At 71.4% G+C, this 49,857-nt stretch carries 48 protein-coding genes (2 of these 48 running past the window's edge); 18 read left to right on the top strand and 30 right to left on the bottom strand.

Annotated elements, in window-relative coordinates:
* Nucleotides 1–596: 596 nt before the first annotated feature.
* The gene (gene trpS, locus ACWDEN_RS34540; protein ID WP_351616495.1) at nucleotides 597–1,625 is read left to right on the top strand and encodes a tryptophan--tRNA ligase; all 1,029 of its coding nucleotides are present in this window, start codon (nucleotides 597–599) and stop codon (nucleotides 1,623–1,625) included.
* A 90-nt stretch (nucleotides 1,626–1,715) separates the two neighbouring features.
* Here the strand turns inward: trpS and proC are convergent, their stop codons facing one another.
* From proC to ACWDEN_RS34510, 6 genes are all read right to left on the bottom strand, one after another.
* Entirely contained in the window at nucleotides 1,716–2,528 is an 813-nt protein-coding gene (gene proC, locus ACWDEN_RS34535) for a pyrroline-5-carboxylate reductase (protein ID WP_351616483.1), read from the bottom strand.
* Between the two features lie 100 nt (nucleotides 2,529–2,628).
* Complete coding sequence (locus tag ACWDEN_RS34530; RefSeq protein ID WP_351616480.1) at nucleotides 2,629–3,420, bottom strand: ABC transporter permease; 792 nt, start codon at nucleotides 3,418–3,420, stop codon at nucleotides 2,629–2,631.
* A complete protein-coding gene (locus ACWDEN_RS34525; protein WP_450861798.1) occupies nucleotides 3,417–4,217 on the bottom strand; it encodes an ABC transporter ATP-binding protein in 801 nt (266 codons plus the stop codon). The genes ACWDEN_RS34530 and ACWDEN_RS34525 overlap by 4 nt, the downstream gene beginning before the upstream one ends.
* Nucleotides 4,218–4,330: 113 nt before the next feature.
* A complete protein-coding gene (locus tag ACWDEN_RS34520) occupies nucleotides 4,331–5,125 on the bottom strand; it encodes a class I SAM-dependent methyltransferase (protein ID WP_450861797.1) in 795 nt (264 codons plus the stop codon).
* A 213-nt stretch (nucleotides 5,126–5,338) separates the two neighbouring features.
* The gene (locus tag ACWDEN_RS34515) at nucleotides 5,339–5,863 is read right to left on the bottom strand and encodes an EamA/RhaT family transporter (protein WP_450861795.1); all 525 of its coding nucleotides are present in this window, start codon (nucleotides 5,861–5,863) and stop codon (nucleotides 5,339–5,341) included.
* A 42-nt stretch (nucleotides 5,864–5,905) separates the two neighbouring features.
* Nucleotides 5,906–6,205: a hypothetical protein gene (locus ACWDEN_RS34510; RefSeq protein WP_450861803.1), complete on the bottom strand. Its 300-nt coding sequence runs from the start codon at nucleotides 6,203–6,205 to the stop codon at nucleotides 5,906–5,908.
* Nucleotides 6,206–6,402: 197 nt separating this feature from the next.
* Here ACWDEN_RS34510 and ACWDEN_RS34505 point away from each other — a divergent pair, with 197 nt between their 5' ends.
* Nucleotides 6,403–8,508 carry a serine/threonine-protein kinase gene (locus tag ACWDEN_RS34505; RefSeq protein WP_450861793.1) on the top strand — a complete coding sequence of 702 codons (2,106 nt, stop codon included), beginning with the start codon at nucleotides 6,403–6,405 and terminating at the stop codon, nucleotides 8,506–8,508.
* 76 nt (nucleotides 8,509–8,584) lie between these two features.
* On the opposite strand, the gene ilvD is transcribed toward ACWDEN_RS34505, so the two are convergent.
* The 4 genes from ilvD to ACWDEN_RS34485 form a co-directional block, all read right to left on the bottom strand.
* Nucleotides 8,585–10,438 (bottom strand): dihydroxy-acid dehydratase, encoded by a 1,854-nt coding sequence (ilvD, locus tag ACWDEN_RS34500; protein ID WP_450861791.1) that lies wholly within the window; start codon nucleotides 10,436–10,438, stop codon nucleotides 8,585–8,587.
* A gap of 166 nt (nucleotides 10,439–10,604) precedes the next feature.
* On the bottom strand, nucleotides 10,605–11,219 hold the full coding sequence (locus ACWDEN_RS34495; RefSeq protein WP_351616464.1) for a TetR/AcrR family transcriptional regulator: 615 nt from the start codon (nucleotides 11,217–11,219) through the stop codon (nucleotides 10,605–10,607).
* On the bottom strand, nucleotides 11,216–12,040 hold the full coding sequence (locus ACWDEN_RS34490) for a sugar phosphate isomerase/epimerase family protein (protein ID WP_450861789.1): 825 nt from the start codon (nucleotides 12,038–12,040) through the stop codon (nucleotides 11,216–11,218). Before ACWDEN_RS34490 ends, ACWDEN_RS34495 begins: the two co-directional genes overlap by 4 nt.
* A 141-nt stretch (nucleotides 12,041–12,181) precedes the next feature.
* Complete coding sequence (locus ACWDEN_RS34485) at nucleotides 12,182–13,114, bottom strand: Ppx/GppA phosphatase family protein (protein ID WP_351616459.1); 933 nt, start codon at nucleotides 13,112–13,114, stop codon at nucleotides 12,182–12,184.
* Between the two features lie 71 nt (nucleotides 13,115–13,185).
* Here ACWDEN_RS34485 and ACWDEN_RS34480 point away from each other — a divergent pair, with 71 nt between their 5' ends.
* Complete coding sequence (locus tag ACWDEN_RS34480) at nucleotides 13,186–14,055, top strand: hypothetical protein (RefSeq protein ID WP_450861786.1); 870 nt, start codon at nucleotides 13,186–13,188, stop codon at nucleotides 14,053–14,055.
* A gap of 1,134 nt (nucleotides 14,056–15,189) precedes the next feature.
* Here ACWDEN_RS34480 and ACWDEN_RS34475 read toward each other — a convergent pair.
* Nucleotides 15,190–17,010: a BACON domain-containing protein gene (locus ACWDEN_RS34475; RefSeq protein ID WP_450861784.1), complete on the bottom strand. Its 1,821-nt coding sequence runs from the start codon at nucleotides 17,008–17,010 to the stop codon at nucleotides 15,190–15,192.
* 197 nt (nucleotides 17,011–17,207) lie between these two features.
* On the opposite strand from ACWDEN_RS34475, the gene radA reads away from it, so the two are divergent.
* Complete coding sequence (radA, locus tag ACWDEN_RS34470; protein ID WP_351616450.1) at nucleotides 17,208–18,617, top strand: DNA repair protein RadA; 1,410 nt, start codon at nucleotides 17,208–17,210, stop codon at nucleotides 18,615–18,617.
* Between the two features lie 81 nt (nucleotides 18,618–18,698).
* A complete protein-coding gene (gene disA / locus ACWDEN_RS34465) occupies nucleotides 18,699–19,823 on the top strand; it encodes a DNA integrity scanning diadenylate cyclase DisA (protein WP_351616447.1) in 1,125 nt (374 codons plus the stop codon).
* A 181-nt stretch (nucleotides 19,824–20,004) separates the two neighbouring features.
* Here the strand turns inward: disA and ACWDEN_RS34460 are convergent, their stop codons facing one another.
* Nucleotides 20,005–20,820 carry a hypothetical protein gene (locus tag ACWDEN_RS34460; RefSeq protein WP_450861782.1) on the bottom strand — a complete coding sequence of 272 codons (816 nt, stop codon included), beginning with the start codon at nucleotides 20,818–20,820 and terminating at the stop codon, nucleotides 20,005–20,007.
* Between the two features lie 180 nt (nucleotides 20,821–21,000).
* Here ACWDEN_RS34460 and ACWDEN_RS34455 point away from each other — a divergent pair, with 180 nt between their 5' ends.
* The 5 genes from ACWDEN_RS34455 to cseC all read left to right on the top strand — a co-directional run bounded on the left by ACWDEN_RS34455 (nucleotide 21,001) and on the right by cseC (nucleotide 25,441).
* Nucleotides 21,001–21,876: an A/G-specific adenine glycosylase gene (locus ACWDEN_RS34455; RefSeq protein WP_450861780.1), complete on the top strand. Its 876-nt coding sequence runs from the start codon at nucleotides 21,001–21,003 to the stop codon at nucleotides 21,874–21,876.
* Between the two features lie 277 nt (nucleotides 21,877–22,153).
* Nucleotides 22,154–22,693 (top strand): SigE family RNA polymerase sigma factor, encoded by a 540-nt coding sequence (locus tag ACWDEN_RS34450; protein ID WP_031165128.1) that lies wholly within the window; start codon nucleotides 22,154–22,156, stop codon nucleotides 22,691–22,693.
* Entirely contained in the window at nucleotides 22,681–23,331 is a 651-nt protein-coding gene (locus ACWDEN_RS34445; RefSeq protein WP_351616438.1) for a hypothetical protein, read from the top strand. The genes ACWDEN_RS34450 and ACWDEN_RS34445 overlap by 13 nt, the downstream gene beginning before the upstream one ends.
* Nucleotides 23,332–23,370: 39 nt before the next feature.
* Nucleotides 23,371–24,075, top strand: a complete 705-nt coding sequence (cseB, locus tag ACWDEN_RS34440) for a two-component system response regulator CseB (protein ID WP_351616436.1) — start codon at nucleotides 23,371–23,373, stop codon at nucleotides 24,073–24,075.
* 10 nt (nucleotides 24,076–24,085) lie between these two features.
* Entirely contained in the window at nucleotides 24,086–25,441 is a 1,356-nt protein-coding gene (cseC, locus tag ACWDEN_RS34435) for a two-component system sensor histidine kinase CseC (RefSeq protein ID WP_351616433.1), read from the top strand.
* Between the two features lie 24 nt (nucleotides 25,442–25,465).
* Here the strand turns inward: cseC and ACWDEN_RS34430 are convergent, their stop codons facing one another.
* The 3 genes from ACWDEN_RS34430 to ACWDEN_RS34420 form a co-directional block, all read right to left on the bottom strand.
* A complete protein-coding gene (locus tag ACWDEN_RS34430) occupies nucleotides 25,466–25,912 on the bottom strand; it encodes a VOC family protein (protein WP_228624247.1) in 447 nt (148 codons plus the stop codon).
* Nucleotides 25,909–26,415, bottom strand: coding sequence for a helix-turn-helix transcriptional regulator (locus tag ACWDEN_RS34425; RefSeq protein ID WP_351616492.1), 507 nt, complete (start codon nucleotides 26,413–26,415; stop codon nucleotides 25,909–25,911). The genes ACWDEN_RS34430 and ACWDEN_RS34425 overlap by 4 nt, the downstream gene beginning before the upstream one ends.
* A gap of 126 nt (nucleotides 26,416–26,541) precedes the next feature.
* Nucleotides 26,542–28,122 carry an MDR family MFS transporter gene (locus tag ACWDEN_RS34420; protein WP_351616430.1) on the bottom strand — a complete coding sequence of 527 codons (1,581 nt, stop codon included), beginning with the start codon at nucleotides 28,120–28,122 and terminating at the stop codon, nucleotides 26,542–26,544.
* A gap of 123 nt (nucleotides 28,123–28,245) precedes the next feature.
* On the opposite strand from ACWDEN_RS34420, the gene ACWDEN_RS34415 reads away from it, so the two are divergent.
* The gene (locus ACWDEN_RS34415; protein WP_351616428.1) at nucleotides 28,246–28,845 is read left to right on the top strand and encodes a TetR/AcrR family transcriptional regulator; all 600 of its coding nucleotides are present in this window, start codon (nucleotides 28,246–28,248) and stop codon (nucleotides 28,843–28,845) included.
* Nucleotides 28,846–29,096: 251 nt separating this feature from the next.
* Nucleotides 29,097–29,714 (top strand): HAD family acid phosphatase, encoded by a 618-nt coding sequence (locus tag ACWDEN_RS34410; RefSeq protein WP_351616425.1) that lies wholly within the window; start codon nucleotides 29,097–29,099, stop codon nucleotides 29,712–29,714.
* Nucleotides 29,715–29,795: 81 nt separating this feature from the next.
* Here ACWDEN_RS34410 and ACWDEN_RS34405 read toward each other — a convergent pair whose 3' ends face one another.
* The gene (locus ACWDEN_RS34405; RefSeq protein ID WP_351616422.1) at nucleotides 29,796–32,321 is read right to left on the bottom strand and encodes an ATP-dependent Clp protease ATP-binding subunit; all 2,526 of its coding nucleotides are present in this window, start codon (nucleotides 32,319–32,321) and stop codon (nucleotides 29,796–29,798) included.
* Between the two features lie 430 nt (nucleotides 32,322–32,751).
* On the opposite strand from ACWDEN_RS34405, the gene ACWDEN_RS34400 reads away from it, so the two are divergent.
* A complete protein-coding gene (locus tag ACWDEN_RS34400; RefSeq protein WP_351616419.1) occupies nucleotides 32,752–33,420 on the top strand; it encodes an SCO3374 family protein in 669 nt (222 codons plus the stop codon).
* On the opposite strand, the gene ACWDEN_RS34395 is transcribed toward ACWDEN_RS34400, so the two are convergent.
* The 10 genes from ACWDEN_RS34395 to ACWDEN_RS34350 all read right to left on the bottom strand — a co-directional run bounded on the left by ACWDEN_RS34395 (nucleotide 33,399) and on the right by ACWDEN_RS34350 (nucleotide 41,830).
* Nucleotides 33,399–33,734, bottom strand: a complete 336-nt coding sequence (locus ACWDEN_RS34395) for a histone-like nucleoid-structuring protein Lsr2 (protein ID WP_067051481.1) — start codon at nucleotides 33,732–33,734, stop codon at nucleotides 33,399–33,401. The two genes, ACWDEN_RS34400 and ACWDEN_RS34395, sit on opposite strands and share 22 nt — an antisense overlap.
* A gap of 203 nt (nucleotides 33,735–33,937) precedes the next feature.
* A complete protein-coding gene (locus tag ACWDEN_RS34390) occupies nucleotides 33,938–34,471 on the bottom strand; it encodes an amino-acid N-acetyltransferase (RefSeq protein WP_351616415.1) in 534 nt (177 codons plus the stop codon).
* A gap of 9 nt (nucleotides 34,472–34,480) precedes the next feature.
* Complete coding sequence (locus ACWDEN_RS34385) at nucleotides 34,481–34,930, bottom strand: BlaI/MecI/CopY family transcriptional regulator (RefSeq protein ID WP_450861801.1); 450 nt, start codon at nucleotides 34,928–34,930, stop codon at nucleotides 34,481–34,483.
* Between the two features lie 204 nt (nucleotides 34,931–35,134).
* Nucleotides 35,135–35,314 (bottom strand): hypothetical protein, encoded by a 180-nt coding sequence (locus tag ACWDEN_RS34380; protein WP_351616489.1) that lies wholly within the window; start codon nucleotides 35,312–35,314, stop codon nucleotides 35,135–35,137.
* A 123-nt stretch (nucleotides 35,315–35,437) separates the two neighbouring features.
* On the bottom strand, nucleotides 35,438–36,109 hold the full coding sequence (locus ACWDEN_RS34375; RefSeq protein ID WP_351616486.1) for a hypothetical protein: 672 nt from the start codon (nucleotides 36,107–36,109) through the stop codon (nucleotides 35,438–35,440).
* Nucleotides 36,110–36,362: 253 nt separating this feature from the next.
* Nucleotides 36,363–37,160 carry a type III pantothenate kinase gene (locus ACWDEN_RS34370; protein ID WP_351616409.1) on the bottom strand — a complete coding sequence of 266 codons (798 nt, stop codon included), beginning with the start codon at nucleotides 37,158–37,160 and terminating at the stop codon, nucleotides 36,363–36,365.
* Between the two features lie 5 nt (nucleotides 37,161–37,165).
* Nucleotides 37,166–38,143, bottom strand: coding sequence for a carboxylating nicotinate-nucleotide diphosphorylase (nadC, locus tag ACWDEN_RS34365; RefSeq protein WP_351616406.1), 978 nt, complete (start codon nucleotides 38,141–38,143; stop codon nucleotides 37,166–37,168).
* A 29-nt stretch (nucleotides 38,144–38,172) separates the two neighbouring features.
* Nucleotides 38,173–39,882, bottom strand: coding sequence for an L-aspartate oxidase (locus ACWDEN_RS34360; protein ID WP_351616403.1), 1,710 nt, complete (start codon nucleotides 39,880–39,882; stop codon nucleotides 38,173–38,175).
* Complete coding sequence (panC, locus tag ACWDEN_RS34355) at nucleotides 39,879–40,871, bottom strand: pantoate--beta-alanine ligase (RefSeq protein ID WP_450861773.1); 993 nt, start codon at nucleotides 40,869–40,871, stop codon at nucleotides 39,879–39,881. The genes ACWDEN_RS34360 and panC overlap by 4 nt, the downstream gene beginning before the upstream one ends.
* Nucleotides 40,868–41,830, bottom strand: coding sequence for a Rossmann-like and DUF2520 domain-containing protein (locus tag ACWDEN_RS34350; protein ID WP_351622453.1), 963 nt, complete (start codon nucleotides 41,828–41,830; stop codon nucleotides 40,868–40,870). Before ACWDEN_RS34350 ends, panC begins: the two co-directional genes overlap by 4 nt.
* Nucleotides 41,831–42,069: 239 nt before the next feature.
* Between ACWDEN_RS34350 and ACWDEN_RS34345 the strand changes: the two genes are divergently transcribed.
* Nucleotides 42,070–43,251, top strand: a complete 1,182-nt coding sequence (locus ACWDEN_RS34345; protein ID WP_351622455.1) for a threonine aldolase family protein — start codon at nucleotides 42,070–42,072, stop codon at nucleotides 43,249–43,251.
* Here the strand turns inward: ACWDEN_RS34345 and ACWDEN_RS34340 are convergent, their stop codons facing one another.
* Entirely contained in the window at nucleotides 43,252–43,458 is a 207-nt protein-coding gene (locus tag ACWDEN_RS34340; protein WP_351622458.1) for a hypothetical protein, read from the bottom strand.
* Between the two features lie 173 nt (nucleotides 43,459–43,631).
* On the opposite strand from ACWDEN_RS34340, the gene ACWDEN_RS34335 reads away from it, so the two are divergent.
* Nucleotides 43,632–44,735, top strand: a complete 1,104-nt coding sequence (locus ACWDEN_RS34335) for a DUF5937 family protein (RefSeq protein ID WP_351622461.1) — start codon at nucleotides 43,632–43,634, stop codon at nucleotides 44,733–44,735.
* Between the two features lie 169 nt (nucleotides 44,736–44,904).
* On the opposite strand, the gene ACWDEN_RS34330 is transcribed toward ACWDEN_RS34335, so the two are convergent.
* Complete coding sequence (locus ACWDEN_RS34330; protein WP_351622464.1) at nucleotides 44,905–45,576, bottom strand: response regulator transcription factor; 672 nt, start codon at nucleotides 45,574–45,576, stop codon at nucleotides 44,905–44,907.
* A gap of 79 nt (nucleotides 45,577–45,655) precedes the next feature.
* A complete protein-coding gene (locus tag ACWDEN_RS34325) occupies nucleotides 45,656–46,861 on the bottom strand; it encodes a sensor histidine kinase (protein ID WP_351622467.1) in 1,206 nt (401 codons plus the stop codon).
* Between the two features lie 118 nt (nucleotides 46,862–46,979).
* Between ACWDEN_RS34325 and ACWDEN_RS34320 the strand changes: the two genes are divergently transcribed.
* Nucleotides 46,980–48,149, top strand: a complete 1,170-nt coding sequence (locus tag ACWDEN_RS34320) for an SAM-dependent methyltransferase (RefSeq protein WP_450861769.1) — start codon at nucleotides 46,980–46,982, stop codon at nucleotides 48,147–48,149.
* A 24-nt stretch (nucleotides 48,150–48,173) separates the two neighbouring features.
* On the opposite strand, the gene ACWDEN_RS34315 is transcribed toward ACWDEN_RS34320, so the two are convergent.
* Nucleotides 48,174–49,325, bottom strand: coding sequence for an NADH-quinone oxidoreductase subunit D (locus ACWDEN_RS34315; RefSeq protein WP_450861767.1), 1,152 nt, complete (start codon nucleotides 49,323–49,325; stop codon nucleotides 48,174–48,176).
* Nucleotides 49,326–49,356: 31 nt separating this feature from the next.
* Here ACWDEN_RS34315 and ACWDEN_RS34310 point away from each other — a divergent pair, with 31 nt between their 5' ends.
* Nucleotides 49,357–49,857 carry the 5' portion of a PH domain-containing protein gene (locus ACWDEN_RS34310; protein WP_450861765.1) on the top strand. 3 nt of this gene lie beyond the right edge of the window, so 501 of the gene's 504 nt are visible here — the first part of the coding sequence; the start codon lies at nucleotides 49,357–49,359; its stop codon lies beyond the right edge, outside the window.
* Nucleotide 49,857, top strand: a 1-nt sliver of a protein-coding gene (locus ACWDEN_RS34305; RefSeq protein WP_351622476.1) for a PH domain-containing protein. The gene runs 1,331 nt beyond the window's last position; a 1-nt sliver of its 1,332-nt coding sequence is all that appears in the window; only part of the start codon is in view: it crosses the right edge, with 1 base visible at nucleotide 49,857; the stop codon falls past the right edge of the window. The genes ACWDEN_RS34310 and ACWDEN_RS34305 overlap by 4 nt, the downstream gene beginning before the upstream one ends.

Here is a 49,857-nt window from a genome sequence, read left to right as displayed (position 1 = left end):
CTTCCCTTCGGTGTTTCCGACTCTATCAGATCTTTTCTCGATCCGATTTCCTCGGTGCTTTCCAGGTTCCCGCTCTCGCGTTTCCCTTTCCGGCGGTTCCGACTCTATCAGATCCTTTCGGCGTCTGACTCCCAGTCAGGGGGCTTGTCTTCCCGGCCGTTGGGCCGTTCCGACGAGTGAGACTTTAGCGGATTCCCTGCTCCCGAGCTAATCGGGGGCGGCGCCCTTTCGAACGCGGATTCCTCATTCCGTAAATACGCATGACAAAGCAGTCGACACCTGAGCATCGATTGCTTGTTGGTACTTGCGGAGTGGCTGTCCGGGGACCGACCTAGATCGGCGCTCACGTCGGACAACCCGGAGAACACTACGGATCGGCGTGTCGTGTGTCAACTCTTGCGCTGGGAGCACTCCGGAGGCGTACGCTGATCGGTATGACGACGCGTACGTGTACCCAGCTCTGGTGGGCCGCCTGACGGCGGCCGTACTCACGTATGCATCCAACGGCCGCCGCTTCGGCGGCCGTTCTCGTATCTCCTCCGGACTCCGGGGGCCGGCCGCAGGAGCGGCGGTCCCGACCAGGAGGTGGAGTGGAGATGAAGCGGGTCTTCAGCGGGATTCAGCCGACCGGGAACCTGACGCTGGGCAACTACCTGGGAGCCCTGCGGCGCTGGGTCGAGACGGACCAGCACCAGGCCGACTCGGTGTTCTGTGTCGTGGATCTGCACGCGCTGACGGTGGACCAGGATCCGGCGCGATTGCGCAGGCTCAGTCGGCAGACGGCGACGCTGATGCTGGCGGCCGGGCTGGATCCCGAGGTGTGCACGGTGTTCCTGCAGAGCCATGTCGACGAGCACACGAGGCTGTCGTACCTGCTGGAGTGCGTGGCGACCGACGGTGAGATGCGTCGGATGATCCAGTACAAGGAGAAGACCGCGAAGGTGCGGGAGCGCGGCGGGACGGTGCGGCTGTCGCTGCTGACGTATCCGGTGCTGATGGCGGCGGACATCCTGGGGTACGGCGCGGACGAGGTGCCGGTCGGGGACGACCAGGTGCAGCATGTCGAGCTGGCGCGGGATCTGGCGGTGCGGTTCAACCAGCGGTACGGCCACACGTTCGTGGTGCCGAAGGCGACCCGGCCGGCGGTCGCGGCGCGGGTGATGAACCTGCAGAACCCGAGGTCGAAGATGGGGAAGTCGGACGACTCCGGGCTGGGGGTCGTCTATCTGCTCGACGAGCCGGACGACATGCGGAAGAAGGTCATGCGCGCGGTCACCGACAGCGGGCGGGACGTGGAGTACGCCCCGGAGGGACGGCCGGGGGTCGCGAACCTGCTGGAGATTCTCGCTGCGTGCATGGGTGGGAACCCTGAGTCACTGGCAGACGTTTACGACTCGTACGGCGCCTTGAAGAAGGACACCGCTGAGGCGGTGGTGGAGGTCCTCAGGCCCGTGCAGGCCAGGCACAGGGAGCTGTGCGCGGATCCTGCCTATGTGGAGGGGGTGCTGCGGGATGGTGCGGAGAAGGCGAGGGCGATGGCCCGGCCGACCGTCGACGCGGCCTACCGGGCGATCGGGCTGTTGCCGCCGGTGTTCGATACGGCGTTGAGCGGGGCCGGGCGTTAGGGCCTGCTCGCGTGGGCTCCGGCGGAGCCGGTGGGGCTTGTGCGTGCGGGGGCGGGCGGCTACCGGTGAGCCGTCGCCCCCGGCGCCCGGTCAGTCCTTCTTGCCGGAGGCGAGTTCGCGGCTGCGGTCGCGGGCGGCTTCGAGGGCGGCGATGAGGGCGGCTCGTACGCCGTGGTTCTCCAGTTCGCGGATGGCGTTGATCGTGGTGCCCGCCGGGGAGGTGACGTTCTCGCGGAGCTTGACGGGGTGTTCGCCGCTGTCGCGGAGCATCACGGCGGCGCCGATCGCGGACTGGACGATGAGGTCGTGGGCCTTGTCGCGGGGCAGGCCGAGCAGGATGCCCGCGTCCGTCATGGCCTCGACCAGATAGAAGAAGTACGCGGGTCCGGAGCCGGACAGGGCGGTGCAGGCGTCCTGCTGGGTCTCGGGGACGCGGAGTGTCTTGCCGACGGCACCGAAGATCTCCTCGGCGTGCGCGAGGTGCTCCTCGGTGGCGTGGCTGCCGGCGGAGATGACCGACATGGCCTCGTCGACGAGGGCGGGGGTGTTGGTCATGACGCGGACGACCGGGGTGCCTGCGGTCAGGCGCTCCTCGAAGAAGGAGGTGGGGATGCCGGCGGCGCCGCTGATGACCAGGCGGTCGGCGGGGACGTGCGGGGCGAGCTCGTCCAGAAGGGTGCCCATGTCCTGCGGCTTGACCGTGAGGATGAGGGTGTCTGCGGTCTTGGCGGCTTCGGTGTTGCTGACCGGGCTGACTGCGTAGCGGGTGCGGAGTTCTTCGGCGCGTTCGGGGCGGCGGGCGGTGACCAGGAGGTCGGCGGGGGCCCAGCCGGCCCGGATCATTCCGCTGAGCAGGGCTTCGCCGATCTTGCCGGTGCCGAGGACTGCGACTTTCTGGCTCATGGGGTCATCCTCGCACCGGGCCGTGAGGGTGCGGGGGCTTGTCCGGCAGGCGGAACGCGGGCGGGAGGCCGTCCGGCGCCGTGGGATCGGCGAAGGGCGATCAGGCCGTGCGGCGCCGGAGGGTGGCCGCGCCGAGGACCAGGACCAGCAGCGCGCAGCCGGCCACGATCAGGACGTCGCGGACGAAGGTCGCGGTCATGTCCGTGTGGTGCAGGACCTGGTTCATGCCGTCGACGGCGTACGACATCGGCAGGACGTCGGAGATGCCCGTGAGGACGGGGTGCATGTCGGACCGGGGAGTGAACAGGCCGCAGAGGAGGAGCTGGGGGAAGATCACCGCGGGCATGAACTGGACCGCCTGGAACTCCGAGGCGGCGAAGGCCGAGACGAACAGCCCGAGGGCCGTGCCGAGCAGGGCGTCGAGGAGGGCGACGAGGAGCAGCAGCCAGGCCGAGCCGGTGACGTCGAGGCCGAGCACCCACAGGGCGAGTCCGGTGGCGAGGGCGGACTGGACGATGGCGAGCGCGCCGAAGGCGAGGGCGTAGCCGGCGATGAGGTCGGCCTTGCCGAGGGGCATGGCGAGGAGGCGTTCGAGGGTGCCGGAGGTGCGTTCGCGCAGGGTGGCGATGGAGGTGACCAGGAACATCGTGATCAGCGGGAAGATGCCGAGCAGGGAGGCGCCGATGTTGTCGAAGGTGCGGGGACTGCCGTCGAAGACATAGCGCAGCAGGATCAGCATCAGGCAGGGGACGACGATCATCAGCGCGATGGTGCGCGGGTCGTGGCGGAGCTGACGCAGGACCCGGGCGGCGGTGGCGGTGGTGCGGCCTGTGTTGATGACACCGGTCGGGGCCGGAGCGGGCGTGGTGCTGGTGATGCTTGTCGTGCTCATCGGGTGTTCTCCTTGGGGCGGGCTGCCGCTGCTGCCTCGTCGACGAGGTGGAGGAATGCGGCCTCGACGGTGTCGCTGCCGGTGCGGGTGCGCAGGGCGTCCGGGGAGTCGTCCGCGAGGATCTCGCCCTGGCGCATGAGGAGGAGGCGGTGGCAGCGCTCGGCCTCGTCCATGACATGGGAGGAGACGAGGAGGGTGGCGCCGCGGGTGGCGGCGATGTCGTGGAAGAGGTGCCACAGGTCGCGGCGCAGGACGGGGTCGAGGCCGACGGTGGGTTCGTCCAGGACGAGGAGTTCGGGGGCGCCGAGCAGGGCCACGGCCAGTGAGACCCGGCTGCGCTGGCCGCCGGAGAGGTTGCCGGCGAGGGCGTCGGTGTGACTGGTGAGGTCGACGTCGGTGATGGCCCGGGTGACGTGTTCGTGGCGGCGTTCGGCGGCTGCGCGGCCGGGGTCGAGGATCGCGGCGAAGTACTCGAGGTTCTGGCGGACGGTCAGGTCGTCGTAGACGGAGGGGTTCTGGGTGACATAGCCGATGCGCGTGCGCAGGGCGGGGTGGCCGGCCGGGTGGCCGAGGACCTGAAGGGTGCCGGTGACCTTGGCCTGGGTGCCCACGATCGAGCGCATGAGGGTCGACTTGCCGCAACCGGAAGGGCCGAGCAGGCCGGTGACCTGGCCGCGGGGGACCGCGAAGGCGAGGTGGTGGAGGACTGTGCGGGGGCCGCGGATGACGGTGAGGTCGTGGGCTTGGACGGCCGCGGTGGAAGCCTCGGGGGGCGGGGCCGGCATGTAATTCATCATGCGATGAATAATGTGCCTGGAGGGTCTGCGCGTCAAGGGGCCGGCCGGGCACACAGACGGAAGCGGCGGCCGGGACGAACCCGGCCGCCGCTCCGGGCGGGCTTCTCGGCTGCTCAGGACTTGGCGGCGACGAGCAGGAGTACGTCGTAGGTCTCCTCGACCATGCCGTCCGGGAAGACCATCAGCAGATGGGCGCGCTCTTCTTCGAGGAAGGCGGTTCTGCGGTCCTCGGGCGTGAGGAGGAACGCCGAGTGGCTGCCGATGTTCGCCAGGTGGGTGTCGACGGTGACGCGGCGGCTCCAGCGGACCTCCCGACGGCGGAAGCGGAGACGGCCGCTGGGGTCGGCCAGCTCTGTGCGGCTGCCGTCCCGCTTCTGGGCGGCGATGTCCACGCCCAGGAAGCGGCCGATACGAACGGCGGCCTCGGCGTGCCACTCGACGTCCAGGGCGTCGCCGTTCCACCACAGCGCCAGCGCACCGCCCGGCCGCAGCACCCGCAGCGCCTCCGGCACCGAGCGGGCGGTGTCGGTCCAGTGCCAGGCCTGGGCGTAGGTGATGAAGTCGGCCTGGGCGTCGGCGATGGGGAGGGCGTTGCCGTTGCCGCGGACGATCGGGAGATGCGGCAGCCCGCGGCGGAACTCGGCGGTCATGCCCTCACCGGGTTCGACGGCGAGCACGTCGGCGCCGCGGGCCCGTAGGAGGGCGGTCGCGATACCGGTACCGGCCCCGACGTCCACGACCCTGGCACCGGACAGCGACCGGCCGGCCAGTTCCTCGACGGCGTCGAAGAGGGCGGGCGGGTAGGAAGGGCGGTTCGCGGCGTACTGGGCGGCGGCGGAGTTGAAGGAGTGCGCGCGGGCCGTGGGAGAGGACGGGGGCGTCGGTGAGGGCGGTTGCGTCACGGTCATACGGCCATGGTGGGGGCGGCGGGGAGGTGACGTCAGCGGGTTTTCGGCGCCGTCCGACCACGGGGCCAGGCGTCGCCGGCGGCACATCCGCTGTCCACGGCGAGCCCCTGGCGCCGGCCCCTGGTGACCATGGGAGACAGGCGTCACCGGCGCCTCTTCATCTCACCCCCGCGGGCGCCGTCGCCGGCCCCTGCTGACCGCCGGAGGCTCGTGTCACCGGCGTCGTTTCTTCTTCGACGGGTTGCCGGTGCGGCGGGAGGTTCGGCGGTCGTACTCCTCGCGGGCCTTGTCGTACTCCTCGCGGTGCAGTTTCTCGCCCGGGGCCTCGGTGAGGGAGCGGAGGAAGCAGGCGAGGAGGGAGCCGACGAAGCCGATGGCGAGCAGGCCGCGCAGGGAGGCCTGGCGCTGTGGGTCGTGGCGCTTGTCGAAGCCCTCCCAGGTGTTGCGGAAGGCGAGGGCGCTGCAGATCGCGAACATGGCGATGATCAGTACGGTGACGAAGGAGCCGGTGTCGGCGATCTGGAGGCCCTCGTAGGCGAGGCGGAGGACCAGGCAGGAGGCGACGGCCGCGGCGAGGGAGCCGACGGCGACGCCGACGCGGCGGGCCGCGTAGCCGTTGTCGTGGTTCACCCAGGTGGTGCCGAAGAAGCGGAGGGGCTCCGGGCGGGGCCCGCCGCCCTGGGCCGTGCCGTCCGAGGAGCCCGCCGAGGTGTCCGGGGTGCCGGTTTCGTCGCTCACGGAACGATTATGGCGCCGGGCGGGGGCGGGCTCCCGGTGGGGTCAGGCGCAGCGCGAGGCGACGTAGCCGTCGCTGCCGGTCTGGACGTAGGCGTCGGACACGTACTCGCCGCTGTCGATGTTGTCCCAGATGTTCGACGTGCCGTAGGGCCCCGTCACGGTCGTGCCCGGGGTCTGGCAGAAGATCGGTACGCGGATCCCCTCGGTGAGGACCCGGACGATGCTGTAGTTGGTGCCGGGGCCGCTGCGGACGTTCAGGCGGACACCCGGGGCGACCGGGTAGGTGTGGACGCCCGACTCCGGGGTGAAAGACTCGCTCTCGCCGCCGCTCGCGGCTTCCATGTGCTCGACAGACATGACAGACCTCCCCCGCTCGGCCCCACGACTGTGATGGGGCCCGTTGTTTCCCTCGAATCGCGTTCTGAAACACGCGTGTGCGTAACTCGCGCGCGAAGGCTAGCAAGCCGCCTCTGTCTCGCACGAGTCATCGACTAGGCTCCGTGCGTCGCGCGCGCGGACGAACAGCACGGGGGTGGTCCATGACGCCACAGCGCAGCACCGGAGCGGGCGCGGAAGCGGAACTTCCCGAATACGCCGGTCACTACCACCTGGAGTCCTGCCTGGGGTCCGGGGGCATGGGCGTGGTGCATCTGGCCCGCAGCACCTCCGGACTGAGGCTCGCGGTGAAGGTCGTACACGCCGAGTTCGCGAGAGACCGCGAGTTCAGAGGCCGTTTCCGGCAGGAGGTGGCGGCGGCCCGGAGGGTGAGCGGCGCCTTCACCGCGCCCGTCGTCGATGCCGACCCGGAGGCCGAACGGCCCTGGATGGCCACGCTGTTCATCCCCGGTCCGACTCTCTCCGAGTACGTGAAGCGGAACGGGCCGATGCCGGCGGCCCAGTTGCGGCGGCTCATGGCCGGTCTCGCCGAGGCGTTGCGTGACATCCATCGGGTGGGGGTCGTGCACCGGGATCTCAAGCCGAGCAATGTGCTGCTGGCCGAGGACGGGCCGAAGGTCATCGACTTCGGCATCTCCCGGCCGAAGGACAGTGAACTGCGCACCGAGACGGGCAAGTTGATCGGTACGCCGCCGTTCATGGCACCGGAGCAGTTCCGGCGGCCCCGGGAAGTGGGGCCGGCGGCGGACATCTTCGCCCTCGGGTCGGTGATGGTGCACGCGGCGACCGGGCGGGGGCCGTTCGACTCCGACAGCCCCTATGTCGTCGCGTATCAGGTGGTGCACGACGAGCCGGATCTGACCGGGGTGCCGGAGAGCCTCGCCCCGCTGGTGCTGCGGTGTCTCGCCAAGGAGCCCGAGGACCGGCCCACTCCCGACGAGCTGATGCGTGAGCTGCGGTCGGTGGCGGCCTCGTACGACACGCAGGCGTTCATACCGGCGCAGCGCACCGGGGACGACGCGCCGGCGCAGCAACCCTCCGTCGCCGAGCCGGTGCCCGGCTCCCGCCGCCGCTTCGGCGGGCGCGCGGCCCTCGGCGCCGGGGCGCTCGTCCTTGCCCTTGCCCTGGGTGGTGTGCTCACCGGGCTGCTGCGCGCCGGCGACGACGGTGTTCCCGTGGCCAAGGAGACCAGCGCCCCCACCACCGCCGCCGGGTTCTCCGCGTGGCACGCCAAGCCCATCGGGAAGGGCTCGGGGATGCCTCAATGCGTCCACGGGGCCGGGCGGTTGCTCTGCTTCCGTTCCGGCCTGGCGTTCGCCCTCGATCCCGCGGACGGCTCCCTCCTGTGGCGGCGGCCGGTCGCCGAGGAACGGACCAGCGACGCTCCCGCTCTCTCGGGCGGCCTCCTGCTGCTGCCCACGGACGGCGGCCGGCGAGTCGTGGCACTCGATCCCGCCTCGGGCAGGCCGCGTTGGCAACGGGCCATGCCCGCGAACACGGGGATACGGTTCATCGGGTCCATGCTCCTGGTCACCGGCACGGACGGGGCGGTCACCGGGGTGGCCGGGGCGACGGGAGAGACCAAGTGGCATCGCCGGGTGTCCGGGAGTACGACCCCTCTTCTGTCCTCGTACGACGGTGACCCGCTGGCCTATGCGACCAGCGCCTCGGCGCAAGGGGCGGACACGCTGGTCACGGCCCTGGACCCGCAGACCGGTGCCGTGCGGTGGGAAGCGCGGCTGAAGGGCCTGCTGCGGCCCATCGGCAGCCAGGGCCATTCCCTGTTCCTGCTGGCCCTCGACACCGTCTCGGGGGACGCGAAGGCCGTCGTCCGATACACACCGGCCGTGAAGGCCATGCGCCGCGTCGCTCTGTCCGTCCCGCTCACGGCACCCCACGCCGACGTACGCGGCGATGTCGTGCATCTGCTGGCGACCGGCGGCTCACTGGACGCCGTCGACCTCGGCACGGGCAAGTGGCTGTGGCACACCGAAACATCCGTGAGCCGCGGTTCGGTGCCGATCGCCTCCGCCGACCACGTCTACTTCACCGCTCCCGACGGGCGCCTGCTCGCCGTCGACGCACGCGACGGAAGCCTGGTGGGGCAGACACCGCCGCGGCTCGGTACGGACGCGGGCGAGGTCTCCGCCGCCCTGCCCAGCCCGCTGCTCGTCGGCACGCGTGTCTACGCCGCCTCCCCCGACGGAACCGTCTTCGCCGTGGACGGACGCGACCCGAAGGCCTGGTGACAGACGCCACCCGAGGACCTGGTGACATGCGAAGGGGCCGCCCCCGCGCCGGAGGCGGCCCCTGTCAGGTCGCTGCTCAGCCGAGCCTGGTGACGTCCCGCACCGCGCCCTTGTCGGCGCTGGTGGCCATCGCGGCGTAGGCGCGGAGGGCGGCGGAGACCTTGCGGTCCCGGTTCCTGGGGGCGTAGACGCCGTTCAGGGCCTGGTCGCGGCGGGCGAGTTCGGCCTCGTCGACGAGCAGTTCGATGGTGCGGTTCGGGATGTCGATGCGGATGCGGTCGCCGTCCTGGACCAGGGCGATGGTGCCGCCGGAGGCCGCCTCGGGGGAGGCGTGGCCGATGGACAGGCCGGAGGTGCCGCCGGAGAAGCGGCCGTCGGTGATCAGGGCGCAGGTCTTGCCCAGGCCGCGGCCCTTCAGGTACGAGGTCGGGTAGAGCATCTCCTGCATGCCGGGGCCGCCCTTGGGGCCCTCGTAGCGGATGACGACGACGTCGCCGTCCTTGACCTCGTGGGTGAGGATGCGCTGGACGGCCACCTCCTGGGACTCGCAGACGACCGCCGGGCCCTCGAAGGTCCAGATCGACTCGTCGACGCCGGCCGTCTTCACCACGCAGCCGTCGACGGCCAGGTTGCCCTTGAGGACCGCCAGGCCGCCGTCCTTGGAGTACGCGTGCTCGACGGAGCGGATGCAGCCGCCCTCCGCGTCCTCGTCCAGGGCCTCCCAGCGCTCGGACTGGGAGAAGGCCTCGGCGGAGCGGACGCAGCCCGGTGCCGCGTGCCACAGCTCCACCGCCTCCGGCGACGGCGAGCCGCCGCGGACGTCCCAGGTCTTCAGCCAGTCGGCCAGCGACGGGCTGTGGACGGCGTGGACGTCCTCGTTGAGCAGGCCCGCGCGGTGGAGTTCGCCGAGCAGGGCCGGGATGCCGCCGGCGCGGTGCACGTCCTCCATGTAGTACGTGCGGTTCTTCGCGACGTTGGGAGCCACCTTCGCCAGGCACGGCACCCGGCGTGAGACGGCGTCGATCTGCTCCAGGCCGAAGGGGACGCCGGCCTCCTGGGCGGCGGCCAGCAGGTGCAGGATCGTGTTGGTGGAGCCGCCCATCGCGATGTCCAGGGCCATGGCGTTCTCGAAGGCCTGGAAGGTGGCGATGTTGAGCGGGAGGACCGTGTCGTCGTCCTGCTCGTAGTAGCGGCGGGTGAGGTCCATGACCGTGCGGGCGGCGTCGACGTAGAGCTGCTTGCGCGCGGTGTGGGTGGCGAGGACCGAGCCGTTGCCGGGCAGGGACAGGCCGATCGCCTCGGTCAGGCAGTTCATCGAGTTGGCGGTGAACATGCCGGAACAGCTGCCGCAGGTCGGGCAGGCGTTCTCCTCGATGCGGAGGATGTCCTCGTCGGAGATCTTGTCGTTGACGGCGTCGGAGATCGCGTCGACCAGGTCGAGCGTGCGGACCGTGCCGTCGACCAGGGTGGCGCGGCCGGACTCCATCGGGCCGCCGGAGACGAAGACCGTCGGGATGTTCAGGCGCAGGGCCGCCAGCAGCATGCCCGGGGTGATCTTGTCGCAGTTGGAGATGCAGACCAGGGCGTCGGCGCAGTGGGCCTCGACCATGTACTCCACCGAGTCCGCGATCAGGTCGCGGGAGGGCAGGGAGTACAGCATGCCGCCGTGGCCCATGGCGATGCCGTCGTCCACGGCGATCGTGTTGAACTCGCGCGGGATGCCGCCCGCCTCCTTGATCGCCTCGCTGACGATCCGGCCGACCGGCTGGAGGTGGGTGTGGCCCGGCACGAACTCGGTGAAGGAGTTCGCGACCGCGATGACCGGCTTCCGGCCGATGTCCGCACCGGGTACACCGGAGGCGCGCATAAGGGCGCGGGCGCCCGCCATGTTGCGGCCGTGGGTGACTGTGCGGGACCTCAGCTCGGGCATCGTCGCTCGCTCCTCGAATGACCTTCTGGCAATGGGTCCAGAGAGTTCTGGCTGTCTACGAGACTACGCCGCCACTCCAAGGACTGGACACGGTTGTCCGGAATGCGGGACGCGCGTTTCACCTGTCCGTGAGGTCACCGGCCGGGGAGGTCACCAGCCGGTGAAGTCACCTGTCCGTGAGGTGGTGCTGTACGACGGGGGCGACGCGCGCGATGATCTGCTCCAGGTCCGCCGACGCCAGCGGCTCCAGTTTGATCACGTAACGCATCATCGCCACACCCACCAGCTGCGCGGCGGCCAGCTCGGCGCGCAGCTCCCGGTCCGGCAGATCCACCTGGGCGGCGACACGGCGCAGCAGCTGGGAGGCGATCAGGCGGCGGAACACGGCCGCGGCGGTCTCGTTGTTGACGGCGGACCGGACGATCGCGAGGAGCGGCGTACGGGTCGTGGGGTTCTCCCAGACACCGAAGATGAAGCGGGTCAGCCGCTCCCCCACCCCGTCCAGCGGGCCGGCGGCCAGCGCCTCGGGGGCGTGCAGCGCGGGCGCGAAGGCCACCGCGATGGCCGCTTCGAAGACCTGCTCCTTGGTGCCGAAGTAGTGGTGGACCAGCGCGGAGTCCACGCCGGCCGCCTTGGCGATGCCGCGCACGGACGTCTTCTCGTACCCGCGCTCGGAGAACTCCTCGCGGGCGGCGGCGAGGATCCGGTCACGGGTGTCGCCGGACTCGGCACGCGGGGGGCGGCCCCTTCTGCGGGCGCCCGGTTCACGGGTCTCGTTCATCGCCGGGGCACCCGTACCGCCGACGCCAGGTGTTTGCGGGTGAAGGCCAGGGCCTCGGCGAGGTCGGCCTCGCGCTCGGCGCCGGACATCGCACGCCGGGTGTTGACCTCGATGACGACATGGCCGTCGAACCCGGAGAGGGTCAGGTGCTCCAGCAGCTCGGCGCAGGGCTGGGTGCCACGGCCCGGCACCAAGTGCTCGTCCTTGGCCGAGCCCCGCCCGTCGGCGAGGTGGACGTGCCCGAGCCGGTCGCCCATGCGGTCGATCATCTCCAGGGCGTCCGTACGCGCCGTCGCCGTGTGGCTGAGATCGATCGTGAAGTGCCGGTAGTCGTGCCGGGTGACATCCCAGTCCGGGGCGTAGGCGAGCATCTCGCGGTCGCGGTAGCGCCACGGGTACATGTTCTCGACGGCGAACCGTACCTCCGTCTCGTTCGCCATCCGCCAGATGCCGTCGACGAAGTCGCGCGCGTACTGCCGCTGCCAGCGGAAGGGCGGGTGTACGACGACGGTGGAGGCACCCAGCTTCTCGGCGGCCGCCCGGGCCCGCTGCAGCTTGGTCCAGGGGTCCGTCGACCAGACCCGCTGGGTGATCAGCAGGCAGGGGGCGTGGACGGCCAGGACCGGGATGCCGTGGTAGTCCGACAGGCGGCGCAGCGCCTCGATGTCCTGGCTGACCGGGTCGGTCCACACCATGACCTCGACGCCGTCGTAGCCGAGGCGCGCGGCGATCTCGAAGGCCGTCGCGGTGGACTCCGGGTACACGGAGGCCGTCGACAGCGCGATACGCACGTCCCTTGGTTCAGCCACGTCCGTCACCATACGGTGTGCGGTGGTGCTGGTGTTGGGTGCCTGTTCGCCTTTGTGAGCTTTGCCATTCGGGCGGGTGCGGCGTGGTCGTGGTCGCCCGCGCCCACGCCGCGGAGCCGCATGTCGCACACAGCCCCGCACCCCGTCGAGGCCCTAATCGGACCCCATGTGATCGAGCCGCCGGAGAATCACGCCCTCACGCAGGGCCCACGGGCAGATCTCCAGGTTCTCCACCCCGAACAGGTCCATCGCCCCCTCGGCCACCAGCGCCCCCGCCAGCAGCTGGCCGGCGCGGCCGTCGGACACACCGGGAAGCTCGGCACGCTGCTCCACCGTCATGCCGGCCAGGCGCGGGACCCAGGCCTCCAGGGACTCGCGCTTGAGTTCGCGCTGCACGTAGAGGCCCTCGGCGCTGCGGGCCGCGCCGGCGATACGGGCGAGCTGCTTGAAGGTCTTGGACGTGGCGACCACGTGGTCGGGAGCGCCGAAGCGGCTGAATTCACCGACCGTGCGGGCGATCTCGGTACGGACGTGGCGGCGCAGGGCGCGCACGGCCTCGGGGGTGGGCGGGTCGCCGGGCAGCCAGCCCGCGGTGAGCCGGCCGGCGCCGAGTGGCAGGGAGACGGCGGCGTCCGGCTCCTCGTCTATGCCGTAGGCGATCTCCAGGGAGCCGCCGCCGATGTCCAGGACCAGCAGCTTTCCGGCGGACCAGCCGAACCAGCGGCGGACGGCGAGGAAGGTCAGGCGGGCCTCCTCGGGACCGGCCAGCACCTGAAGTCGTACGCCGGTCTCCTCCTCCACGCGCGCGAGGACCTCGTCGGCGTTGGTGGCTTCCCGGACGGCGGAGGTCGCGAACGGCAGCAGGTCCTCGACGCCCTTGTCCTCGGCGGCCTGGAGCGCGTCCTGGACCACTGCGACCAGCTTGTGGATGCCGCCCTCGTCGATGGCACCGCTGTCGTCGAGCAGTTGGGCCAGCCGAAGTTCGGCCTTGTGCGAATGCGCGGGCAGCGGGCGCGCGCCGGGGTGGGCGTCCACCACCAGCAGATGCACCGTGTTCGAACCCACGTCCAGGACACCGAGTCTCATATACGGAACGCTACTGCCAGATCGCCCGCCGACGGTCCCCGGAGCGGTCCTCGGCCACTTACCCTGGACATGTGCCAAAGACGAAAAAGGCGAAGGACCACAAATCCTCCACGGGATCGAAGGATTCTGCGCAGGCGAAGGCGTCGTCCGTGTCCAAGAAGTCCACGAAGGCCCAGAAGGCCCCGCAGGTGAGCGACGAGAAGGGGCTCGACTTCGCGCGTGCCTGGGTGGAGTTTCCTGATCCTGCGGACGACGAGCAGGTCTTCCGCTGTGATCTGACATGGCTGACCTCTCGCTGGAACTGCATCTTCGGCAGCGGCTGCCAGGGCATCCAGGCGGGCCGCGCGGACGACGGGTGCTGCTCGCTGGGCGCGCACTTCTCGGACGAGGACGACGAGAAGCGGGTCGCCGAGCATGTGGCACGGCTCACGCCGGAGATCTGGCAGCACCACGCCGAGGGCACCCGGAACGGCTGGGTCTCCAAGGACGAGGAGGGCTCCCGCCAGACCCGTCCCTACCAGGGCTCCTGCATCTTCCAGAACCGGCCCGGCTTCGCCGGCGGCGCGGGCTGCTCGCTGCACATCCTCGCGCTGCGGGAGGGCCGGGAGCCGCTGGAGACCAAGCCGGACGTGTGCTGGCAACTGCCGATCCGGCGGACCTACGACTGGATCGACCGCCCCGACGACACGCGGGTCCTGCAGGTGTCGATCGGCGAGTACGACCGCCGGGGCTGGGGTCCGGGCGGCCACGACCTGCACTGGTGGTGCACCTCGGCGACGTCCGCGCACGGCGCGGGCGACCCGGTGTACGTCTCCTACCGGGCCGAGCTGACGGAACTGATGGGCAAGGCCGGTTACGACCGTCTGGTCGAGCTCTGCGAACAGCGACTGGCGTCCCAGCTGCCCCTGGTGGCCCCGCACCCCGCCGACCCGACCCCGTAACTCCACCACTGAACGCCCCACAGGGCGCCCAGACGGGCACCGGTACTGGCCTCGCTCCCGGCCACACCGGGCCCTGGCACGCTCGGGGGCTTGGCAGTACCGCGGATTCGGGGACTCGGCGACCTCCGGACCGGCAACTCGGCGACGTTCGGACGGGCGGGGCTCGTCGGCCTTCGGGCTGGCGGGGCCCAGCGACCTCCGGACCGGCAGGGCACGGCGGCCTTCGGACGGGCGGGGCTCAGCGACTTCCAGACCGGCAGGGCTAGGGGGCCTTCGGACTGACAGGGCTCGTCGGCCTTCGGGCTGGCGGGGCCCAGCGACCTCCAGACCGGCAGGGCACGGCGGCCTTCGGACTGACAGCTCGGCGGCGTTCGGACTGACAGGGCTCGTCGGCCTTCGGGCTGGCGGGGCCCAGCGACCTCCAGACCGGCAGGGCTCGGGGGCCTTCGGACTGACAGGGCTCGTCGGCCTTCGGGCTGGCGGGGCCCAGCGACTTCCAGACCGGCAGGGCTCGGGGGCCTTCGGACTGACAGGGCTCGTCGGCCTTCGGGCTGGCGGGGCCCAGCGACCTCCAGACCGGCAGGGCACGTCGGCCTTCGGACCGGCAGAGCACTGCGACCTTCGGACTGACAGCTCGGGGGCCTACAGACGGGCAGGGCGCAGCGGCCCCGAGTGCCCGGAGGACCCGGCGGTCTCTGCCCCGAGAGGGCCGCCAGCCGCCCGGGCGCCCGCCGCGTCTCCGGGACGACCGCCGGCGCCCGCCACCGCCGACCGCAGGACCCGACCACCCGGCTCCCCCGGCTCTACCGACTCCCACAGCCCCTGGCACCCCCACCGCCTCGGTCTCCGCCCGCCCCCTCCCGAGCGGCCCGGCCCTGGCGCACACGTCCTGCCCCCGGTCTCCACCCGCCTCCTCCCCAGCGGCACGGGCTCCGCCCCGCCCCTTCGTCCGCCGCGCCTCCCCGGACTCCGCTGTTCACCGCGCTGCCCTCGCCTCTGTGATCGGCAGCCGGACGGCCCCGGCGTACACGATCCGCCTCCGACCACCCCACCAACCCCACACCCAACCTCCCGGACAGGCGGACAGGCGCAGCGCGCGTCCGCTCCCTCCCCCGCCCGCCCCGAATCCCGCCCTCAGCTTCCGGACGGGCTGGGTGTATCGCTGTCCGACGGACTGGGGGTCGGGGTCGGGGTCGGGGAGCCCGGGGGTGAGGTGGGGGCGGTGGGGGTGGACGGGGGGGTGGTCGGCGGGGTCGGGGGGTCGGTGGGGGGTGTGGTGGGCGGAGTGGGGGTGGGGGTGGCGGAGGTCGGGGGTGGTGTGGGGTGCCGGGTGGGGGCCGTGCCGTAGCCGTCGATCGTGACCACCGTGCCGGCCGGGGAGATCGCCACCTGTGCGTTCCAGTGGCCGGAGGGCTCGCGGAGGTGGTCGACGTACACCTTGATCGTCAACGTGCCGCCGGGGACGAGGGTTCCCGCGGACTGGCTGAGGTAGAGCCAGGGCGCCGGGGTGGACGCGGACCAGTGGACCGGGGAGGAGCCGGAGGCGGTGAGGGTGATCACGGTGGTGTCGCCGTCGTTCGCCGCGCTGACGTCGAGCTGCCCGGCGCCTTGGTGACCCGCTCCGGTCACACTGACGACCTCCACGGAGACGTCCGCCTTGCCGTCCTCACCGATGCGCGCGCCGGGCTTCACACTCGCGTTCCCGGCGTTCTCGTAACCGCCGGCCGAGTCGCTGCCGAGGGCGTCGGGCCCCTGGGCCTCGCGCGCGGTGGCGGAGGGGCCGCCGCCGTCCGCGTCCGCCGTCGGCGCGCCCCGGTAGGCGGCCCACAGGGCCAGGACGGGGGCGGCCACGACCGTGGCGACGACCGTCGTCGTCACCGCACGCGCGCGTAGCCGGTCGCGACGGGCCGCGCGGTCCTTGGGGTCCATCGGGAAGCCGCGCCGGTCGAAGCGGGGTGCCGCCGCGCCACGCGCGCGTGGGTGGTGCGCCAGGGCGACGTGCAGTGCCGCCCGGGGGGCCTCCAGGACAGGCAGCTCGGCCGGGGTGACCGTGGCGCCGGGCCAGCGGCCGGGCACGGCGCGCTCGGCGGTCCGGCGGCAGCGCGGGCAGTCGTCGACGTGCCGGACCAGTTCGCGGCGCAGGGCCGTGCTGAGGACCAGCCCGCTGTCCCCCGTGAGGTGGGCCACGCTCGGGCAGCCGCCGGTCTCGACCACGGCGAGGGCCGCGCGGGTGCGCTCGACCTCGCAGGCGGCGGAGGCGAGCAGCTCGCGCGCGGCCGCGGGTTCCATGCCGAGGACGGCGGCGACCTCGTGCGGGGCAAGGTGGTGGCGGACGGCCAGTTCGAGGGCCTCGCGCTGTTCGGGGGTCGTACCGGCCGCCTCCGGCCAGGCGAGCAGAGCCAGTTCGCGGCGCCGCTGTTCCTGGACCTCCGGGGCGACGGGCGGTTCAGGGAGCCGGCTCCCGGCCTGTCTCCCGGCCTGTTTCCCCGCCTGTTTCCCCGCCTGTTTTCCGGCGCGCTCACCGGCCCGTTTTCCGGCCGTCTGGCGGCCCGCCGCGTGGGTGGCCTGACGTTTCTGCTTGGCCTCGGCCAGCTTGCGCAGGCACGCCCAGCGGGCCAGCGCGTACAGCCAGGCCCTGCGGTCGTCGGCGGCCTCCGGGACGCGGTGTCCGCGCCGCTCGGCCAGGGCGAGGACGTCGCCGAGGGCGGCGGTGGCCGCGTCGTGGTCGCACAGCACCGACAGACAGTAGGTGAACAGCCCGTCCAGGTACGGCTCGTAGCGCGCCGGCGGCCGCTGGGCGAGGGTGCGCGCGGCGGCGCGGTCGCGCGCCTCCCGCGCCTCGCGGGCCTCTGCTGCTTCGCGGCCCTCCCGTGCCGCTCGGGCTTCACGCGCCTCGCCGCGCGCCCGGTACGGGCCGGTGGTGCGGGTGGTGGTCTCCGGACTGCTGCTCATCACCCGTGCGACCGTAGGCGGCGGCGAAGTGCCTGTTCTTGAAGCTTGAGCACTTTTAATCCGTACGGGTGAAACGATCCCTCATAAGGGGACAGGAACCCTTTGTTCCGCGGCCGGTTTCCGACGGGTGGTGGCCGATACCGGTTCACCCCCACACGGCCCGGGGACCCGTTGTCAGTGCCGCGGGCTACGGTTTCCGCATGGCTGCCCGTACCAAGACCACCAAGGACCGCCCGTCCTACCGCTGCACCGAGTGCGGCTGGCAGACGGCCAAGTGGCTCGGCCGCTGCCCCGAGTGCCAGGCCTGGGGCACGGTCGAAGAACACGGCGCGCCCGCGGTCCGTACGACGGCACCGGGTCGTGTGACCAACTCCGCGCTGCCCATCGGGCAGGTCGACGGGCGGCAGGCCACCGCGCGCACGACGGGCGTGCCCGAGCTGGACCGCGTGCTGGGCGGCGGCCTGGTGCCCGGCGCTGTGGTGCTGCTCGCGGGCGAGCCCGGCGTCGGCAAGTCCACGCTGCTGCTGGACGTGGCCGCCAAGTCGGCGAGCGCCGAGCACCGCACTCTCTATGTGACCGGCGAGGAGTCGGCGAGCCAGGTGCGGCTGCGCGCGGACCGCATCGGCGCCCTCCACGACGAGCTGTATCTGGCCGCCGAGACCGATCTGTCCGCCGTTCTCGGCCACTTGGACGAGGTCAAACCATCCCTGCTGATCCTGGACTCGGTGCAGACGGTCGCCTCCCCGGAGATCGACGGCGCGCCTGGTGGAATGGCCCAGGTGAGGGAGGTCGCGGGCGCGCTCATCCGCGCCTCCAAGGAGCGCGGGATGTCCACGCTCCTCGTGGGCCACGTCACGAAGGACGGCGCGATCGCGGGCCCGCGCCTCCTCGAGCACCTCGTGGACGTCGTCCTGCACTTCGAGGGCGACCGGCACGCGCGCCTGCGCCTGGTGCGCGGGGTGAAGAACCGCTACGGCGCCACGGACGAGGTCGGCTGCTTCGAGTTGCACGACGAGGGGATCACCGGCCTCGCCGACCCGAGCGGCCTCTTCCTGACCCGTCGCGCCGAGCCGGTTCCCGGCACCTGCCTGACCGTCACCCTGGAGGGCCGCCGCCCGCTGGTGGCCGAGGTGCAGGCGCTGACCGTCGACTCCCAGATCCCCTCCCCGCGGCGTACGACCTCGGGCCTGGAGACCTCCCGGGTGTCCATGATGCTGGCCGTCCTGGAGCAGCGCGGCCGGATCAGCGCGCTCGGCAAGCGGGACATCTATTCGGCGACGGTCGGCGGGGTGAAGCTGTCGGAGCCGGCCGCCGACCTCGCCATCGCCCTCGCGCTGGCCTCCGCCGCCAGCGACACCCCGCTGCCGAAGAACCTGGTCGCGATCGGCGAGGTCGGCCTCGCGGGCGAGGTGAGACGGGTCACAGGCGTGCAGCGCAGGCTCGCCGAGGCGCACCGGCTGGGCTTCACGCACGCGCTCGTGCCGACCGATCCGGGCAAGGTGCCGGCGGGCATGAAGGTCCTGGAAGTCGCCGACATGGGGGACGCGCTGCGGGTGCTGCCACGCTCCCGTCGCCGAGAGGCCCCACGGGAGGCGGAGGACCGCCGGTAGACTTTGCCCTGGTCTCGCCCGTCCGTACGAACCGAGTGCGGGTCACGGGGGCGCGTCAGAACCTGCGACCGGAGGAGTGCAGTGGCAGCCAACGACCGGGCAGCAGCTCCCGGGAAGTCCGGTGGGAGTGCCGGTTCCGATGGCCTGATGCGCGCCTCGCTGAGCGCCGTGGCTCCTGGTACGGCCCTGCGTGACGGCCTCGAGCGCGTGCTGCGCGGCAACACCGGCGGGCTGATCGTCCTCGGCTCGGACAAGACGGTCGAGGCGATGTGCACGGGCGGTTTCGTCCTGGACGTGGAGTTCACCGCCACGCGGCTGCGCGAGCTGTGCAAGCTGGACGGCGGCATCGTGCTGTCGTCGGACCTGTCGAAGATCCTGCGCGCGGGCGTGCAGCTGGTGCCGGACCCGACCATCCCCACGGAGGAGACGGGCACCCGGCACCGTACGGCGGACCGGGTCAGCAAGCAGGTCGGCTTCCCCGTGGTCTCCGTCTCCCAGTCCATGCGCCTGATCGCCCTCTACGTCGACGGTCAGCGGCGCGTCCTGGAGGACTCGGCGGCGATCCTCTCCCGCGCGAACCAGGCGCTGGCCACGCTGGAGCGGTACAAGCTGCGGCTGGACGAGGTGGCCGGGACCCTCTCGGCGCTGGAGATCGAGGACCTGGTGACGGTGCGGGACGTGTCCGCCGTCGCGCAGCGCCTGGAGATGGTCCGGCGCATCGCCACGGAAATCGCTGAATATGTGGTCGAACTGGGCACGGACGGCCGTCTTCTCGCGCTCCAGCTGGAGGAGTTGATCGCCGGGGTCGAGCCCGACCGTGAGCTGGTCGTGCGGGACTATGTTCCCGAGCCGACGGCGAAGCGGTCCCGTACGGTCGAGGAGGCGCTGTCCGAGCTGGACGCGCTGACCCACGCGGAGCTTCTCGAAATGGGCACGGTGGCGCGGGCGCTGGGCTACACGGGCTCTCCGGAGACCCTCGACTCCGCGGTGTCCCCGCGGGGCTTCCGGCTGCTGGCCAAGGTGCCGCGCCTGCCGGGCGCGATCATCGACCGGCTGGTGGAGCACTTCGGGGGCCTGCAGAAGCTGCTCGCCGCGAGTGTGGACGACCTGCAGACCGTGGACGGTGTGGGAGAGGCCCGGGCGCGGAGCGTGCGGGAGGGCCTGTCACGCCTGGCCGAGTCCTCGATTCTGGAGCGCTACGTCTGAGTCCGGCCCTGGGCGCCAACTCCTGGACGTCTCCCCCCACTTGACCGACCTGGAGGAACGGCCGACGAGGGCTGCCCGGTCCAGCGCTGGAGCTGGACCACGGTTCGGGACACCCCCGGCCTCGTCGAGGTCGGGGGTGTCTCCCTCACCGACCGCCTCGGAGAGCCCGCAGAGGCCCGGCTCAGTCGGCCGACAGGACGAAAGACGCCTGTACCTTCCCGAACCCCGGCGCCTTCGCCTCCAGCAGATACGTCCCGGGCTTGGCCGACCCGGCGGTCGGCGTGGCGCAGTGCTGAGCGCTCGGCTTGCGGTCCCACTTCACGGTGTACGTGATGCTCTGCCCCGCCGGCACCCGGAACACCAGGCTGCCCGCGCCCTGGGGACAGTCGGCCGACGACCAGAACGGGCTGCTTCCGTCCGCCGGCGTGATGGTCAACACCGCGTTCTTCGGCCCGAGGTCGACCTTGCAGTCGGCGGACGAGCCGTTCTTCGCGGTGAGTTCGAAGGTCGGCGTCTGGTCCGGCGAGTAGGAGTTGTGCAGACTCCGCAGGCTCAACGTCACCGCCCCGGACGTGCAGTTGGGCAGCGGGGAGGACGCCGGGAGCGCGTCGCCCGTACCGACGTTGCCACCGCCTGAGGCGGAACCCGAGCCGCCGCCCGAGCCGTCACCGGTCCCGGCGGAGCCGGAGGAGCCGTCGCCCGAACCGCTGCCGTCGCCGGAGCCGCTCCCGCCGGAGCCGTCACCGCCCGAATCGCCCCGGCCGCCCGGGTGTTGGCTGATCACGGGCCCGGAGGAGGACGGTCCCGGCGTGATGGTGGGCGCGGGATTCTTGCCGTCGGACCGGCCGGCGTTCTGCTTGCCGCCCCCGCCGCCGCCGGCGGTGACGATCCACGTGATCAGCAGCGCCAACAGGGCGATCACCGACAGCAGTACGACCCTCCTTCGCCAGTAGATGGAGGAGGGAAGCGGCCCGACAGGATTGCGCAGAGATCCCACGGCGCAAACTGTACGAGAGAACTCCGTGCCTGCTTGCCCCACCCGCCGCGCGAGCACCAACTTTTCCGGATCATCATTCCGGCAACTGCCGCGACCCCCAAGGTCCTTCCCTCTTCGCCACCCTGGGTGACCGTGCCGTCACCCGTCATCGACGCCGAGCCGTGGCAGGATCGGAAGGCCATGACTGAGAAGCTGCACACCCCCGTGATCGCCTGGTTCGACGCCCACGCCCGCGACCTCCCCTGGCGCCGCCCGGAGGCGGGCCCGTGGGGCGTGATGGTCAGCGAGTTCATGCTCCAGCAGACCCCGGTCAACCGGGTGCTGCCGGTGTACGAGGAGTGGCTGATCCGCTGGCCGCGTCCCGCGGACCTGGCGAAGGAGGCGCCGGGCGAGGCGGTGCGCGCCTGGGGCCGGCTCGGCTACCCGCGCCGGGCCCTGCGGCTGCACGGCGCCGCGGTGGCCATAACGGAACGGCACGGCGGCGACGTACCGACGGAACACGCACAGCTGCTGGCGCTGCCCGGCATCGGCGAGTACACGGCCGCCGCGGTGGCCTCGTTCGCGTACGGGCAGCGGCATCCGGTACTGGACACGAATGTGCGCCGGGTCTTCGCGCGGGCGGTCACGGGGATGCAGTACCCGCCGAACGCGACCACGGCCGCCGAGCGCAGGCTCGCCCGTGAGCTGCTCCCCGGGGACGAGAAGACGGCCGCGCGCTGGGCCGCGGCCTCCATGGAGCTGGGCGCGCTGGTGTGCACGGCGAAGAACGAGGGGTGCGGGCGGTGTCCGATCGCCGCGCAGTGCGCCTGGCGGCTGGCCGGCAAGCCGGAGCACGTGGGCCCGCCGCGCCGCGGGCAGACGTACGCCGGCACGGACCGGCAGGTGCGCGGCAAGTTGCTCGCCGTACTGCGGGAGGCGCACGCGCCGGTGCCGCAGGCGGTGTTGGACCGGGTGTGGCACGAGCCGGTGCAGCGCGCCCGCGCGCTCGACGGGCTCGTCGCGGACGGTCTGGTGGAGCCGCTGCCGGGCGGTCTGTACCGGCTGCCGCTCAGCTGACGGACAGCCAAGTCACAGCGATCATCGCTCTGTTACGACACCACGAACTCGACAAAGGCCTGCATAAAGGGACATACCGGGCCGCCCGCTTACCCCGTTCCGACGTCCGTTACACAACCGACGGATAGCCGATTGCTAGCCGCAGGCTGGTCCGGACAGCGCCGTGACAACCACTCCCTAACTTCTTTTCCGTGCCCGGCAGACCACCGGACACGGGGAACGAACGCAGGACTTCAGGCACGGAGCCGAAGTGAACGGGGAACGGAGGCGGTTGATCATGGCGCAGGGCGAGGTGCTCGAGTTCGAGGAGTACGTCCGCACACGGCAGGACGCGCTGCTGCGCAGCGCGCGCCGGCTGGTCCCGGACCCGGTCGACGCCCAGGACCTGCTGCAGACGGCGCTGGTGCGGACGTACGGCCGCTGGGAGGGCATCGCGGACAAGCGGCTCGCCGACGCCTATCTGCGCCGGGTCATGATCAACACCCGTACGGAGTGGTGGCGGGCGCGCAAGCTGGAGGAGGTCCCGACCGAGCAGCTGCCGGACGCGTCCGTGGACGACGCCACCGAGCAGCACGCCGACCGGGCCCTGCTGATGGACGTCATGAAAGTGCTCGCGCCGAAACAGCGCAGTGTTGTAGTACTGCGACACTGGGAGCAGATGTCCACGGAGGAGACGGCCGCGGCCCTCGGCATGTCGGCCGGTACGGTCAAGAGCACGCTGCACCGGGCGCTCGCCCGGCTCCGCGAGGAGCTGGAGGCCCGCGATCTGGACGCACGCGCGCTGGAGCGTGAGGAGCGGGAGCGTTGCGCGGCCTGACCGGGGCCGGGCCCGACCGGGCCCGAGGCAGTTCACAGGCGGTGATCGCGGTGGGGGCCGCGCTCACCGCCATCGGCCTTTTCGTCGCCGCGTGCGGCACCGGGGGCACCGGCACCCGGGACGAGGGTCCCGCACACGCGACGGCGATCGCGGGAGCCGTCGCCTCCCCCAGCCCGAGCCCGACCACCGGCTATCGCAAGGTGGACGCGGTCTCACTGCTCAAGAAGGACCCGGCGGTCTCGGCGGCGGTGAAGCGGGAGCTGAAGCCGTGCAGCGGCGACAACTACCCGGTCGAGGTGACCTACGGCGATCTGACCGGCGGGTCCGTCAACGACGTCCTGGTGAACGTGTGGGCCTGCGGTGACTGGGTGGGCATCGGCACCTACGTGTACCGGGACGTCGCGGGGACGTACAAGAATGTGTTCAAGGCGGAGGACTCGCCGGTCGTCTCGGAGATCGACGGCACCGACCTGACCGTGACCAAGCAGGTGTACGACACGAACGACCAGGTCTCGAACCCGTCCCGTGAGACCGTGATCACGTACAGGTGGAAGGAGGGCCGGTTCGCCGAGCGGTACCGGCACGACACCTACTACAGCAGGACCGGCGGCGACGCGGCGGCCCCGACGGACAACTGACCCCCCACACACGCACACACGAGGACTGAGAGCACCGGGATGGCAGACCAGACCCACGTCCTGTTCGTCGAGGACGACGACGTCATCCGCGAGGCCACCCAGCTCGCCCTGGAGCGGGACGGCTTCGCGGTCACCGCCATGCCCGACGGCCTCTCGGGCCTGGAGGCGTTCCGGGCGAACCGCCCCGACATCGCGCTGCTGGACGTGATGGTCCCCGGTCTGGACGGGGTCAGCCTGTGCCGTCGTATCCGGGACGAGTCGACCGTGCCGGTGATCATGCTGTCGGCGCGCGCCGACTCCATCGACGTCGTCCTCGGTCTGGAGGCGGGCGCCGACGACTATGTGACCAAGCCGTTCGACGGCGCCGTGCTGGTCGCGCGGATCCGAGCCGTGCTGCGGCGCTTCGGGCACGCAGGCGGCGGCGACCGGACCGAGGCGGCCGAGGACACGGTGACCGGTGGCGCACTCACCTTCGGGGACCTGGAGATCGACACCGAGGGCATGGAGGTGCGCAGGGCCGGGCAGCCGGTCGCGCTCACCCCGACCGAGATGCGGCTGCTGCTGGAATTCTCCTCGGCGCCGGGCACCGTGCTCTCCCGTGACAAGCTGCTGGAGCGGGTCTGGGACTACGGCTGGGGCGGGGACACCCGGGTCGTGGACGTGCATGTGCAGCGGCTGCGCCAGAAGATCGGCCAGGACCGGATCGAGACGGTCCGCGGCTTCGGCTACAAGCTGAAGGCCTGAGCGGGGCGGCATGCGGGGGATCCTTCGGTACCCGGTCCGGCGTATGGAGCGGGCGGGCCTGCACACCGGGCTCAGATGGAAGCTCAGCGCGGCGATCGCGCTCGTGGCCGGCCTGGTGGCGATCGTGCTGAGCCTGGTCGTGCACAACGCGGCCCGGGTCTCGATGCTCGACAACGCACGCGACCTGGCCAACCAGCGCGTCCAGTACGCGCAGCACAACTACGAGGCGAGCCGGCGGCCGAACTTCCCCAACATCAAGCTCGACGACCCCGAGCTGCCGGAGCCACTGCGCGAGAAGGTGGAGCGGGGCAGGAAGGCCAGCGACGTCATCGACCACGACGGGGTGCCGGACATCTGGTCGGCCGTGCCGACCAAGGACGGGCATGTGCTGTCCCTGCACACCCATATGCCCGACCGTTCCACCGACGTGATGAAGGACCTCGACCAGGCGCTGGTCATCGGCTCCATCGCGGTCGTGTTCGGCGGCAGTGCGCTCGGTGTGCTGATCGGCGGGCAGCTGTCCGGGCGGCTGCGCAAGGCGGCGGCCGCCGCGAACCAGGTCGCCAGGGGCGAGACCGACGTCCGGGTGCGGGAGGCCATCGGCGGGGTCGTACGGGACGAGACCGACGACCTGGCGCGCGCGGTGGACGCCATGGCGGACGCGCTCCAGCAGCGCCTGGAGGCCGAGCGGCGGGTCACCGCCGACATCGCGCACGAGCTGCGCACCCCTGTGACGGGCCTGCTCACGGCCGCCGAACTGCTGCCTCCCGGCCGCCCCACGGAACTGGTACTGGACCGGGCGAAGGCGATGCGCACGCTCGTCGAGGACGTCCTGGAGGTGGCCCGCCTGGACGGCGCCTCGGAGCGGGCGGAGCTGCAGGGCCTCATGCTCGGCGAGTTCGTCACCCGGCGCGTGGCCGCCAAGGACCCGGAGATCGAGGTACGGGTGGTGCACGAGTCGGAGGTCACCACCGACCCGCGCCGGCTGGAGCGGGTGCTGTTCAACCTGCTCGCCAACGCCGCCCGGCACGGCAGGCCGCCGATCGAGGTGACCGTCGAGGGCCGGGTCATCCGGGTCCGCGACCACGGTCCGGGCTTCCCCGAGGAACTCCTCGCCGAGGGGCCGAGCCGCTTCCGCACCGGCAGCAAGGACCGGGCCGGTACGGGGCACGGGCTGGGCCTGACCATCGCCGCGGGCCAGGCCCGGGTGCTCGGTGCCCGGCTGACGTTCCGCAACGTACGGCACGCCGGGGCCCCCGACGGCGTCCCCGCCGACGGTGCGGTGGCGGTGCTGTGGCTGCCGGAACACGCGCCCACCGCCACGGGCAGTTATCCGACGCTGCCGTTGTCGGGGGGCGCGGGCTGAGCGCCGTCCCGAGCCGTCAGGCGCTCAGCAGGCCCAGTCCCGCTCCAGGTCCAGGCCTCCCTCCCGCCGCTGGGTGAAGGAGAACCAGTTGCCGGAGTCGTCCCGGAAGAGCGCCTCCGTGCCGTACGGCCGCTCCTGGGGCTCCTGAAGGAACTCCACCCCGCGCTCCTTGAGCTTCTTGTAGTCGCCGTGGATGTCGTCCGTCGCCAGCACGCCGGCGCCGAGCGCCCCCTTGGCGACGAGCTTGCGCATCATCTCGGCGGACTCGGGGTCCATCGCGGGCGGCCCCGGCACCATGAGCGTCAGCTCCACGTCGGGCTGGCCGGGGGCGCCGACGGTGAGCCAGCGCATGCCGCCCTCCCCCATGGTCATGTCCGTACGGACCTCGAGACCCAGCTTCTGGGTGTAGAACTCCTTGGCCCGGTCCTGGTCCAGGACCCAGACGGTCGTGATGGCAAGCCCCTTGATCATGGATCTGCTCTCCTGTCGGTGGTGCTGATGACGTCGGCGGTACCGTCCGCCGGGGCGGACTCCCCTTCGTCACCGTAGGCAGGGCCGGCCCCGGAGCGCTTCTCCGATCTTGCGGTGCTGAATCCGCCGGCCCAGAGCATGGCGTAGCACCCGGGTATCAGCGAGGCCCCGCGCCCCACGTGCCGTGCGCGGTACTCGCTCGGGGTGAGCCCGGTGCGGGCCTTGAAGCGGGCGGAGAACGTGCCGAGGCTGCTGAAGCCGACCAGTGTGCAGATCTCGGTCACGGTGAGGTTGGCACAGCGCAGCATCTCCTCGGCCCGCTCGATCCGGCGGTGGGTCAGATACTGGCCCGGCGTCTCGCCGTAGACCTCCTTGAAGGCCCGCAGGAAGTGATACCGCGAGTACCCGGCGCACGCCGCCACGGCGTCCAGATCGAGACCGGGGTCCGCCCAGTCCCGGTCCATCGCGTCCTTGGCCAGACGCAGCCGCCGCACCTTGTCCATGTGGTCGATGGTCACACGGGGCACTGACAACGGCGCTGACCAGCTCGGACAGGCAAAGCAAAGACCCCGGGGGCGGACACCGACCCGGGGTCTTCGGTACAGGCGGGGCTCAGACGCAGGCCGGGCTCAGACGGCCTCGACGACCTGCATCGGAGCCGCGTCCTCGCCGCTCTCCGCCGAAGGCGCCCCGCTCTTGAGCGGCACCTCCTTCACGAACAGCGCCGCGACCAGCACGATCACCGCGATCCCGGCGCCCAGCAGGAACGCCGAGTGGGTGCCGGCGGACACCGCGTGCTGGTACGCCTCCCGCGCCACCGCGGGCAGCTGCTTCAGGTGCTTCGCGTCCAGCTGCGCGGACTTCTCGGTGATCCTGGAGCCCACCGAGCCGGCCCGCTCGGCCATGACGTGCTGGACGCGGTTGTTGAACAGCGCGCCCATGATGGCCACACCGAAGGAGGAGCCGAGCGTGCGGAAGAGGGTCGTGGACGAGGACGCGACGCCCATGTCCTTCATCTCCACGCTGTTCTGCGCCACCAGCATGGTGATCTGCATCAGGCAGCCCATGCCCAGACCCAGCACCGCCATGTAGATGCCGGAGGTCAGCCGGGTCGTACCCGTGTCCATCATCGAGAGCAGATACAGCCCGACGATCATCAGTGCACCGCCGACGATCGGGAAGATCTTGTAGCGGCCGCTGTTGGTGGTGACCCGGCCCGCGACCATCGAGGTCACGAGCATCGCGCCGAGCATCGGCAGGAGCAGCAGACCGGAGTTGGTCGCGGAGGCACCCTGCACCGACTGCTGGTAGAGCGGCAGGTAGAGCGTGGCGCCGAACATCACGAAGCCGGTGATGAAGCCGATGACGGACATCAGGGTGAAGTTGCGGCTGCGGAACATGTGCAGCGGTACGACCGGCTCGGCGGCCCTGGCCTGCCACCACACGAAGCCGATCAGCGCGACGACGCCGATGCTGGTCAGCTCCATGATCCGGGCGGAGGTCCAGGCGTACTCGGTGCCGCCCCAGGTGGTGACCAGCACGATCGCGGTGATGCCGATGGTCAGCAGGGCGACGCCCTGGTAGTCGATGCGCGCCCGCGCCCGCTTCTTGGGCAGGTGCAGCACGGCGCTGACCAGGGCCAGAGCCACGGCACCGAGCGGCAGGTTGATGTAGAAGGACCAGCGCCAGCCCCAGTTGTCGGTGATGGTGCCGCCGACCAGGGGGCCGCCGATCATCGCGAGCGCCATGACGCCGGCCATCATGCCGGTGTACTTGCCGCGCTCCCGCGGCGGGATCAGATCGCCGATGATCGCCATGACGCCGACCATCAGACCGCCGGCGCCCAGGCCCTGCACGGCCCGGAAGCCGATGAGCTCGCCCATGTTCTGGGCCATGCCGCTGAGGGCCGAGCCGATCAGGAAGATCACGATCGAGGTGAGGAAGGAGCCCTTGCGCCCGTACATGTCACCGACCTTGCCCCAGATCGGGGTGGAGGCCGCGGTGGCCAGGGTGTAGCCGGTGACCACCCAGGACAGGTGTGCCAGGCCACCCAGATCGCCCACGATCGTCGGCATCGCCGTACCCACGATCATGTTGTCGAGCATCGCGAGCATCATCGCGATCATGAGGGCGAGCAGGACCACCCGCACGCTCTTGGGCTGTTTGCCCTCCGGTTTGCTGTCCATGACGCTTTCGACCGTGTCCGCCATCTCTTCCCATTCCCCCACGGCGGCCACTTACTTGCCGCCCGGCTAGTTCACTACACTGGAAAAGTAGACCTGCCACTAGCCGGGCGTCAAGTAAGTTTCCGCGGGAGCGCGAGGAGTACGAGGATGGGCGTCACCATGGACGGCACCAAGCAGCAGCGCCGCGGCAACACCCGCCAGCGCATCCAGGACGTCGCGCTCGAACTCTTCGCGGAACAGGGCTACGAGAAGACCTCCCTGCGCGAGATCGCCGAGCGTCTCGACGTCACGAAGGCAGCCCTGTACTACCACTTCAAGACGAAGGAAGAGATCATCGTCAGCCTCTTCGAGGATCTGACGAAACCGATCGGGGACCTGATCGAGTGGGGCCGCAGCCAGCCGCACACCCTGGAGACCAAGCAGGAGATGATGCGGCGCTACAGCCTCGTGCTGACCGGCGCCGAACCGCTCTTCCGCTTCATGCACGACAACCAGGGCACCGTCCGGGACCTGCGCATCGGTGACATCTTCAAGGACCGGATGCGCGAACTGCGGGACATCCTCATCGACCCGGAGGCCGAACTCGTCGACCAGGTGCGCTCGGTCAGCGCGATGTTCACCCTGCACGCGGGGATGTTCCTGATGCAGGACCTCGAAGGCGACTCCGAGAAGAGGCGCGAGGCCGTGCTCGAAGTCGCCCTGGACCTCGTCACCCAGGCGCACCGGCACGCCGGTCGGCAGGACTGACCCGGAGGCCGACGCGCTTGCCGCACACGAAGTGCGGGTGCGGGCCCCGGAGTTGAAGTCCAATCCTTGGCAGCCGATGTCACGTGTGCGGCTTGCCGCCGGGCCCGCACACCGGCGGCAGAGGGAAATGTGACGCACACCTCTGGCCACCTACCGTTCAGTAACCCTACGGTTCCCCTCACGCCACCCTCACCTCAGATCATGCCCCTGACATTTCAGGTACACGTACGGACGTGAGAGGACCCCCACCGATGACCAGACGCCCCTGGGCGCTCCGTATATCCGCAACCGCCGTCTCCGTGGCCGCCCTGGCCGCGATGGCCGCCCCGGCCCAGGCAGCGGACGACACGGCGACCACCAGCAGTTCCGCCGCCAAGGTCGACTACGCCACCTGGCAGAAGGACTGCCAGGCCGTGATGGACCAGGCCCTGCCGTACGTGAAGGAGCGGATCGCCGACGCGAAGCCGGGCGAGAAGCAGGCGATCGTCTTCGACATCGACAACACCACGCTGGAGACCGACTTCGGCTTCAGCTACCCGCAGCCGGCCAACAAGCCCGTCCTGAACGTCGCGAAGTACGCCCAGGAGCACGGCGTCTCGCTGTTCTTCGTCACGGCCCGCCCGGGCATCATCTACCTGCCCACCGAGTACAACCTCGAATACGACGGCTACGACGTCTCCGGCCTCTATGTGCGCGGCCTGTTCGACCTGTTCAAGGATGTCGCCGCCTACAAGACCGCCCAGCGCGTCGACATCGAGAACAAGGGCTACACCATCATCGCGAACATCGGCAACAGCGCCACCGACCTCTCCGGCGGCCACGCCGAGAAGACCTTCAAACTGCCGGACTACAACGGGCAGTTGTCGTAGGCCACGGCTTTCGCAGGCATGCGAGAGGGGGCCGGTGCTGGCAGCACCGGCCCCCTTTCGTTCGGCTGTTCCGCCGGAGGCTTACGCCTCCTTGCTCAGATTCGGCCCCGCACCGCCGGCCGCCTGCTCGATCGGCGGGACGTCCGGCAGTGCCGACTTCTCCTCGCCGCGGAAGGTGAAGGTCTGGGCGTCGCCCTCGCCCTCGGTGTCCACGACCACGATGTGACCGGGACGCAGCTCGCCGAAGAGGATCTTCTCCGAGAGCGTGTCCTCGACCTCGCGCTGGATCGTGCGGCGCAGCGGACGCGCGCCCAGCACCGGGTCGTAACCCTTCTTGGCCAGCAGCTCCTTGGCGGACTGGGAGAGCTCGATGCCCATGTCCCGGTCCTTCAGGCGCTCGTCCACCTTGCTGATCATCAGGTCGACGATCCGCAGGATGTCCTGCTGCGTCAGCTGCGGGAAGACGACCACGTCGTCCACGCGGTTGAGGAACTCGGGGCGGAAGTGCTGCTTGAGCTCGTCCGACACCTTGTTCTTCATGCGCTCGTAGTTGGTCTTCGTGTCACCCGCGGCGGCGAAGCCCAGGTTGAAGCCCTTGGAGATGTCCCGCGTGCCGAGGTTGGTCGTCATGATGATGACCGTGTTCTTGAAGTCCACGACCCGGCCCTGGGAGTCGGTCAGGCGACCGTCCTCCAGGATCTGCAGCAGCGAGTTGAAGATGTCCGGGTGAGCCTTCTCGACCTCGTCGAAGAGGACGACGGAGAACGGCTTGCGGCGGACCTTCTCGGTCAGCTGGCCGCCCTCTTCGTACCCCACGTATCCGGGCGGGGAACCGAAGAGACGCGACACCGTGTGCTTCTCGCTGAACTCCGACATGTCGAGGGAGATCAGCGCGTCCTCGTCGCCGAAGAGGAACTCGGCGAGCGCCTTGGACAGCTCGGTCTTACCGACACCGGACGGGCCGGCGAAGATGAACGAACCACCCGGACGCTTCGGGTCCTTCAGGCCCGCGCGCGTACGGCGGATCGCCTTCGACAGCGCCTTGACGGCGTCCACCTGGCCGATGACCCGCTTGTGGAGCTCGTCCTCCATGCGCAGCAGGCGGCTGGACTCCTCCTCGGTGAGCTTGAAGACCGGGATGCCCGTGGCCGTGGCCAGCACCTCGGCGATCAGCTCGCCGTCGACCTCGGCGACGACGTCCATGTCGCCGGCCTTCCACTCCTTCTCCCGCTTGGTCTTGGCGGCGAGGAGCTGCTTCTCCTTGTCGCGCAGGGAGGCGGCCTTCTCGAAGTCCTGCGAGTCGATCGCGGACTCCTTGTCCCGGCGGACGGCGGCGATCTTCTCGTCGAACTCGCGCAGGTCCGGCGGAGCGGTCATCCGGCGGATGCGCATCCGGGAACCGGCCTCGTCGATCAGGTCGATCGCCTTGTCCGGCAGGAAGCGGTCGGAGATGTACCGGTCGGCCAGGGTGGCCGCCTGGACGAGGGCCTCGTCGGTGATGGAGACGCGGTGGTGCGCCTCGTACCGGTCACGGAGACCCTTGAGGATCTCGATGGTGTGCGGCAGGGACGGCTCGGCGACCTGGATGGGCTGGAAGCGGCGCTCCAGGGCCGCGTCCTTCTCCAGGTGCTTGCGGTACTCGTCCAGCGTGGTCGCACCGATGGTCTGCAGCTCGCCGCGGGCCAGCATCGGCTTCAGGATGGAAGCCGCGTCGATGGCGCCCTCGGCGGCACCCGCACCGACCAGCGTGTGCAGCTCGTCGATGAACAGGATGATGTCGCCGCGGGTGCGGATCTCCTTGAGCACCTTCTTCAGGCGCTCCTCGAAGTCACCGCGGTAGCGGGAGCCGGCGACCAGGGCGCCGAGGTCCAGCGTGTAGAGGTGCTTGTCCTTGAGCGTCTCGGGCACCTCGCCCTTGACGATGGCCTGGGCGAGGCCCTCGACGACGGCGGTCTTGCCGACGCCGGGCTCACCGATCAGCACCGGGTTGTTCTTGGTACGGCGGGACAGCACCTGCATGACCCGCTCGATCTCCTTCTCGCGCCCGATGACCGGGTCGAGCTTGGACTCACGAGCGGCCTGGGTGAGGTTCCGGCCGAACTGGTCCAGGACGAGAGAGGTCGAGGGGGTGCCCTCGGCCGGGCCGCCCGCGGTGGCGGTCTCCTTGCCCTGGTAACCGGAGAGCAGCTGGATGACCTGCTGCCGCACCCGGTTGAGGTCTGCGCCCAGCTTGACCAGGACCTGGGCGGCGACGCCCTCGCCCTCGCGGATCAGGCCGAGCAGGATGTGCTCCGTGCCGATGTAGTTGTGGCCCAGCTGAAGGGCCTCGCGGAGCGACAGCTCCAGGACCTTCTTGGCACGGGGGGTGAAGGGGATGTGCCCGGACGGGGCCTGCTGGCCCTGACCGATGATCTCCTCCACCTGCTGGCGGACCGCCTCAAGCGAAATGCCGAGGCTCTCCAGGGCCTTAGCGGCGACACCTTCGCCCTCGTGGATGAGACCCAGGAGGATGTGCTCGGTGCCGATGTAGTTGTGGTTGAGCATCCGGGCTTCTTCCTGAGCCAGGACGACAACCCGCCGCGCGCGGTCGGTGAACCTCTCGAACATCGTTAATCGCTCCTCAGAGCGGTCAGGCAGTGGGGGGAACTTCCCCTCCCTGTCCTTCCGCAGCTTAGTCCCGCAAGCGGGGACCGCTCATTCCAACTGCCGACACCGTCGATGGCCTCCTGACCCCTGACGCCGACATCTGCTCCAACCCGATGGTGCGAGACGATGTTCCCGCAGGCCAGGCAGTTACCCCCATCGTCAGTACGCCGATGGCGAACGTGAGACGGGCCGTCCTGCGTGTCGCCCCCTCCCACTAGGCATGTCTTACCCGCTGGGACTGACACTCCATGCGGCGCGCACCGGTTCCCTCCGCTATGGGCGAACAACCTTGCGCCTCCCCGCACCCCCGCGCGCCCCCTCTTTCGGCACTCTGCGCGATCGATCTCACACCCAGCGTAACCTCCCGGTCGCTCCGGCGGTTGCCCTTGGCATGGTTGGCTCGGTCCCCATGGCCTCAACAGTTCCTCTTCCCCGTCGCCCGCTGGATCCGGACGTACCGGACCTCGGTGATCTTCCGGATGTCCCAGATGTCCCGGATACCCGGGTCCGGCACTGGTATGAGAACGATCTGGGCTGGGCGACAGTGCCCGGACGGCCGCTGCGGTTGCTCACGGGGGTGCGATTCGACGTCCTGGACGTGCCGGCCGAGGCGGGCGCGGGGGCGCTCCGGCATCTCGCGCCGGGCTCTCCGGTGGCCCTTCGGGGCGACCGGATGGAGCTGCTGGTGGCCGCGGGCAGCGCGGAGGAGCTGCCGGGGCTGCTGGACTGGCTGGAGTGGAGCGCCGTGGCCCTCGACCTGCGGGTCCTGGGGGCGGGCGACGCGATGGGGGCACCGGTCCCCCCGACGAACGTGTCCGAAGGGGGCGTGCGCCCCGGGTCCGTGCAGGGGGCCGCCGTATGGCTGCGGCCCCCTGGGCCCGGATGCGAGGTCGAGGCCTCGCTGCCGGCGATGCCGGCCATGGGGCGCGAGAGGAGCGCCCCCGATCTCGTACGACTGCTGGACACGGTGGCAGCGCAGTGTCACCGCGTCCGGCTGCGGCGCCCGCGCACGGGACTGCCGGCCGCCTGTCGGCGGGATCAGCCGTTGGCCTTCTCGTAGGCCTCGCGAATGGATGCGGGAACCCGACCGCGGTCATTGACCTCGTAACCGTTCTCCTTCGCCCAGGCGCGGATCGCCGCGGTGTCCTGGCTGCCACCGGAAGCGGCACGCGCCTTTCCGCGTCCGCCCGACGCACGGCCACCGGTGCGGCGCCCGCCCTTCACGTACGGGTCGAGAAGGCCGCGCAGCTTGTCCGCATTGCCGGTCGTGAGATCGATCTCGTACGTCTTGCCGTCCAGCGCGAACGTCACGGTCTCGTCCGCCTCGCCGCCGTCGAGGTCGTCGACAAGAAGGACCTGAACCTTCTGTGCCACCGGATTTCCTTTCATCGATAACGTTGAGGACCGGGGCTGCGCGGTGTCCGCCGTTTCGCCGCCCCTGTTATATGCAGTACTGCAGTACGTCGGAAAGCAAACCGCTTTTGCCGGAAAAACACAAACCCCTGGGAGAGGGCCGACGGAGCGGCCCCGTCCGGAAACATGCGCGTTTCGGACATAGGGCACCTGGGCAATGACGATCACAGATGCAGAAGCATCCGGCTGTTGCCCAAGGTGTTCGGTTTCACTCGTTCGAGACCCAGGAACTCCGCGACGCCCTCGTCATAGGAACGCAACAGCTCCGCGTACACATCGGTGTCGACCGGTGTCTCCCCGATCTCCACGAAGCCGTGCTTCCCGAAGAAGTCCACTTCGAAGGTCAGGCAGAAAACCCGGCGAACGCCGAGCCAGCGCGCGGTCTGCAGCAACTTCCCCAGCAACTGATGGCCGACGCCGGCGCCCTTGAGGCCGGGCTTCACCGCGAGAGTGCGGACTTCCGCGAGGTCCTCCCACATGACGTGCAGCGCACCGCAGCCGACCACCTCGGCGTTGTCGTCACGTTCCGCGACCCAGAACTCCTGGATGTCCTCGTAAAGCGTGACCGTGGCTTTGTCGAGCAGGATGCGGTCGCGGACGTAGGCGTCGAGGAGGCGGCGCACGGCCGGGACATCGCTGGTCCGGGCGCGCCGGACCGTGATGGCTTTTGCGGAGACTTCGGGACGCTCTGCTGACATGAGCGGACGCTATCGCCCGTCCGCGTCCGGCGCCGAGCCGGGGTTCTCCTCTTCCCGGGCTTCGGGCGCTTCCTGTTCCGGGGCTTCCTGTTGTGCGGCTTGCTGTTGCCGCGCTTCCGGGGCTTGAACGGTTTCCGGGCCCTGGACGATGCGTACGGCGTCCCGGAGGGCCTGGCGCTGTTCCTCGCTCATCATGCCGAAGAAGGCGACAAGAGCGGCGGCCGGGTTGTCGCTCTGCGACCAGGCGTCGTTCATGAGGGCGGCGGCGTACGCGGCTCGCGTGGAGACGGCCTCATATCGATAGGCCCGCCCTTCCGCCTCGCGGCGCACCCAGCCCTTCTGATGGAGATTGTCCAAAACGGTCATCACGGTGGTGTACGCGATGGAGCGTTCCTGCTGGAGGTCTTCCAGGACTTCTCGAACGGTCACCGGGCGGTTCCACTTCCACACCCGCGTCATGACCGCGTCTTCGAGTTCTCCCAATGGGCGAGGCACAGCTCAGAACAATAGTGGGAGATCCGGGCAATGGCGTGCCGGACGTGCACTAAACCCATGAACCGGAACAAAAAGGGCGCACAGCCCGAAGTCGTACGGCGATAGCGCACAGTGACGGCGAGAGCCGCGGGCAGGTGCGCGGAAGGGAGCGAGGTCCGGCGGGCAGACTCAGGCGTCGCCGCCGGCGGAGGCCTTGCCCACGCTCTCCGCGCGCGCGAGGGCGGCGTCGACGGCCGCGTCCTCCTTGGCCTTGGCGGCTCCGCCCTGGGTCTTCACGATCACCCTGACCACACCGATGAAGAACACGGCCATCACGACCGGAGGCACGAGCGCGGAGACGTAGTCCATGCCCACCAGAGTAGCCACGGGACGACACCCGGAAGGCGCGGGGTGCGCACACACCACCCGGCCGTGACTGCCGTACCGGCGGTGCGGGTGGGAACGCGGGTTCCGGCCGTGGGCCGTAGGCGGTCAGCCGGCGGCCAGTTGGCGGGTTTCGGCCGGGCTCTGAGGAGGCGTGGGCTTGCGGCGGGGGAAGACCTCGCCCGGCGTCGGAATGGGCCGCTTCGGCGCCGCCGGCTCCGTGCCGGGCCGCTCCCCGGGCGTCGGTGCGGGTTTCGGCGCCGGCTTCTGCGGAGGCTTCTGGACGGGCTTCTGAGGCTCTCCGGCCTGTTCCTCGGCCTGGAACACCCCGCACGCCCCTCCGCCGCCCTGAAGGGCCAGCAGGCGGGTGCGCGAGGGCGGTACGGCGGGTGCCGGCACCCTGCGCGCGCCCTGCGCGAACCGGGCTCGTACGTCGTGCTCCGCCAGCGCCTGGCAACGGTCCAGCAGCGCCGCCGCGACCGGGTTGCCGCGCAGCGCCCGCAGCGCGGCAAGATCGTCCGGCGTCGGCCGGTGCCCGGCCCCCAGCGCCTCCTCCAGGAGGGTGAGGTAGCCGGCGGCGGTACCCGGCAGCGCCGCCCGGTACCGGCCGAGGTCGGCCACCAGGAACGCGCGCAGTCTCGCCCCCTCGCGCTGCGCCTCGTCGAGCGACTCGGCGAGCCGGTAGCAGTCCTTGACGTCCTCGGCGGACGCTTGGCCGGGGTGAAGGGCGAGGGCGAGGGCGCGGCGGAGCACACGCAGCTCCTCCACGCCGAACGCCATGCCGCCGCGGGATCCGTATGGCGTGGGCATGCGGCGACGCTACCGCTAATCGGACAAAAGTGACGGATCGGGATGATTTTTCGCCGCGTGTCGCTCCCGGTTTCCCTCGACCGGGGCTACGGCACGCGCGCGTGGAGCGGGGGAACCGGGCGGGAAACCGTAAGGGGAACGCGGGGAGGGAAACCCGGGCGCGCAAAACCGGGTGCGAAAAACCGGGTGCGAGAACCGGCGCCCCGCACAGGCGCCGGTCACCTCACAGCCGCGACACGTTCCGCTCGTACACCAGCCGCAGCCCGATCAGCGTCAGCCAGGGCTGGTGCTCGTCGATCACGGACGACTCCCCCAGCACCATCGGCGCGAGCCCGCCCGTGGCGATCACCGTCACGTCGTCCGGGTCGTCGGCCAGCTCGCGCGCCATCCGGCTGACGACCCCGTCGACCTGCCCCGCGAAGCCGTACACGATGCCGGCCTGCATGGCCTCCACCGTGTTCTTGCCGATCACGCTGCGCGGCCGGGCCACCTCGATCTTCCGCAGCTGCGCACCCTTGACGCCGAGTGCCTCCACGGAGATCTCGATGCCGGGCGCGATGACCCCGCCGACGTACTCCCCACGCGCGGAGATCGCGTCGAACGTGGTCGCCGTACCGAAGTCGACGACGATCGCCGGGCCGCCGTACAGGTCGACGGCCGCGACCGCGTTGATGATCCGGTCCGCGCCGACCTCCTTGGGGTTGTCGGTGAGGATCGGCACGCCCGTCTTCACGCCCGGCTCGACCAGGACGGCGGGAACGTCACCGTAGTAGCGCCGGGTGACCTCGCGCAGCTCGTGCAGCACCGACGGGACGGTCGCGCAGATCGCGATGCCGTCGATGCCGTCGCCCAGCTCCTCGCCGAGCAGCGGGTGCATGCCCATCAGACCCTGGAGCAGCACCGCCAGCTCGTCCGCCGTGCGGCGCGCGTCCGTGGAGATGCGCCAGTGCTCGACGATGTCCTCGCCGTCGAACAGGCCGAGGACGGTGTGCGTGTTGCCGACGTCGATCGTGAGGAGCATCGCGGTTACTCCGCCTCGCGCAGGTCGAGGCCGATGTCCAGGATCGGCGAGGAGTGGGTGAGCGCGCCGACGGCCAGGAAGTCCACGCCCGTGTCGGCGTACACGCGCGCGATGTCGAGCGTGAGCCGGCCGGAGGCCTCCAGCAGGGCCCGGCCGCGGACGATCCCGACGGCCTCCGCGCACTCGTCGGGCGTGAAGTTGTCCAGGAGGATCAGGTCCGCTCCCGCCTCGACTACCTCGCGCAGCTGGTGCAGGGTGTCGACCTCGACCTCGATCGGCACCTCCGGGAAGGCCTCCCGTACGGCCTTGAAGGCCTGCGCGACGCCGCCGGCGGCGACCACGTGGTTGTCCTTCACCAGAGCCGCGTCGGACAGCGACATACGGTGGTTGACGCCGCCGCCGCATCGGACGGCGAACTTCTCCAGCGAGCGCAGACCCGGGGTCGTCTTGCGGGTGTCCCGGACCCTGGCCTTGGTGCCCTCCAGCGCGTCCGCCCACGCGCGCGTGGCGGTCGCGATGCCGGACAGGCGGCACAGGATGTTCAGCGCGCTGCGCTCGGCCGTCAGCAGGTCACGCGTCCGCGTGGTGACCGACAGCAGCTTCTGCCCGGCCTCGACGCGGTCGCCGTCCTCGACGTGCCGCTCGACCTCGAACTCGTCCGTGCAGACCACGGAGAGCACGGCCTCGGCGACCCTGAGGCCCGCCACGACGCCCCCCTCGCGCGCGGTGAAGTCGCCGGTGGCGGTGGCGTCCTCCGGGATGGTCGAGACGGTCGTCACGTCCACGCCACCGTCCAGGTCCTCCTGGATGGCGACATTGGCGATGTCCTCGACCTCGATCGGGTCGAGCCCGGCGGCGGCCAGCAGCTCGGCGAGCGCGGGGTCGAGCCCGCTCTCCAGGTACTCCTCGTCGCCGTCCGCGCTACAGGCGCAGCCGTCGCCGCAGCCACCGGTCGGGGCGAGGGGAAGGTCGTCGGTGCTCACGTCTGTCACTGCTCCTGAGGCGCTGGGTGTTACCGGGTAGGGGGGAAGTCTGCGGTGTCGGTGGTGTGCACGGCCAGCGAGCGGTCGGGGTTCAGCCGCACGACGATGTGCCGGCGCCAGTGGGCGTCGTCGCGCTCGGCGTGGTCCTCGCGCCAGTGGCAGCCGCGGGTCTCCTCGCGCAGCCGCGCGGCGGCGACCAGGACGCGGCCGACGCACAGGAGGTTGGTGGCCTCCCAGGTGTCCACGCCGGGCTCCGCGGTCTTGCCGTTCTCGTCGAGGGCGTCGCGGGCCTCCGTGTGCAGTTGCTGCAGCTGTTCGGCGGCCCGGGCGAGGGACTCCTCCGAGCGCAGCACGCCGGCGCCCTCGGTCATGATCCGCTGGATGGCGAACCGGGTCTCGGGGGCGAGCAGCGGGTGCGCGGGCGTCTCGGGGTGCTCGACCGGTACGGGCACGCGCGCGTGGAGGCCGTTCTGTGCCCGCGCGGCGATGATGTCGGCGGCGATCCGCTCGGCGTAGACGAGGCCTTCGAGGAGGCTGTTGGAGGCGAGCCGGTTGGCGCCGTGCACGCCGGTGCAGGCGACCTCGCCGCACGCGTACAGGCCCGGCACGGTCGTCCGGCCCCGGGCGTCGGTGCGCACGCCTCCGGAGGCGTAGTGGGCGGCCGGGGCGATCGGGATGGGCTCGGTGAGCGGGTCGATCCCGTTGGCGCGGCAGGCGGCCAGGATGGTCGGGAAACGCTGCTCCCACATCTCGGCGCCGAAGTGCCGGGCGTCGAGGTACATGTGCTCGGCGCCCTGCTCCAGCATCCGCCGCAGGATGCCCTTGGCGACGATGTCCCGGGGCGCCAGCTCGGCCAGTTCGTGCTGCCCGGCCATGAAACGCACCCCGTCGGCGTCGACCAGGTGGGCACCCTCGCCGCGCACCGCCTCGGAGACCAGCGGCTGCTGGCCCTCGGCGTCCGGACCGAGGAACAGCACGGTCGGGTGGAACTGCACGAACTCCAGGTCGGAGACCTCGGCGCCCGCGCGCAGCGCCAGCGCCACGCCGTCGCCGGTCGACACCGACGGGTTGGTGGTCGCGGAGAAGACCTGGCCCATGCCCCCGGTCGCGAGCACCACCGCGGGGGCGTGCACGGCGCCCACGCCGTCGTGCTGGCCCTCGCCCATCACGTGCAGCGTGACGCCCGCCGTACGGCCGTCGGCGTCGGTCAGCAGGTCCAGCACGAGCGCGTTCTCGATGGTGTGCAGCCCACGCGCGCGTACCGCCTCCACGAGCGCCCGGGAGACCTCCGCGCCGGTCGCGTCGCCGCCCGCGTGCACGATCCGGCGCCGGTGGTGGCCGCCCTCGCGGGTGAGGTGGATGTCGCCCTCGCCGTCGGTGTCGAAGTGGGCTCCGGTGGAGATGAGGCGCCGTACCGCGTCGGGGCCCTCGGTGACGAGGATCCGCACGGCCTCCTCGTCGCACAGGCCCACGCCGGCCACCAGGGTGTCCTCCAGGTGCTGCTCGGGCGTGTCGCCCTCGCCGAGGGCGGCCGCGATGCCTCCCTGGGCCCACCGCGTGGAGCCGTCGTCCAGGCGGGCCTTGGTGACGACGACCGTCGTCAGGCCCGCGGCCTGGCAGCGCAGGGCCGCGGTCAGGCCTGCCACGCCGGAGCCGACGACGACCACGTCCGCGGAGATGGCCCAGCCCGGGGCGGGCGCGTGCAGTCGTATGCCGGTGCTGGTGCCTGTGCTGGTCACGAGGCGGCTCCAAAGGTCAAGGGAAGGTTGTCGATCAGCCGGGTCGTGCCGACCCGGGCGGCGACGGCGAGGACGGCCTCGCCGGTGAAGTCGTCGCCGATCTCGGTGAAGTCGGACGGGTCGACGAGCGCCAGGTAGTCCAGTTCGAGCGGCGGGACGAGCCGGGCGGCCTCGTCCAGTACCTGGCGGGCGGCCGCGCGGACGGCCGCCGGGCCGCCCGGGGACGCCGTGGCGACCGCGTGCGCGTCGGCGGCCGCGCGGGACTCCCCGAGGGCGCTCAGCGCCTCGGCACGCGCGTGTGTGGTGGGCACTTCGCGGGCACGCGCGCGCAGCGCCTCCTGCGCGGCGTGCCGGTCACGGCCCGCGAACAGCGCGCGGGACAGCGCGAGCGCGGTACGGCGCTCCTCCGGCGAGAGGTAGCGGTTGCGGCTGGACAGGGCGAGCCCGTCCTCCTCACGCACGGTCGGTACGGCGGCGATCTCGATGCCGAAGTTCAGGTCCCGCACCATGCGCCGGATCAGGGCCAGCTGCTGGGCGTCCTTCTGCCCGTAGAGGGCCACGTCGGGACGGGTGAGGTGGAGCAGCTTGGCGACGACGGTCAGCATGCCGTCGAAGTGGCCGGGCCGCGAGGCGCCCTCCAGTCGTTCGCCCATGGGGCCGGCGGTGATCCGGACCTGGGGGGCGCCGCCGGGGTAGACCTCGTCCACGGAGGGTGCGAACACCGCGTCCGCACCGGCCTGTTCGGCGAGCTTCAGGTCGGCGTCGAGGGTGCGCGGGTAGCGGTCCAGGTCCTCGCCGGCACCGAACTGCAGCGGGTTGACGAAGACGGTGACGACGACCTCGCCGTCCGGTCCTGCGATCTCGCGCGCGGTGCGGATCAGGGTGGCGTGGCCGTCGTGCAGGGCGCCCATGGTCATCACGACGGCGCGGCGGCCGCGGCGCACGCGCGCGTGGAGCTCGTCGGCGGTGCTCAGCAGGGCGGTGGTCATCGGTCGTTCCCCTCGGTGCCGTGAGTGCCGTTCGTGCCACCGCCGTTGGTGCCGCCGGTGCCGTCGGCCAGCACGTCCAGCAGGTCCTCGGCGAGTTCGGGCTTCAGCAGGCCGTGCGCGAGCGCCCGGTCGGCGGTCGCGCGGGCCATCGCGACGTAGCCCGCGACGGTCTGCGGGGCGTGCGTGCGCAGCTCGGTGATGTGTGCGGCGACCGTGCCGGCGTCGCCGCGCGCGACGGGCCCGGTGAGCGCCGCGTCGCCGGAGCGCAACGCGTTGTCCAGGGCGGCGCCGAGCAGCGGGCCGAGCATCCGGTCGGGCGCCTCGACGCCCGCGGTGCGCAGCAGCTCCATGGACTGGGCGACCAGGGTCACCAGGTGGTTGGCGCCCAGCGCGAGGGCCGCGTGGTACAGCGGGCGGTTCTGCTCGCTGATCCACTCCGGCTCGCCGCCCATCTCGATGACGAGGGCCTGGGCGGCCAGCCGCAGCTCCTCGGGCGCGGTGACGCCGAAGGAGCAGCCGGCGAGCCGCTGGACGTCCACGGGGGTGCCGGTGAAGGTCATCGCCGGGTGCAGGGCCATCGGCAGCGCGCCCGCGCGCAGGGCCGGGTCGAGCACCTTCGCGCCGTACCGGCCGGAGGTGTGCACGAGCAGCTGGCCGGGCCGTACCGCGCCGGTCTCGGCGAGACCGGAGACCAGGCCGGGCAGGACGTCGTCGGGGACGGTGAGCAGCACCAGGTCGGCGCGCTGCAGGACCTCGGCGGGCGGCACCAGCGGCACCTCCGGGAGCATGGTCGCGGCGCGCCGCCGGGAGGCGTCGGAGACGCCGGACACGGCCACCGGGCGATGCCCGGCGAGCTGGAGGGACGCGGCGAGCGCAGGGCCCACGCGGCCGGCGCCGACGACGCCGACGGTGAGCCGCGCTGGGCGGTCCTTGAGGTCTTGCTGGTGGACTGTACTCACGCGACGGCGGCCTTCCCGTTCCAGTCCGCTCTGGGTACCGGACGATTTCTCGTCATGTTAACGCTATCTCGATCCGGCGCCGATTGGTCGTCCACAGGCTGTGGGTTACGCCACGTGTACGCCACGCAGCCGTGTGTCCACCCGCGCCCGGGCCCCGCCTCGGCTCTCGCGGCGTCACCACGCGTGCGTGCACCCGAATCCGGCTGCCCGCCCGGGCTCCCGCGCGGCATGATCCGCACATGACTGACACGGCGGAAACGGACGACGACCAGCGGGCGGAGCGGTCCGAGCGGGAACGGATGCGGGGGCGGCGCCGGGACGCCTTCGCCAAGGCGGAGCGTGTGCTGTGGCGCCCGGGCTTCCAGCGCACGATCCGGGAGCGGCTGGCAGCTCTCCGGGAAGCGGCACCCGAGGTGTACGACCTGGACCGGAACGCGGACATCTACGGCGACGGGATCGTGGCGGACCTGGAGGAACGGGTCGCGGGCCTGCTCGGCACGGAGGCCGCCGCGTTCTTCCCGACCGGCACGATGGCCCAGCAGGTGGCGCTGCGCTGCTGGGCGGACCGCACCGGCGACCGCGCGGTTGCCCTGCACGCCCTGGCCCACCCGGAGGTGCACGAACGGCACGCGTTCAGCCAGGTCAGCGGGTTGCGCCCGGTGCGCGTGACCAGTGAGCCCCGGCTGCCCACCGCCGCCGAGATACGCGACTTCGACGAGCCCTTCGGCGCGCTGATGCTGGAACTGCCCCTGCGGGACGCCGGTTTCGTACTGCCCACCTGGGAGGAACTGACCGAGGTCGTCGAGGCCGCGCGGGAGCGCGACGCGGTGGTGCACTTCGACGGCGCCCGCCTGTGGGAGTGCACGGTCCACTTCGGCCGGTCCCTCGAGGAGATCGCGGGCCTGGCGGACAGCGTCTATGTGTCGTTCTACAAGTCCCTCGACGGCTTCGGCGGCGCCGCGCTGGCGGGACCGAAGACCCTGGTGGAGGAGGCGAAGACGTGGCGGCACCGGTACGGCGGCATGGTCTTCCAGCAGTTCCCCACCGCGTTGTCGGCGCTCGCCGGCCTGGAGCGCGAGCTGCCCCGGCTGCCGGACTACGTGCGGCACGCGCGCGTGGTCGCCGCCGCGCTCCGCGAGGGTTTCGCCGCGGCAGATGTCCCGTGGTCGCGCGTGCACCCCGAGGAACCGCACACCCACGACTTCCAGGTCTGGTTGCCGTACGACCCGGACGTCCTCATGGAGGCGGCGGTGCGCCAGGCCGAGGAGACGGGCACGTTCCTGTTCGCCAACCCCTGGGACCGCGGCGGGCCGGGGCTGTCCTTCACCGAGGTCGCCGTGCGCTCGCAGGGCCTCACCTGGACGGCGGACGACGTACGGGCGGCCGTCGCCGGCTTCGTCGAGCGCCTGCCCACGGGGTGATCACAGTGCGCGCGGGCGCAGCCAGCGGCGCAGGGCGTACCGCACGCGCCCCCGCGCCGGGCGCCCGGCGACGACCGCGCGGAAGCGCCGGTAGTCGCGCAGTTCGCGCACCAGGTCGGCGTCGTGCCGGCCGGGCGCGGGCGGCTCCGGTTCGCCGAGCACGCGGGCGCGGTGGCTGTCCAGGAGGTACTGCTGGGTGATGCTCATGGCGATCGCCTTCTCAGGACGTGAACTGATCGGTGACGGACGGGTGTCCGCTCGGGCTCCGCGGCTGCCCCGGTGTCTCCAGCCTGCTCCCGGCCGGGGCGGCTGTCCCGTGGATTGACGACCGCCGTCAATCCACGGCGGCACTGTCAGTGGCCGGGTGCACGATGGACGGCATGAGCGTGACCATCGACATCTCGGGACTGCCACCGGAGCGGGTCTCCGTCGTGCCCTCTCCACTGGCGGAACTGGGGATGGCCCTGCACGCCCTCAGCGAGCCCGGCCACCATCCCGGTCTCCAGGGCTGGGCGACCGCCGTCTCCTCCCGGCTGGACCCCTGCCTGGCCGACCGCCTGTGCGAGGCGGACTTCCTGTGGCGTACGACGTTCTCGGACGTGTTCGCCCCGTTCGCGGGCCTGCCCGGCGGCCGCGCGCTCCCCGGCGCCACCCTCGCCGAGGAACTGGACCAGCTGGACAAACTGACGGACGACCAGTTCGTCACAGCGGCCCTGGAGTTCACGTGCCAGTTGCGCTACGACGTCCAGGAGCCCGGCCCGCTCGAGGACCCGGAGCTGCGCCGGCGCTCCCTGGAACTGGCCGCCGCGCGCGGAGCCGTGCAGGAGCGGTTCACGCGCCGGCTGCTGGAGGATCCGCCGGCCGTCCGCGCCTGGTTCCGGGAGCTGATGCTCGACTGCGACGAGGCGTTCTTCGCCGACGTCTGGGCCCGCGTCCAGCCCCAACTCGCCGCGGACGCCCGGCACAAGACGGAACTGCTGCGCCACAGGGGCCTCGGAGAAGCCCTCGCGTCCCTCTCCGGGGCCATCTCGCTGGACGAGGAGGCCGCGCTCATCACGGTCGACAAGCTCCTGGTGGGCCACGCCGCCACCGGCGACGGCGGCCTGGTCCTCGTCCCGACCAGCCTGGGCTGGCCGCACCTGATGGTCCTGTACCGCCACGGATGGCAGCCCTCGATCACCTACCCGGCGAGCGGGTCCCGTCCGCAGGCCCCGTCCGTCGAGCAGCTCACCCGCCGCATGGAGGCGCTGGCCCACCCGGTGCGGATGCGGCTGTGCCGACATCTGGCACGGGCCCCGCACACCACGAGCGAACTGGCCGACGCGCACGGCATGTCGGCGCCCCAGATATCCCGGCACCTGGCGGTGCTGAAGAAGGCGGGCCTGATCACCAACTGCCGCCGGGGCCGGTACGTCCAGCACCAGCTGGACCTGGCGGCGGTGGCCCGGCTGGGCAGCGACTTCATCGAGGGCGTCCTGCGCTGACACACCGCGCCGCAGCGACGTTAGCCTTGACCGCGGGGCAGCCGGCGGGGCCGGGCTCAGCGGTGACTGTCGAGGCCGTCGGCACAGCCGGGTCTGACCGCCGGAATGCGCCGACACCCACCGCCACAGCCGACCACCCGTGCCCCCGAGACAGCCGGCAGGCACGGGCTCAGCCGTGGCCGCCCGCGCGTACCAGCCCTGTCTCGTAGGCGAGCACCACGACCTGCACCCGGTCGCGCAGGCCGAGCTTGGTCAGGATGCGGCCCACGTGGGTCTTGACCGTCGCCTCGCTCAGCACCAGCCGGGCCGCGATCTCGCCGTTGGACAGGCCCTGCGCGACCAGCACCATCACCTCGCGCTCCCGGTCGGTGAGCCGCTCCAGCTCCTTGTGCTGGGGCTCCTTGCCGGTGGACGGCAGCATCGGCGCGAAGCGGTCCAGCAGACGCCGGGTGGTGGAGGGCGCCACGACCGCGTCACCGCTGTGCACGGCCCGGATCGCGCCCAGCAGGTCACCGGGCGGCACATCCTTGAGCATGAAGCCGGAGGCGCCCGCCTTCAGCCCGGAGAAGGCGTACTCGTCCAGGTCGAAGGTGGTCAGGATCAGCACCTTGGGCGGATCGGGCTCCGCGCAGATCCGCCGGGTGGCCTCCACGCCGTCCAGCTTGGGCATGCGGACGTCCATCAGGACGACGTCGACGGGCGTGGACCGCAGCACCTGCAGGGCCTCGACGCCGTCGCCCGCCTCCGCCACGACCTCCATGTCCGGCTGGGCGGCGAGCACCATCCGGAATCCGGTGCGCAGCAGCACCTGGTCGTCGACGAGCATCACGCGGATCGTCATCGGGCCTCTTTCGTTCGGGGCGGCAGGGGTGGCTTCAGGGCGAGGGTGTACAGGTGTCAACAGGGGGCGTACGGCCGCGTCAGTGCGCCGGTTTGAGCGGGAGCAGGGCACTGATGCGGAATCCTCCGCCCGGGCGCGGCCCCGCGTCCAGGGTGCCGCCGACCATGCCGACCCGTTCGCGCATACCGATCAGGCCGTGCCCCCGGCCGTCGGCGCCGCCCTCCTCGTACAGCTCGTGCGGCGCGCCCTTGCCGTCGTCCTCGACGAGCAGGCCGAGCCCGTCGTCGAAGTAGACCAGCCGGACGCTCGCGCCCGCGTTGGGCCCGCCGTGCTTGCGGGTGTTGGTGAGCGCCTCCTGCACGATCCGGTACGCGGTCAGCTCCACGCCGCTCGGCAGCGGTCGTGGGGTGCCCTCGACCTTGAAATCGACAGGGAGGCCGGAGCTGCGGCACTGCTCGATCAGCTCGTCGATCTGCTCGACGTCGGGCTGCGGAACGTACTCCCCGCTCTCCTGGTGCTCTCCGGTGCGCAGCACGCCCAGCAGACGGCGCATCTCGGCGAGGGCCTGGCGGCCGGTGGACGAGATCGTCTCCAGGGCCTTCTTCGCCTGGTCGGGAGCGGTGTCGAGGACATACGCGGCGCCGTCGGCCTGCACCACCATCACCGACACGTTGTGCGCGACGACATCGTGCAGCTCGCGCGCGATGCGGGCGCGCTCGGCGGCCACCGCGACCTTCGACTGCGCCTCGCGCTCCTTCTCCAGGCGGGCCGCGCGCTCCTCCAGCTGGGCGAAGTAGGCGCGCCGGGTGCGCATGGAGTCACCGAGCACCCAGGCGAGCGCGAAGGGCACCGTCTGGAAGACGACGAGGGCGATCTGCCCCAGAAAATCGGTGTGCTCGTTGGGCCAGCGGATCTGCGCGAGGGGCGCAGCGATGAGGCTGGCGGCGAGCGCGAGCCGGGAGGCCCAGCGCGCGCCGACCGTCGCCACCGTGTAGGTGATCACCAGCATCGCGAAGTCGGCGACGGTCGTCTCGACGTCCACCACCAGCTGGGCCAGACCCGTCGCGAGGGCGACCAGCAGCATCGGCTCCGGGAAACGGCGGCGCAGCGCGACGACGACGCACAGGACGGCGGACACGGCCATCCCGCCGGGGAGCGTCATGTGGTGACCGGGCACCCCGTGGAGATTGACCACGCTCAGACCGGACAGCCCGAGCAGGACGACGGCCCAGAAGGTGTCGACCCAGGTCGGGTGGCGGCGGAGGAAGTCGTAGAGGCGCTGCACGTAACCCAGAGTAGGGAAAACGGATGCGTGCAGGGGTCAACCGGAGGGCCGATCCGCGCCAGGGGCGCGTACTCCGCAAGGTGGAGGAAGTGATCATCTGTGTGCCTAGTCTGTTCCGGTGACGGATGAGACGGCGCGGGAAGCGGAACGGCGCCCCGGCGACGGAGAGGGCGGCCGGCGCGGCCGACGCGGCTGGCGTGCGGCGACCGAGGCGGCGCTGTACGGGCCCGGGGGCTTCTACCGCCGCCCCGAGGGCCCGGCCGGTCACTTCCGTACGTCCGTACACGCCTCGGCGCTGTTCGCGCAGGCAGTGGCCCGGCTGCTGTGCCGGGTCGACGAGGCGCTGGGACGGCCCCCGGCACTGGACTTCGTCGACATGGGCGCCGGGCGGGGCGAACTGGTCACCGGGGTGCTGGCCGCCCTGCCGGCCGATGTGGCCGCACGCGCGCGTGCATACGCCGTCGAGCTCGCCGACCGCCCTGTCGGGCTGGACGAACGCATCACCTGGCTGGACACGCCGCCGCCCACCGTCACGGGGCTGCTGTTCGCCAACGAGTGGCTGGACAACGTGCCCGTGGACGTGGCCGAGGTCGACCCCGCGGGCGTGCCCCGGCTGGTGCTCGTCGCCGACGACGGCACCGAGCGGCTCGGGGCCCCGGTGACCGGCGCGGCGGCCGACTGGCTCGCCCGATGGTGGCCGTTGCCGGCCGAGCAAGGCTTGCGCGCGGAGATCGGACTGCCCCGGGACCTGGCGTGGACTTCGGCGGTGGCGCGGGTGGTGCGCGGGCTCGCGGTGGCCGTGGACTACGCGCACACCGCCGACACGCGCCCCCCGTTCGGGACGCTCACCGGCTTCCGGGAGGGGCGCGAGACGGCGCCCGTGCCGGACGGGTCGTGCGACATCACGGCCCACGTCGCGCTGGACGCGTGCGCGGCGGCCGTCACGGCGCACACACCCTCGGAAGCGCCCCACCGCACGACGCAGACGCCCGGGGATGCGACCGGCAGGCCCGGGGAGACGGCGCACACGCCCACCGAGACGGCGCGGGCGCCCTCGCGCACGGCGCGCGTACTGCCTCCGGCGCGCCTCCTCACGCAGCGCTCTGCTCTGCGCGCCCTGGGCGTCACCGGCGCACGCCCCCCGCTCACGCTGGCCGCCGCGGACCCCACGGCCTATGTGCGCGCCCTCGCGAGCGCCGGGGAGGCCGCCGAACTCACCGCGCCGGGCGGCCTCGGTGACTTCGGCTGGCTCGTCCAGCCGGTTGGGATTCCGGACCCGCTCGCCTGAGCCGGCCGCTCGCCGAGGACCGTCCTACTTGTCGATGTCTCCGACCACGAAGAACATCGAGCCCAGGATGGCCACCATGTCCGCCACCAGCGTCCCCGGCAGCAGCTCGGTCAGCGCCTGGATGTTGTTGTACGAGGCAGAGCGCAGCTTCAGCCGGTACGGCGTCTTCTCGCCCTTGCTGACCAGGTAGTAGCCGTTGATGCCGAGCGGGTTCTCGGTCCACGCGTACGTGTGCCCCTCGGGCGCCTTCAGCACCTTGGGCAGCCGCTGGTTGATCGGCCCGGGCGGCAGCTCGGCGAGCTGGTCCAGGCAGGCGTCGGCGAGGTCGAGCGCGTTGTGGGTCTGGTCCAGGAGCACCTCGAAGCGGGCGAGGCAGTCGCCCTCGCTGCGGGTGACGACCTTCAGGGTGTCCTGGAGACCGCCGTACGCCAGGTACGGTTCGTCGCGGCGCAGGTCGAAGTCGACGCCCGAGGCGCGCGCGATGGGCCCGCTCACGCCGTAGGCGTGCACGGTCTGCGGCGTCATCGCGCCCACGCCGCGCGTGCGCCCACGGAAGATCTCGTTGCCGAGCACCAGGTCGTCGAAGACGTCCATGCGCGAGCGCACGTCGGCGACGGCGGCACGCGCGCGTGCGGTCCACCCGGCCGGCAGGTCCTCCTTGAGGCCGCCGACGCGGTTGAACATGTAGTGCATGCGCCCGCCGGAGATCTCCTCCATGACGTTCTGGAGCACCTCGCGCTCCCGGAACGCGTAGAACACCGGGGTGATGCCGCCCAGCTCCAGCGGGTAGGAGCCGAGGAACATCAGGTGGTTCAGCACCCGGTTCAGCTCGGCGAGCAGCGTGCGCATCCAGACCGCACGCTCCGGCACCTCCATGCCGAGCATGCGCTCCACGGCGAGGACCACGCCCAGCTCGTTCGAGAACGCCGACAGCCAGTCGTGGCGGTTGGCGAGCACGATGATCTGGCGGTAGTCGCGCGCCTCGAAGAGCTTCTCGGCGCCGCGGTGCATATACCCGATCACCGGCTCCGCGCGCACGATGCGCTCCCCGTCCAGCACGAGCCTGAGCCGCAGCACGCCGTGCGTGGACGGGTGCTGGGGCCCGATGTTGAGCACCATGTCGGTGCTTTCCGCGGCGCCGCCGATCCCGACCGTGGTCTCCGTCGTAGGAGTCATGGCCCCAGTTTCCCCTACGTACGCTGGGCCCATGGAGACGGGGAGCCCGGAGGAGACCGGGATACCGGGGGCCGAGCTGGTGTGGCGGGGGCTGCAGCCCGCCCTGATGCGGTTGCGCCGGCTGCTCGTGGTGGGGTGGACGGCAGTGCTCGCGGTCGTCACCGGGCTGCCGCTGGGCCTGCTCGTGGGGCCCGCGTGGGCGGCCTTCGCCCTGGTGCCGGTGGCCGGCGCCGCGTGGTGCTGGCGGCTGGTGGGACGCAACTGGCGGTCGTGGCGGTACGCCGAGCGCGCGGACGACCTGCTGATCAGCCGCGGTGTCCTGTGGCGCGAGGAGACGGTGGTGCCGTACGGGCGGATGCAGCTGGTCGAGGTCACCTCCGGGCCCCTCGAGCGGCGCTTCGGGCTGGCGACCGTGCAGCTGCACACGGCGGCCGCCGCGACCGACGCCACCATCCCCGGCCTGGACCCGGCCGAGGCGGAGCGGCTGCGTTACCGGCTCTCCGAGCTGGGCGAGGCGCGATCGGCGGGCCTG

This window comes from Streptomyces sp. NPDC001153, from assembly GCF_053598315.1.
Note: the sequence above shows the minus strand (reverse complement) of the source record. Positions and strands in the feature narration are given on the sequence as shown.

Coding starts and splice junctions, on each gene's coding strand:
- ACWDEN_RS34340 (WP_351622458.1), bottom strand. CDS start 43,458: ATGAGCATCACCCAGCAGTACCTCCTGGACAGCCACCGCGCCCGCGTG.
- cseB (WP_351616436.1), top strand. CDS start 23,371: ATGGCAGACCAGACCCACGTCCTGTTCGTCGAGGACGACGACGTCATC.
- ACWDEN_RS34330 (WP_351622464.1), bottom strand. CDS start 45,576: ATGACGATCCGCGTGATGCTCGTCGACGACCAGGTGCTGCTGCGCACC.
- ACWDEN_RS34400 (WP_351616419.1), top strand. CDS start 32,752: ATGGTTGGCTCGGTCCCCATGGCCTCAACAGTTCCTCTTCCCCGTCGC.
- ACWDEN_RS34390 (WP_351616415.1), bottom strand. CDS start 34,471: ATGTCAGCAGAGCGTCCCGAAGTCTCCGCAAAAGCCATCACGGTCCGG.
- ACWDEN_RS34405 (WP_351616422.1), bottom strand. CDS start 32,321: ATGTTCGAGAGGTTCACCGACCGCGCGCGGCGGGTTGTCGTCCTGGCT.
- ilvD (WP_450861791.1), bottom strand. CDS start 10,438: ATGCCCGAGCTGAGGTCCCGCACAGTCACCCACGGCCGCAACATGGCG.
- ACWDEN_RS34410 (WP_351616425.1), top strand. CDS start 29,097: ATGACCAGACGCCCCTGGGCGCTCCGTATATCCGCAACCGCCGTCTCC.
- ACWDEN_RS34345 (WP_351622455.1), top strand. CDS start 42,070: ATGACTGACACGGCGGAAACGGACGACGACCAGCGGGCGGAGCGGTCC.
- ACWDEN_RS34450 (WP_031165128.1), top strand. CDS start 22,154: ATGGCGCAGGGCGAGGTGCTCGAGTTCGAGGAGTACGTCCGCACACGG.
- ACWDEN_RS34315 (WP_450861767.1), bottom strand. CDS start 49,325: ATGACTCCTACGACGGAGACCACGGTCGGGATCGGCGGCGCCGCGGAA.
- ACWDEN_RS34495 (WP_351616464.1), bottom strand. CDS start 11,219: ATGAACGAGACCCGTGAACCGGGCGCCCGCAGAAGGGGCCGCCCCCCG.
- radA (WP_351616450.1), top strand. CDS start 17,208: ATGGCTGCCCGTACCAAGACCACCAAGGACCGCCCGTCCTACCGCTGC.
- ACWDEN_RS34380 (WP_351616489.1), bottom strand. CDS start 35,314: ATGGACTACGTCTCCGCGCTCGTGCCTCCGGTCGTGATGGCCGTGTTC.
- ACWDEN_RS34335 (WP_351622461.1), top strand. CDS start 43,632: ATGAGCGTGACCATCGACATCTCGGGACTGCCACCGGAGCGGGTCTCC.
- ACWDEN_RS34510 (WP_450861803.1), bottom strand. CDS start 6,205: ATGGAAGCCGCGAGCGGCGGCGAGAGCGAGTCTTTCACCCCGGAGTCG.
- ACWDEN_RS34525 (WP_450861798.1), bottom strand. CDS start 4,217: ATGATGAATTACATGCCGGCCCCGCCCCCCGAGGCTTCCACCGCGGCC.
- ACWDEN_RS34490 (WP_450861789.1), bottom strand. CDS start 12,040: ATGGTGACGGACGTGGCTGAACCAAGGGACGTGCGTATCGCGCTGTCG.
- ACWDEN_RS34375 (WP_351616486.1), bottom strand. CDS start 36,109: ATGGCGTTCGGCGTGGAGGAGCTGCGTGTGCTCCGCCGCGCCCTCGCC.
- proC (WP_351616483.1), bottom strand. CDS start 2,528: ATGAGCCAGAAAGTCGCAGTCCTCGGCACCGGCAAGATCGGCGAAGCC.
- ACWDEN_RS34520 (WP_450861797.1), bottom strand. CDS start 5,125: ATGACCGTGACGCAACCGCCCTCACCGACGCCCCCGTCCTCTCCCACG.
- panC (WP_450861773.1), bottom strand. CDS start 40,871: ATGACCACCGCCCTGCTGAGCACCGCCGACGAGCTCCACGCGCGCGTG.
- ACWDEN_RS34430 (WP_228624247.1), bottom strand. CDS start 25,912: ATGATCAAGGGGCTTGCCATCACGACCGTCTGGGTCCTGGACCAGGAC.
- ACWDEN_RS34370 (WP_351616409.1), bottom strand. CDS start 37,160: ATGCTCCTCACGATCGACGTCGGCAACACGCACACCGTCCTCGGCCTG.
- ACWDEN_RS34415 (WP_351616428.1), top strand. CDS start 28,246: ATGGGCGTCACCATGGACGGCACCAAGCAGCAGCGCCGCGGCAACACC.
- ACWDEN_RS34530 (WP_351616480.1), bottom strand. CDS start 3,420: ATGAGCACGACAAGCATCACCAGCACCACGCCCGCTCCGGCCCCGACC.
- ACWDEN_RS34455 (WP_450861780.1), top strand. CDS start 21,001: ATGACTGAGAAGCTGCACACCCCCGTGATCGCCTGGTTCGACGCCCAC.
- ACWDEN_RS34385 (WP_450861801.1), bottom strand. CDS start 34,930: ATGACGCGGGTGTGGAAGTGGAACCGCCCGGTGACCGTTCGAGAAGTC.
- ACWDEN_RS34505 (WP_450861793.1), top strand. CDS start 6,403: ATGACGCCACAGCGCAGCACCGGAGCGGGCGCGGAAGCGGAACTTCCC.
- ACWDEN_RS34425 (WP_351616492.1), bottom strand. CDS start 26,415: ATGGACAAGGTGCGGCGGCTGCGTCTGGCCAAGGACGCGATGGACCGG.
- ACWDEN_RS34485 (WP_351616459.1), bottom strand. CDS start 13,114: ATGAGACTCGGTGTCCTGGACGTGGGTTCGAACACGGTGCATCTGCTG.
- trpS (WP_351616495.1), top strand. CDS start 597: ATGAAGCGGGTCTTCAGCGGGATTCAGCCGACCGGGAACCTGACGCTG.
- cseC (WP_351616433.1), top strand. CDS start 24,086: ATGCGGGGGATCCTTCGGTACCCGGTCCGGCGTATGGAGCGGGCGGGC.
- ACWDEN_RS34420 (WP_351616430.1), bottom strand. CDS start 28,122: ATGGCGGACACGGTCGAAAGCGTCATGGACAGCAAACCGGAGGGCAAA.